Here is a 55,530-nt window from a genome sequence, read left to right as displayed (position 1 = left end):
CACACCCCGGGAGCGCTCGGCAACCCGGCCGGGATCATCACCGGCCCGGGCCACGAGCTGGTCGCGCAGGCGACCCGGCTGCTGGAGCACATCGGGTGGACCGGGTGGGCGAACTTCGACCTCAAGCACGACCCGCGCGACGGCCGGACGGTCTTCTTCGAGCTCAACCCCCGACTGGGCCGGAGCAACTTCTACATCACCTCGGCGGGGCAGAACACCGCCGAGATCACGGTGCGTGAGCACGTCCAGGGCCTCGACCCGCTGCCCGAGGGCGCGGCGACCGAGCTCACCACCGAACACCTCTACACGGTCCTGCCGAAGCGGCTCCTGCTGCGCTACCTGGCCGACCCGGCGCTGGGTGAGCGGGTGCGGCGACTGTGGCGCTCGCGCCGGGTGACCAACCCGCTCTGGTACCGGCACGAGTGGGACCCGCGGAGGGTGGCGTACCTCGTGGTCGCGCAGCTCAACCAGTTCCGCAAGTACGGCACGCACTACCCGGTCGAGGTGTGGCGGGCCGCCGGGGGCCGGCCGTGAACGGGGCGGCGCTGCCCGTCGGGGTGATCGGTGGGGTCGGGCCGCAGGCGACCGCGTACTTCCTGGACATGATCGTGCGGCTGACCGAGGCCGCGCGCGACCAGGACCACCTGGACATGGTGGTGCTGAACCACGCGACGATCCCGGACCGCACCGCGTACATCCTCGGCACCTCGGACGAGGACCCGGGTCCGGTGATGGCCGCCGACGCGGCGCGCCTCGAGGCGTTCGGCGTGTCGTTCCTGGTGGTCCCGTGCAACACCGCGCACCACTTCACCGACCAGGTGCACGCGGCGGTCTCGATCCCGGTCGTGAGCATCGTCGGGGAGACCGTCGACGAAGCCGCCCGGCGGGTGCCCGGGCTCGAGCGCGTCGGGGTGCTCGGCACCAGCGGGACGCTCGCCGCGCGGGTCTACCACGCGGAGATCGAGTCACGCGGGATGACCTGCCTGACCCCGGACGAGGCCGATCAGGCGATCGTCATGCGGATCATCTACGACCAGGTCAAGGCAGGCCGGCCGATCGACCTGGAGGCCTTCCAGGGTGTCGTGCAGCGGCTGCGGGCCGCGGGTGCCCAGGTCGTGCTGCTCGGCTGCACCGAGCTGTCGATCGTCGCGGCCGACTTCGACCTGCTGAGCGCCGACCGCTTGCTGGTGGACTCCCTCGACGTCCTGGCCCGGCGCACGATCGAGCGCGCCGGGCACCGGGTGCGCGACTGAGTCTCAGCCGAGCTGGTTGGTCCCGGCGTACAGGTGCATGACCGGCACCTTGAGCTCCTCGCGCGCTCGTGAGGCCCAGTCGGTGTGGAAGGTGTCCTCGAGCGCGTGCGGGGTCGTCACCACGACGACCTCGTCGGCGTCGAGCTCGGCGACCGCGGTACGCAGGGCCGGCAGCGGGTCGTCGTCCACGACCGCGCCGTCCGCCTGGGACCCGGACGACCGGAACGCGTCGAGGCTCGCGGAGAGCTGCTGGGCCGCGGTCTCCTGCGGGGTGGTCGGCGGCTCACGGCGCACGACGTCGTCCAGCGCCTCGCGGAGCTCGCCGAGGCTCAGGTGGTCCACGATCGAGGCGAGCAGGTTCCGCTCGGTGTCGGCCGGTACCAGCACACGGAACGAGGCGTCGGGGTGCAGCTCGGCGATCTTCGCGACGTCCGCGGAGCCGAGGGTCTCCTCGGTGAGCACGACGATGAGGGTCATGGCTGGAGCCTAGCCACCAGGCGGCCCGTGCCGCCCGCACGTACCATGACCGCCGTGCCAGCCGAGCAGCCCGACCCCCAGGTGGTCGTCGTGGCCGGCGGCACCGGGCTGGTCGGTTCGGCGGTGGTCCGGCGACTGGTGGCGGACGGGGCCCGGGTGGTGGTCCCGACGCGTGGGGCCGACTCGCACGCCCCGGACGGCGCTCGTGTGGTCCGCGGGGTCGACTGGGAGCACCCCGAGACGCTGCTGGACGTCCTCACCGAGCCCGGGTGGGCTCCGACCGGCGCGGTCGCCGCACTCGGCGGCTGGTGGCTCGGGGACCAGCTCGTCGACGTCGCACCCGACGTGTGGCGGCGGATCCTGGAGAGCCACCTCACCGCGCACTGGCTCGCGGTCCGGGCGATCGCGCCGGTGCTGGTGGGACCGGACCCCGCGTACGTGCTGCTCAACGGCGCCGCGGCGACCGAACCGATGCCGGGCTCCGGACCGGTGAACGTCACCGGTGCCGCCCAGCGGATGATGGTGCGCGTGCTGCGCGAGGAACCGGTCGGTGCACGCGTCCGGTTCCACGAGGTCAGCGTTCTCGCGGCGGTCGGCGGCGACGAGCGCAACCTCGACCCCGGCTCCGAGGTCGACCGCGCCGACGTCGCAGCAGCCGTGGTCCGGACGCTCGCCGACCCTGCGTCACCGGCCGTGGTCGAGGTGTCGTGACCACGACGCTGCTGCGCCGGCCCGAGGTGCCGGCCGACGCCCTGCTCGCCGGGTTCGTGGTGCCACGGCACTTCGGCGACGCGACCTTCGAGTCGTACCGGCCCGCGCACCCGAGCCAGGCGGTGGCTCGCGAACGCCTCGCGCAGGTCGCCGACGGCCTCGCCGCCCCGCCGGCCAAGGGCCTCGCGCGACTGCTGCACCGGTCGAGCGCGCGCGCGGCGGCCGCGGTGTACCTCGACGGCGGCTTCGGGGTCGGCAAGACCCACCTGCTCGCCGGTCTCGCGCACGCGGTGGGGCAACGATCCGCGGGGGACGTGGTGTACGGGACGTTCGTCGAGTACACGCACCTGGTGGGTGCGATCGGCTTCGCGGCCACGGTGCGTGAGCTCTCGGCACGCCGGGTGGTGTGCATCGACGAGTTCGAGCTCGACGACCCGGGCGACACCGTCCTCATGGCCCGCCTGCTCCGTGAGGTCGGCGACGCCGGCGTCACGCTCGCCGCGACGTCCAACACGTTGCCCGAGTCGCTCGGCGAGGGCCGGTTCGCGGCCGAGGACTTCCTGCGGGAGATCCAGGCGCTGGCGGCCCGGTTCGAGGTGCTGCGGATCGACGGTGACGACTACCGCCACCGCAACGTGGTCACGGCGAGCCGCGGGCTGCCCGACGAGGAGGTCCGCAGCCGGGCCGTCGGCGAGGGGGTGACGTGCGACGACTTCGGCGCGCTCGTCGAGCACCTGCGCACCGTGCACCCGAGCCGGTACGGGGCGTTGCTCGAGGGCGTGCGCCGGGTCGGGCTGACCGGCGTGGGCCGGCTGACCGACCAGAACGACGCCCTGCGCCTCGTCGTGCTGGTGGACCGGCTCTACGACCGGGACGTCCCGGTGCTGCTCGGCGGGTCCGGGACGAGCGAGCTGTTCACCGACGCGATGCTGCGCGGTGGGTACCGGAAGAAGTACTACCGGGCGCTGTCCCGGCTGGGCGCCCTGACCGAGGGATGATCACGAACCCCTAGCATGGCCGGGTGCTGCCAGCCGAGCCGTCGGGTCCCGTCGAGAACGGCCGACCGGACCCCGGTCCGCCCCTCCTGACCGCGCGCAGTCGTCGTCGGCTGATCCTTGCCGCGATCCTCCGCGCCGTCCTGTGGGCCGCGCTCGCGGGGATCGTCTGGTACGTGGTGCGGGTGCTGCGCAACGTCGACTGGCCGGCCGTCGGTCACGCGCTGGGGCAGCTCAGCTGGTGGCAGGTCCTGGTGCTCCTTGCCCTGGTCGCCGTGCGGCAGCTCTTCTCCTCGACACCGCTGGCCCTGTTCACCGAGGGGCTCGGCATCCGGCGTGCCGTGGCGAACGACCTGGTGGGCGTGCTCGTCGCGACGGTCACGCCGGCGCCGGCCGACATCGTCGCGCGGGCCGCCCTGTTCCGGGCATGGGGCATCGACGTGGCGCGCGGGCTCGCCGGGCTGGTGCTGAACTCGGTGCTCTTCTACGCGGTGCGACTGACCGTCCCGGTGGTGGGCGCGGTGCTGATGCTCTGGACGGTCGGGGACGAGACGGCCGTCGGCTGGACCGCCGTGGTGTCCGGCCTTGCGGCGACGGTCATCGTGGTCGCGCTCGTCGTGCTCTTCCGCGGGTCGTCGTCCGCGGCGGCGCTCGGGCGGCTGCTCGGGCGGGTGGGTCAGCGGATCCGGCCGAGCCTGCCGGGTCCCGAGGCGATGGAGCAGCGGCTCGTCGACTTCCACGGCAACGTCGCGGGCCGGTGGGAGCGGTACTGGGGCTGGGCGAGCGGATCGCTCGCGATGATGGTGGTCACCGAGTCGCTCATCCTGGTCGCGGCGCTGCGGTTCCTCGGCGTGCCGCCCTCCGAGGCTCCGCTGCTGGTGATCGTCGCGTCGTTCATGTCCATGTACCTGCTCATGGCGACGCCGTTCCTCGGGCTCGGCATCCTGGACGCCGCGGTGGTCGCGCTGATCGCCGACCGCAGCACGGCGGACCCGGCCGCGCTGGTGGCCGGCATGATCGTCTGGCGGGTGTGCATCCAGCTCGTGCCGCTGATCGCCGGTCTCGTCCCGCTCGTGGAGCTGCGGCGGGTCCGGGGCGCGGTCGAGCCGGCTACGGGCTAGCGCGCGTCGTCGGTGGACCGGTCGGCTCGCCCGGCCGCCGTCGACCGGTCCCTCAGGAGTTCTCGAGGCGGTCCTTCTCGACCTCCACGTCGAACTCCGCGGCGGGCCAGCGCAGCCCGAGGCGCTCGAACGCGTCCACGAGCAGCTCGGTGACGGCGAGGCGCGCGTACCACTTGCGGTTGGCCGGCACCACGAACCACGGGGCGATCTCGGTCGACGTGCGGTCCAGGAGCGCCTGGTACGCCTCGCGGTAGTCGGGCCACTTGGCGCGGGCGTCGAGGTCGGCCGGGTTGTACTTCCAGTACTTGTCGGGCCGCTCGAGGCGTTCGCCGAGCCTCGAGCGCTGCTCGTCGAGCGAGACCATCAGCGCGACCTTGACGATCGCGGTGCCGGACCCGACCAGCTCGGCCTCGAAGGCGTTGATCTCGTCGTACCGCTGGCCCCACACGTCCGGCGGCACGAGGTTCTCCACCCGCACGACGAGCACGTCCTCGTAGTGCGACCGGTCGAAGACCCCGAGCCGGCCCGGGCGGGGCAGCGCGTTGCGGATCCGCCACAGGTAGTGGTGGGCCAGCTCCTCGGGCGTCGGCTTGCCGAACGACGCGTGGTCCACGCCCTGCGGGTCGACCATGCCGACCACGTGCCGGACGATCCCGCCCTTGCCGGTGGTGTCCATGCCCTGCAGCACGAGCAGGACGCTGCGCGCGCCGCCGCTGCGTCCCTCGGCGAAGAGCATCTCCTGCAGGTCCGCCAGACGCGCGCCCTGCTCGGCCATCCGCTCCTCGCCGTCGTCGCGGTCGTCCGACCAGCCGGGCGTGGCGGACGGGTCGAACGTCGACAGGTCGAACCCGGGCCCGGCGCGCAGCGCCTGCACGGGGTGGACGTCCCACGGGTTCTTGCTCATCGGTCCTCCTCGGACACACGGACGACGGCGGCCCCGGGCCCGCGGAGCGTGACGTGCTGCAGGCCGGCCTCGAGCGGCTCCCAGGCAGCGAGCACCTCGACGGCCGTGCCGCCGAGCGGCACCCTCGTCGGGCCGTCCCCCCGGTGCAGGACGACCCGTAGGCGACCTCGGTGCAGGACCACCCAGGTGCCGTCGGGTGCGGCGACGGCGCCGGTGGTGTCGAGGTCGCCCGATGCGAGGTCCGGTTCGTTCGCGCGCAGTGCGACGAGCGTCCGGTACCAGGTGAGCATGCGTGCGTGGTCCGGGTGTTCCGGCTCGGACCAGTCCAGGCGGCTCGCCTCGACCGTCGCGGGGGACTGGGGGTCGGGCACGTCGGGGGGACCGCCGTAGAGCTCCTCCCAGCCGTGACCGGCGAACTCCTGCGCGCGGCCGCGTCGGATGCCCTCGACGAGGTCCGGCTCGGCGTGGTCGGTGAAGAACTGGAACGGGGTCCGGGCACCCCACTCCTCGCCCATGAAGAGCATCGGGGTGAACGGCGAGGTGAGCACCGCGGCGGCCTCGAGCGCCAGCAGAGCGGGGGCGAGTCGGGCCGAGGGCCGGTCACCGAGCGCGCGGTTGCCGACCTGGTCGTGGTTCTGGGCGAACACGACGAACCGGTGCCCGTCGGTCCCGGGCGGCACGGGGGCACCCCAGGGTCGGCCGCGGAACGTCGACCAACCACCCTCGTGCACGAACACCCGGGTCAGGGCGTGCGCGAGCGTGGCCGCGTCGCCGAAGTCGCCGTAGTAGCCGTGCCGCTCGCCGGTGACCCAGGCGTGCAGGGCGTGGTGCACGTCGTCCGCCCACTGGGCGGTCATCCCGAGGCCGCCCTCGGCCGTGGGCGTGACCATCGTCGCGTCGTTCAGGTCCGACTCGGCGACCAGGGACAGCGGACGGCCGAGCTCCGCGGCGAGCAGCGCGACGGCGTCGGCGAGCTCGGCGAGCAGGTGCCGCTCGGAGTCGTCGGCGAGGGCGTGCACCGCGTCCAGGCGCAGCGCGTCCAGGTGGAAGTCGCGCAGCCACCGGGTCGCGTTGTCGATCAGGAACGATCGCATGCCGGCGGCGTGCGGCGCGTCAAGGTTGACCGCCCAGCCCCACGGTGTCTCGTGGGTGTCGGTGAAGTAGGGCCCGAACTGCATGAGGTAGTTCCCGGACGGGCCGAGATGGTTGTAGACCACGTCGAGGCACACACCGATGCCCGCCCGGTGCGCCGCGTCGACGAACCGCTGCAGCGCCGCCGGGCCGCCGTAGGGGTCGTGCACCGCATAGAGCGCCACCCCGTCGTAGCCCCACCCGGCCACGCCCGGGAACGCGGCGAGCGGCATCAGCTCGACGAGCTGCACGCCGAGGGCGACGAGATGGTCGAGCCGTCCGATCGCCGCGTCGAGCGTGCCTTCGGGCGTGAACGTGCCGACGTGCAGCTCGTAGGCGACCGCACCGCGGGCGTCGACGCCGGTCCAGTCGGCGTCGGTCCAGGTGTGCCGCCGAGGGTCGAACACCCGGCTCGGGCCGTGCACCCCGTGCGGCTGCCACGCGCTGCGCGGGTCGGGGAGCGGGTCGGCGCCGTCCGGGGCGAACGCGTAGTCGGTGCCGTGGCCGAGCGCGACGTCGCTCGTCCACCAGCCGGCCTCGAGGCGCGTCATCGGGCGGGACGCCTCGATCCCTCCGGGGCCGTGGTGCAGCGTGACCGAGCCAGCACCCGGTGCCCAGACCCGGGGCAGCCACCCGCGGTCGCTCCATCCGTCCGGTGAGGTCATCCGCGGTCCTGGGCCGGGACGAGCAGGGCGACCGGGAGGGCGTCGAGCAGCTCGCCGAGCGGCACCAGGCCGCCGGGGACGACGCGATCGGTCAGCAGGTCGTGCCAGGCCCCTTCGGGCAGCGCGACCGTGTGGGTGCCCCAGCCGCCCAAGCGGTCGAGGGACAGCGCGAGCCGGGTCGCGATCGTGACCGCGACCGGGGTGTCCGCCAGCGTCCGGCTGAACGCCAGCGCGTGCCCCGACGAGGACGGCAGGGGCAGGTAGCCGGACTGCGGCCCGATGAACGCCTCCGGGTGGGCACGACGCAGCCGGAGCGCGCGCGACGTCACGAGGAGCTTCTCCTCGGCCAGGTCCCGTGGCGCCTCACCCGCGTCGAGGCGGGTCAGCGCGTCGCTGAGCGCCGCGTGGTCGACCGGGCGCCGGTTGTCCGGGTCCACCAGCGCGACCGACACGGACTCGGTGCCCTGGTACACGTCCGGGACACCGGGCAGGGTGAGCTGCACGAGCTTCTGGCCGAGGGTCGCCGCGCGGACCCCGGGCGCCGTGCGACGCGCCCACGACTCGAAGGTGTCGAGCACGTCCGGGTGCTCGAGGGCGGCCGCCGCGAAGCCGAGGACCGCCTGCTCGTAGGCCTCGTCCGGGGTGGTCCAGCTGGTGTGCTCCTTCGCCTCCCGGATGGCCTTGGTCAGGTACTGGTTCAGGCGGTCCGCCGCGAGCGGACCGTCGGTCCAGGTTGCCGCCAGCGTCTGCCAGAGGAGCGACTCGGTCCGCCCGTCCAGGAGTGCCGGCCGCAGCGGGGCCGTCGCGTCGCGCACGTGCTGGACCAGTGCCGTCCACGCGGCCGGGAGCTCGGACAGCACGCCGAGCCGGGCTCGGGTGTCCTCGCTGCGCTTGGTGTCGTGGGTGGACAGGGTCGTCATCGCGACCGGGGCGTGCACCTGGGCGTGCGCGGCCCAGGCGTGCAGCTCCTCGGGCGAGATCGCGAAGCGTTCCGGTGCGCCACCGACCTCGCAGAGCCCGACCAGGTGCGTCCAGCGGTAGAAGGCGGTGTCCTCGACGCCCTTGGCCATCACGGCGCCGCAGGTCTGCTGGAAGCGGACGACGAGCTCGTCGCGCCGCGGCTCGCGGGTCCGGCCGGCCGAGCCCGACTCCTTGCCGAGCAGCATCTCGGCCAGCAGGTCCATGGTCTCCTGCCGGTTCGGCTCGAGCCGGGACCGGGCCACCTCGACCGCCTCCCCGAACGCGGACCGGGCCTCGGCGGCCATCGGCTCGCCGGGCACCACGTAGTACCGGTAGCGGTCCGCGGCGACCAGGAGCTCGATCAGACAGTCCTGCAGCGAACGCCGGGTGTGGTCGCGCAGCCGGACGTCGTCGGCACAGATCTCGGCGGCGAGCTCGGCGAGCCGGTGCACCTCGGCGTACAGCGGTCCGGCGACCACCTCCCGCTTGGCCTGCTCGACGACCGAGGGGAGCGCGTCGGCGGTGTCGCCGGTGAGCTGGTGCATGAGGGCGCCGAGCTCACCCCCGCCGGCGGGGTCGACGAACACCTGCTGGATCCGCCACAGTGCCTCGTAGCCGGTGGTGCCGGCCGTCGGCCAGTCGTCCGGCAGCTCCTCGGCGGGCGCCAGGATCTTCTCGACCACGACCCAGGCGTCGTCGGTGACCTCGGCCAGCCGGGCGAGGTAGCCCTGCGGGTCGGCGAGCCCGTCGGGATGGTCGATCCGCAGGCCGTCCACCACACCGTCGGTCACGAGGCCCACGATCTGGCGATGCGTCGCGGCGAAGACCTCCTCGTCCTCCACCCGGATCGCGGCGAGGGTGCCGACGTCGAAGAACCGCCGGTAGTTGAGCTCCTCGTCGGCCACCCGCCAGTAAGCGAGCCGGTAGTGCTGCGCGGCGACCAGGTCGGCCAGCGGCAGCGCCTCCGTGCCGGGTCGGATCGGGAAGACGTGGTCGTAGTAGCGCAGCACCGGCTGGGGCACGTCGTCGCCGGGCAGGGTGATCTCGTCCAGGGTGAGCTCGCCGTCGCCGAGGACGGCCCCGATCCGACGGCCGAGCACCGGCATGAGCAGGGCGCCCTCGCCGGCCGACCAGTCCACGTCGAACCAGTGGGCGAACTCCGACACCGGGCCCTCGGAGAGCACCGACCACAGCGCACGGTTGTGGTACGCGGGGGTGGGCACGGCCATGTGGTTGGGCACGATGTCGACCACGAGCCCGAGGCCCGCGTCGCGGGCGGCCGCGGCGAGCCGGTCGAGGGCGGCCCGGCCACCGAGCTCGGGGGAGATCGCGTCGTGGTCGACCACGTCGTAGCCGTGGGTCGAGCCCGGGGCCGCCTGGAGCACGGGGGAGAGGTAGACGTGGGAGACGCCCAGCCCGGCGAGGTAGCCGACGTGGGCGGCGACGGCGTCGAGGTCGAGACCCGGGCCGAGCTGGACGCGGTAGGTCGAGGTCGGGACGACCCGCCCCTCGGGGGGACGACGCCGGCCCGGTCCGCGATCACTCACGACGTGGTGGCCTTCCGGCTCAGGACCAGGCAGCACCGACCGGCGAGGGTCAGGGTCGACCCTGCCGCGACGACCTTCCCCTCGGCGAGCGAGATGGACGTGTCGAGCTCGCACGTCCACTTCTCGCCGTAGTCGGGCCCGGGCAGCGTGAACTGCACGCCGTGCTCCGCGGCGTTGAACAGCATCAGGAAGCTGTCGTCGACGATGGGCTCGCCGCGGGTGTCGGGCTCGGCGATCGCCTCGCCGTTGAGCCAGACCTGGAACGCCTTGGCGTGGCTCTCCGACCAGTCCTCGTCGGCCATGTGCTCACCGGTGGTGGTCAGCCACGCGATGTCGCCGAGCTCCGACTCGCCACCGTGGTCCGGGCGCCCGGCGAAGAACCTGCGCCGGCGCAGCACGGGGTGCTCGCGGCGAAGGCGCACGGCGTGGCGGGTGAAGTCCAGCAACGAGGTCTGGTTCCGGTCGAGGTCCCAGTCGATCCAGGTGAGCTCGTTGTCCTGGCAGTAGCCGTTGTTGTTGCCGAGCTGGGTGCGTCCGAGCTCGTCGCCGTGGCTCAGCATCGGGACGCCCTGGGAGAGCAGCAGCGTGGTGAGGAAGTTGCGCCGCTGGCGCCGTCGCAGGGTCTGCACGGCGCGATCGGTCGTGGGGCCCTCGGTGCCGCAGTTCCAGGAACGGTTGTGGCTCTCGCCGTCGGCGTTGCCCTCGCCGTTCGCCTGGTTGTGCTTCTCGTTGTACGACACCAGGTCGGTGAGGGTGAACCCGTCGTGGGCGGTGACGAAGTTGATCGACGCGATCGGACGGCGACCGGTGTGCTCGTACAGGTCGGCCGAGCCGGACAGCCGGCTGGCGAACTCCGCGAGCGTCGCGGGCTCGCCGCGCCAGAAGTCGCGCACGGTGTCGCGGTAGCGGCCGTTCCACTCGGTCCACAGCGGCGGGAACCCACCGACCTGGTAGCCGCCCTCGCCCAGGTCCCAGGGCTCGGCGATGAGCTTCACCTGGCTGATCACCGGGTCCTGCTGGACCAGGTCGAAGAACGCGCTCAGCCGGTCGACCTCGTGGAACTGACGGGCGAGGGTCGCCGCGAGGTCGAAGCGGAACCCGTCGACGTGCATCTCGTTGACCCAGTACCGCATCGAGTCCATCAGCAGCTGGAGCACGTGAGGGTGCCGCATCAGGAGCGAGTTACCGGTGCCGGTCGTGTCGTAGTAGTGCACGGGGTCGTCGTCGACGAGCCGGTAGTAGGCGGCGTTGTCCAGGCCGCGGAAGCAGAGGGTCGGGCCGAGGTGGTTGCCCTCGGCGGTGTGGTTGTAGACGACGTCGAGGATCACCTCGATGTCGGCCTCGTGCAGGGTCTTGACCATCTGCTTGAACTCCTGGACCTGCCCGCCCGGGACGGTCGAGGAGGAGTAGCCGTTGTGCGGCGCGAAGAAGCCGATCGTGTTGTAGCCCCAGTAGTTCGACAGACCCTTGTCCTGCAGGGTCGGGTCGTTGACGAACTGGTGGACGGGCATGAGCTCGACGGCCGTGATGCCGAGCTCGACGAGGTGGTCGACGACGGCCGGGTGCCCCAGGCCGGCGTAGGAGCCGCGGAGCCGTTCGGGGACGTCGGGGTGCAGCGCGGAGAGGCCCTTGACGTGCGCCTCGTAGATCACGGTCTCGTGGTAGCCGTGGTTCGGCGGGCGGTCGTGGCCCCAGTCGAAGTACGGGTTGACCACGACCGAGGTCATGGTGTGCCCGGCCGAGTCCTCGGCGTTCAGCGAGTCGGGGTCGCCGAAGTCGTAGGAGTAGAGCGCCTGGTCCCCGTCGACCTGTCCGTCGATCGCCTTGGCGTAGGGGTCGAGGAGGAGCTTCGCGGGGTTGCAGCGATGGCCGTGCTCGGGCTCGTACGGCCCGTGCACACGGAAGCCGTAGCGCTGCCCGGGGTGCATGTCGGGGACGTAGCCGTGCCAGACGAAGGCGTCGACCTCGGGCAGGTCGACGCGGGTCTCGGCGCCGTCGGCGTCGAAGAGGCACAGCTCGATGCGCTCGGCGACCTCGGAGAACACCGCGACGTTGGTGCCGCTGCCGTCGAAGGTGGCACCCAGCGGGTACGGCCGACCGGGCCAGATCTGCATGCGACAACCTTGCCAGCAGTCCCGGCCGAGCGCCCGGCCGATCGTGCGCCGAGTCGGCGGACCCGGTCCGGCCGGGCCCTGCGCGTCACTCAGTTGGTGACGATCGTGCCGCCCTGCTGGGCCCAGTCGGTGATCCCGCCGTCGAGGTGGGCGAGGTCGGTGAAGCCCTCGTCGGCCATGATCCCCATCGCCATGCCGGAGCGGTTGCCCGTCCGGCAGTAGAGCGCGTAGGGAGCCGTGTGGTCGAGCTTGGCCACCTGGTCGGCGAAGTCGGCCGCCTCGACGTCGATGTTGATCGCTCCCGGCAGGTGGCCGGAGGCGTACTCCTCGGGAGTGCGCACGTCGATGGTGACCACGCCGTCGGTGGCGACGCGCTTGGCGAAGTCGACCACGGAGAGGGTGGCGGCGGAGGTGGACTGGCTGGTGCCCTCGGCCGAGGACGAGCAGCCGGCGGCGGACACGGCGATGGCGACGCCGAAGGCGGCTGCGGCCACACCGCGCAGGAGACGGGAACGCTGGGTCATGGCGAGGAGTATATACCCCCGGGGGTATAGGTGCCGGGGTCGCGACGGCGACCCCGGCACCGGGCGGTCAGATGAAGAGCAGCTGTGCGCCGGCCGTCATCTCGATGAAGTCGGACGCACTGATGATGCCCTCGACGTCGTCCCGGAGGTCGGCGTCGGTCAGCTTGTTCATGTCCGCCGACAGGCGGCAGGCCCACAGGTGGCCCCCGGACGCCACGATCTGGTCGAGGAAGTCCGGCACCGTCGGGATCTCGAGGTCGTCCATCGCCTTCTTCATCTGCTTCGTCGCCATGCCGGTCATCCCGGGCAGGGGCGTCAGGCCCATCGGCATGTGGGTCGCGGTGTTGCCGACCGGCGTGAACTTCAGGTCGTGCATCCGCGACTTGGTGATGATGTCGAAGCCCCAGAAGGTGAAGAACAGGTGGGTCTCGACGCCCTCTCCGAGCGCGGCGTTGCCCAGGATCAGACCCGGGTACGCCATGTCGAGGTTGCCCTTGGAGCAGATGATGGCGAGCTTGCGGTCCGACTCCTCGTCGTCACCGAACGACGGGATCACGGGCTGGTCGGTCATGGGGTTGTCCTTCCGCGGAGTGGGTGGGGGTCAGACACAGCCCTTGGGCTTCGGCAGCCCGGCGATGTAGGCCATCTTCTTGGCGGGCTTCTTGGGGAAGAGGGCGAACTGCTCCTTGGTCGGCACGCCGCCGACGGTCTGCACGCGGCGCGTGGTGGCGGTCTCGCCCTGCTGCGCGAAGTCCTCGCGCAGGAACTTCAGGAGCCGCCAGTGCGCCTCGGTGAGCTCGATGCCGATGTTCCCGGCGAGGACGTTCGCGATCCCCTCGTCCCATTCCGAGGGTTCGGTCATGAACCCCTCGGCATCGATGTGGACTTCCTTGCCGTTGATGGTGGTGGTGGGCATGTCCCCTCCTCGGGTGGTGGGCCGCAGGTCCTCCGGCGGCGTGTGTCGTCAGAACGTGGGGATGGGTGGCGCGTCGTCGTGGGGCTCGGCCTCGACGTCCGCAGCGGGCACCTTGCCCGCCATCGACATCCGGATGGGCACCGGCAGGTGACGGCCCGGCATCAGGATGTGCCAGTAGATGTAGCGGAACGCGAGCTTGCCGAGGTGGTTGAGCCGGGTCTCCTTGAGCAGGCTCAGCGGGCCGACCTTCGCGTACGGGTAGACGCCGGTCAGCGGCTCGGTGTCGTAGTTGAAGTCGATCAGCAGCGCCTTGCCGTGCCCGGACTCGATGAAGCAGTTCGCGTGCCCGTCGAACAGGTGGGTCATCGGCCTGCCCTGGATGTGCGCGAGGAAGTTCGGCACGAAGCCGTCCACGGCGAAGTGCGCGACCGCGCCCGCCTTGGACGCCGGGATGTTCGTCGCGTCGCCGACCGCGAACACCCGGTCGGAGAAGTCCGAGAGCAGGGTCTGCTTGTCGACCGGCACGTAGTTGAGGTCGTCGCCGAACCCGGATCGACCGACGAAGTCCGCGCCCATGTTCAGCGGGATCGTGACCAGCAGGTCGAACGGGATCTCGCGCTCGTCGTACGAGACCAGCAGGCCCTCCTCGCCGTCCACGTGCTCGACCACGAAGTCGGGCTCGAGCTGCACCCCCTTGTGGGCGAGCGCGTCGCCGAAGGCCCGCGCAGAGACCGGCTTGGTGAAGGCGCCCGGCAGCGGCGTGACGTAGGAGATCTCGACCTTGTCCCGGATGCCGCGCTCGGAGAAGTACGAGTCCGCGAGGAAGGCGAACTCGAGCGGCGCGACGGGGCACTTGATCGGCATCTCGGTGATGTGGACCACCAGGCGGCCCCCGGTGAAGCCGTCGAGAGCGCGGCGCAGGGCCATCGCGCCGTCGTACGTGTAGTACTCGTGCACGTTCTTGCCCATCGCCTCGGCCATGCCGGGCGTCTGGTCGGGGCGCGGTGTGGTGCCGGTGGCGATCACCAGGTAGTCGTAGTCGAGCGTCCGGCCGTCGGTGAGGTGCACCGTCCGGGCGTCGACGTCGACCCGGTCGACGGACGCGCGCACGAGGTCCACGTCCTTGCGCAGGACGTGCGTCATCGGCTTGACGACGTCCTTCGGCTGGTAGGTGCCGAACGGCAGGAACAGGTAGCCGGGTTGGTAGTGGTGCAGCTCGGACGGATCGACCACGGTGATCGACCACTCGGGGCCGAGCTTCGGCCGCAGCTTGTTCACGACCATGGTGCCGGCGGTCCCGGCGCCCAGGACGACGAGTGATGGCACGGTGACTCCTTCGTCAGGTCCATCCAGCCGGCCCGGATCGGGTCGGTACGGCCAAGGTTAGGTAATGGCGCGGGCCCGCACCAGGACGTTCGTCATACCCCGCCAGGTATACGGACGAAGGTCCCGGATCGGCACGCGCGCCGGCTCCGGGCGCCCGGGTCGTGCGGGGTCGCTAGCGTGGTCGGCGTGAGAGTGATCGCACACCGCGGCGCCAGTGCGAGCTGGCCCGAGCACACCAGGGCGGCCTACCTCCAAGCGCTGTCGGACGGCGCGGACGGCCTCGAGTGCGACGTCCACCTGACGGCGGACGGCGTCGCGGTCTGCTGGCACGACGACACGGTCGATCGCACCAGCGACGGCACGGGACCGGTGCACGCGCACACCCTGGCCGAGCTCCGCGCGCTCGACGTGCTGCGCGGCGCGGTGCCGCCTCCGGCCTGGGGTGGTCCGCGCGACCAGGTGCTCACCCTCGCCGAGCTCGTCGGGCTCGCGCTCGACGCCGGGCGGCCGGTGACCCTCGTGATCGAGCTCAAGCACCCCGCGCCCTACGGGTTCGCCGCCGAGCGCGCGGTGCTCGACATCCTGGCCGACGCGGGCTTCCACGACGGTCGGCTGGGCTCGGACGGGCGCGTCACCGTGAGCCTGATGAGCTTCCATCCCGGCGCCCTGCGTGAGCTGGCCCGGCTCGGCGCGCCGGCGCACTGCCTCATGCCGCTGCTGGACGCGGCCGAGGTCGCCGAGCTCGTGGCGCACGGTGTCGATGCGGGCGTGGCGGCCGCCCTGGTCGGGGACGCGGTCGCGCTGGCGGACGAGGTGGGCGGGGTGGGGCCGTCGGTGGCCTACCTCGCGGCGCACCCCGACCGGGTCACGCGGTGGGTCGCGGCCGGGCGGGTGGTGCGGGTGTGGACCGTGTCGACCGCGGCGGACGTCGAGGCGTGCCTGGCGCTCGGCGTCACGGAGGTCACGACGGACGACCCGGCGCGGACGGCCGGTCTTCTTCGCTGAGGGCCGAGGCACGCAGCCCGGCCCGGGCGGCCTGCTCCTCGCGGTCGGCCGCCACCGTCGCGTCGTCCGCGTGGTCCAGCACGGCGGCGAGCCAGGCCAGGACGGCGTCGAGGTAGATCGCCCGGGGCCGCGGCGCCGACAGCGCGAGGTCGTGCACCGCACCGGGCACCCTGAGCAGGGTCACCTCGGTGCCGAGGCGCAACGCACGGTCGACGATCTGCTCGACGTCGAGCACGGTGTCCTGCGCGTCGAGCGCGGGGTTGTCGAGCGTGTTCGGGCCGCTCTCGGTCGACGTCGCCACCAGCACCGGTGCGGCGATCTCGAGCCCGCGGGCCAGCCGTGACTGACCGCGCCGGACGGCGCGCAGCCAGCTCGCCCGGACCGGGAACCCGCCGGGTGGCTTGAGGTCGAGGTCGTAGTCCCAGCGGCCGCCGTGGTCCACGTGCAGGTGCCACGAGTAGGCCGAGGGGCCGTCCACGACGACCTGCCGCGGGTCCACCGGGGCCACGTCGAGGATCCGGGTGGACACCACCCGGTGGAACCAGCCGGCGTTGAGGTCGAACCACGGGCTGTTGAGCACCAACGCGTCCACGACCCTCGCGTGTCGCAGGCTGTGCGCCCACAGGCTCGCCACCAGGCCTCCCGTGGAGTGCCCCATCACGACCAGCCGGTCGTGGCCGAGCTCGCCCCGCAGCAGCCGGGCGGCGATGGTCAGCTCCTCGGCGTACTCGGTGAGGTCGGTGCACCAGTGGGGGGTCTGGCCGGCACGCATGGACCGTCCGCACCGGCGAAGGTCCAGCGCGTACAGCTGGTACCCCTCGCCGGCCAGGGCGTCGGCGACATGGGTGTGGAAGAAGTAGTCGTTGAACCCGTGCACGTAGAGCACGGCCGGTCGCTGCGCGGTGCGGCCCGCGGCGAGGTGGCGGGCGATCTCCGGTTCGCCCGGGTCGCGCCGGACGAGGGTGGCGACGAGTGGTCCCTCGTCGTCCTCGCCGAGGTCGATCGTGGCCTGCTGCCACCCGGGCAGCAGGTCGGGGCGCCAGTCGCTCAGTCGGTCCACGTGGCGCGCTCGGGGTGGACGGGCAGCAGCAGGGCGAGTCCGAGGGCCAGGACCAGCATGATCCCGATGATGCCCCAGTACTGCGCGCCGCCGATCAGGATGAAGGCGGCGAAGCCCACCTGGGCCAGGAAGCTCGCTGCGCGGCCGGTGGTGGCGTAGAGGCCGAACACCTCGCTCTCGCGGCCGGGCGGGATCACCCGGGACAGCAGCGTGCGGCTGGCCGACTGCGCGGGCCCGACGAAGATCGTCAGCACGAGGCCGAAGACCCAGAAGACGGTCGGACCGCCCGCGTGGCCGAAGAAGACGGCCATGCCTGCCACGATCAGGCCGATCAGCGACGTCACGACCACGGCCTTGGGGCCGAACCGGTCGTCGAACCACCCCGAGGCGATGGTCGCGAGCCCGGCCACCACGTTCGCCGCGATCCCGAACATGATCACCTGCGAGCTGGAGAAGCCGAAGGTGCCGGCCGCGATGATCGCGCCGAACGTGAAGACCCCGGCGAGGCCGTCCCGGTAGATGGCGCTGGCGACGAGGAAGTACACGGTGTGCCGCGCCTCGCGCCACAGGCGTGCGACGTCCCGGAAGAGCCCCCGGTAGGACGCGATCAGCCCACCGTCGCCCCGGCCCCCGGTGGCGGGGGCGGCCGGGACCGCGACCAGCACCGGGATCGCGAACAGGCCGAACCAGGCCGCGGCCACCAGCATCGAGACCCGCACGTTCAGGCCGTCCGCGCTGGTCACGCCGAACAGGCCGACCTCCGGGTCGATGAACGCGAAGAACAGCACGAGCAGCAGGACGATCCCGCCGAGGTACCCGGCCCCCCAGCCGAAGCCACTGACCTTGCCGACGTTCGCGGGCGTGGAGACCTGCGACAGGGTCGCGTTGTAGTTCACCGCGGCGAGCTCGAAGAAGATGTTGCCGGCGGCGAGCAGACCGATCCCGAGCAGGACGTAGAAGTCGAGGCTGCCGGGCGCGGGCCGGACGAAGTACATCGCCGCGCTCAGCGCGACCACGATCATGGTGTGCACGCCGAGCCAGAAACGGCGACGCCCGGTCGCGTCCGCGCGGGCGCCCATGACCGGGGCGAGCAGTGCGATCGTGAACCCGGCGATGCCGAGGCCCCACCCGAGCCACGAGGAGTGGGCGGCGATCGCCGAGTCGAGCGCCTGCGCCGCGGCCGACCCGTCCGGTGCGCCGTCGGCGGCGGACACCACGTCGGGATCCACGAAGGACGTGCCGGTCAGGTACACGGTGAACACGAACGTCGTGATCACGGCGTTGAAGGCGGCCGACCCCCAGTCCCACAGCGCCCAGGACACGATGCGACGCCGGCGCACAGGAGCGGGCAGCGCATCGAGCGCGGACGGCCCGGCCGCAGGGGACGCGGCGGGCGCTGCGCCCTGGGCAGCGGGCCCCTCGGTCAGGTCGGGGCGGGGGTCAGGCGTCGGAGAACCCTGGGGGGCGCCGGTGTCCATCGCGGCATCGTATTGCCAGGCGGTGTGCAGCAGGCGGATGCGCGGCGGTGCGCGGGTGGACGGCGGGTGACGTGCCGGGGAACGCTGCCGCGGGCAGGGGCGGGGAACGCTCCGGCGGCCACCCGTGTCGGTGGCGGGGGAGAGCATGGCTCCATGGCGGCACACGACCGACCGGCGTTCCGGCGCAGCCTCGCGATCGAGGGCTGGTCGACCGACTCCACGTGGGGCTACGACGAGGTCTTCGAGTGCTACTGGGCGGAGCTGCGCGGGCCGTCCGGCGGGCACCGCATCGGGCCCGAGGGGCTGCTCGTCACCCTCGGTGCCTTGTCCGGGGCGGTGGCGCGGGTCGTGGGCTGCGCGCAGGACGAGGCCTACCTGGCGCTGACGGCCTGATCCGTCGGGGCGGACGGTCCCTGGTGGCTGGGACCTTCGGAGCCTGAGGTTTGCCTTACCTCACCCTAGGATGACCGCATGCAGCTGCGGACCTGCCCGCCGGGTGTCGAGGTCGAGGTCGTCTCGCTCGGCCTGCACGAGGCCGCCCTGCTGCGTGCCGGCGAGCTGGGTCTGCGGGTCGGCTCGACGCTCCGGGTGCTGCACCGCGGGCCGCTCGGTGCGCGGGTGATCGCGCTCGGTGGGGCCCGGCTGGCGATCGACGGGGGGACCGCCGCCGGCGTCGAGGTCCGCTCCCTCTCGTGAGCAGCGCGACCACGCGCCTGGCGGCGGTGCTGCTCGTCGGCAACCCGAACGCCGGCAAGTCCACGCTGTTCTCCCGGATGACCGGGACCCGCGCCCGGGTCGTCAACGCGCCCGGCACCACGGTCGAGATGCAGCGGGGCGTCTGGCGCCGGCCCGGCATGGTCCGCGACGTCCTCGACCTGCCCGGCACCTACAGCCTGATCGCGCGCTCCCCGGACGAGGACGTGGTGGTCGACGCGCTCGCCGACCGGGACGCGATCGCGGTCGTCGTCCTGGACGCGGCGGCGCTGTCCCGCTCGTTGTACCTGCTCGCGCAGGTCGCCCGCACGGGGCGGCCCGTGGTGGTCGCCGTGACGATGCTCGACGTCGCCCGTGAGCACGGCACCGCAGTGGACCTCGACGTGATGGCGGACCTGCTCGGGGTGCCCGTCGTCGGGGTCGACCCGCGCACCGGCGCCGGTCTGGCCGAGCTTGCCGAGGCGTTGCCGGGCGCCGGGCACGTGCGTGGCGTCGCTGCGTCCGACGTGAGCGGGGACGGCGAGCTCACGGCCCGGCTCGCCGAGGCGCAGGAGCTGTTCGGCTGGGTCGAGCAGATCGGTGCGAGCCTGCTGCCGCAGCCCACGCCGCGGGTCACCCGCACCGACCGGGTCGACCGGGTGCTGCTCAACCCGTGGATCGGTCTGCCGGTGTTCCTGCTCGTGCTGTGGGCGCTGTTCGAGCTGACCACGAGCGTGGCGGGTCCGGTCATCGACCTGGTGAGCCGGGTGGTGACCGGTCCGGTCGCGACGGTCGCCGCGAGCTGGCTCGGCGGGTTCACGCCGGACTGGGTCGTCGGTCTCCTGGTCGACGGCGTGCTGGTCGGTCTCGGCGTCGTCGCCACCTTCCTGCCCGTGATGGCGATCACCTACCTGGCCCTCGCGGTGATCGAGGACAGCGGCTACCTGGCCCGGGCCGCGTACCTGGCCGATCACGCGATGCGGGTCGTCGGGCTGGACGGTCGCGCGATCCTCCCGCTCGTGCTCGGCTTCGGCTGCAACGTCCCGGCGCTTGCCGCGACCCGGACGCTGCCGGGCATCAAGCACCGGCTCTTCACCGCGCTGCTCGTCCCGTGGACGTCCTGCACCGCTCGCCTGACGGTCTACGTGGTGCTCGCCGAGGTCGTGCTCCCGCAGCACGCCGGTCTCGTCGTGTTCGGGATGTACGTGCTGAGCGTCGCGCTCGTGCTGGTCGGCGGGGCGGCGCTGCGGCTGACGACCTTCCGGGAGATGCGGGCCGAGCCGCTCGTGCTCGTGCTGCCGCCCTACCAGCGTCCCCGCCTGCGCCCGATGCTCGCCACCGTGTGGGCGCGGGTGTGGGCCTTCGCGACCGGTGCGGGCAAGGTGGTCGTGGCGGCGCTGGTGATCGTGTGGGCGCTGCTGGCGATCCCTGCACCGGGCCACCAGGGCGGGGACTCACCGCAGGACAGCCTGTACGGGTGGGCCGCCGAGTCGGTCGCCCCGGTCTTCGGCCCCGCCGGGTTCGACGACTGGCACGTGGTCTCGGCTCTCGCCGGGGGCTTCGTGGCCAAGGAGGTCGTGGTCGGCCAGCTCGCACAGTCCTACGCGGTCGACGCCCAGGCCGAGCCGCGCGGGCTGGTCAGTGCGATCGAGTCGACCCTGGACGCCACGTCCGGCGGCCACCCGCAGGCGGCCGGTCTCGCGCTGATGGTCTTCGTGCTCGGCTACACCCCGTGCGTGGCGACGATCGCCGAGCAGCGGCGGATCCTCGGGACCCGATGGACCGTGGTCGCCGTCGGCGTGCAGCTGGTCGCGGCGTGGACGCTCGCGGTCGTGGTGTTCCAGCTCGGGCGGCTCGTCCCGTGAGCCCGCGCGCGGACCTGCAGGCGGTGGCGGCGCTGGTCGCGGCGGGCAGCACGACCGGGAGCATCGCCGCCCGCCTCGGGATCGCGCCCGACCTCGCCGCGACCATGGTCGACGAGCTCGCGCGGATGGGCCTCGTCGAGGTCACCCCGACCGGGGTCCGGCACGAGCCGTGCACGTCGTGCGCGCCGTCGGCCGCGTGCCGCGGCTGTCCGCTCCAGGCGGGAGCGGTCTCAGGATCCGGGACCTCGGGCGAACGGCCGCGCGTGCCGGTCATCGTGCGTCATTCCAGGTGAGTGTCGCGGTCACAGGGTTTCGTGACAGGCTGAGAGGGTGAATTCGCACATTCGGGACGTGCGAAACGCTCAAGCCGGGAAGATCGACGGTCGATGACGTCGAGGCACGGGGCGGACTGTGACACGGGAGGCGCACATGCAGGAGGGACGGACGGTAGCGCTGACGCGTGCCGTGCGCCTGCTCGCGCCCGTGCCGTGGGTCGTGATCGTCCTCGGGGTGATCGTGTACGCGTTCGTCCCCGGCGGGCCGGACGACCCCCCGGCCAGGATGACCGTGCTCGCCACGCTCACCGGCTTCTTCGTGGCGGTCGTCCTCCGGCTCGCCCTGGTCGCTGCGCTCGAGCCGGGGCGCCGGCTCGCGGTCCTGACCCTCACGGGTTCGATCCTGCTGTGGGCGCTCGGGTCCGCGACCGTCAATGCCGAGCAGACCATCGAGTCGGTCGCGTTCCCCGCTCCCGGCGAGATCGGGTGCGTGCTCGCGTACGTGGGTCTCGCCGCGTTCCTCATCGTCGACGCCCGTCGGGGCGTCTCGCTGTCCGTGGGCCTCGAGGCCGTGGTGGTCTGGGGCGCGGCCGTCTGCCTGTCGGCGTTCGTCCTGGTGCTCCCGGTCGCGCGGGAGTTCACCGACAGCCTCCTGGCGCTGCTGGTCGCGGTGCTGTTCCCGCTGATCAACCTCATGCTCGCGGCGGTCGTGCTGAGCCAGATCATGCTGCGCGCGCGGGCGCGCACGCTGCGGTCGGCGATGCTGGCGGTCGGCTTCATCCTCATCGCCGCGGCCGACTCGAGCTTCCTGCTCAGCCTCAGCGCGAGCGGCGTCTACACCACCAGCGTGCTCCTCGCGGTGGTGTGGGGCATCGGGTTCGGCCTGATCGCCGAGGCGGCGTCGCGCCGACCGGTCGACATCCTCGTCCCGCGCCGCACGGGCTCGGCCACCGTGCTCCTGGTCGCCGCCACGCTCGCGATCGTCGTCCTCGTCCTCGCCCCGTCGGACGCGGTCGGCTGGATCGTCCGGCTGCCCGCAGCCGTGACCCTCGCGGCGACCGGGTGGCGGCTCACGCTCGCGCTGCGCGAGGCGCGCGGGGCCGCCGAGGCCATGCGGCTGTCGCTGACCGACGAGCTGACCGGGTTGCCCAACCGGCGCTCGGTGACCGCGGCGACGGACCACGCGATCCAGCATCACGGCCCCGTGTCGGTGCTGCTGCTGGACCTCGACTCGTTCAAGGACATCAACGACTCGCTCGGCCACTCCATCGGTGACGAGGTCCTGATCAGCCTCGCCGAGCGGATGCGCGCGGTCGCGGCGCCCGGCACGACGGTCGCCCGGCTCGGCGGCGACGAGTTCGCGCTCGTGGTGCCGAGCGAGGACGACCTCGAGCTCTTCGAGGTCGCGCAGTCGATCCGCGCGGCGCTGCGCCAGCCGCTGAGGGTCGAGGGCATCGACCTGTCGCTGGACGCCTCGGTCGGCATCGCGGTGCGCGAGGACAGCGACACCTCGGCGATCGAGATGCTCCGGCGTGCGGACGTCGCGATGTACGAGGCGAAGCAGTCCCGCGCGGGTGTGCTGCTCTTCGACCGGGCGCAGGACGGGATGTCGCACCTCAGGCTGCTGCGCGGCGAGGCGCTGCGCGCGGCGATCGCGGACGGACAGCTGCTGGCCTGGTACCAGCCGCAGGTCGACGCACGCACGCGGCAGGTCGTCGCCATGGAGGCCCTCGTCCGCTGGTGGCACCCGACCGAGGGTCTGCTCCCGCCGATCGCGTTCCTCCCCGACGCCCGCCGTGCCGGCCTCATGCCTGCGCTGACCGAGGCCCTGATGCTCCAGGTGATCAAGGACGCGGCGCGGTGGCGCGCCGAGGGCCTCACGTTCCGGGTCGCGATGAACTGGGCGCCCCCCGAGCTCGTGAGCGGTCAGCTGCTGCCGAAGCTGTTCACCGCGCTGGAGCGCGCCGGACTGCCGGCCGACTCGCTGCTCGTCGAGGTCACCGAGGACTCGTTCCTCGCGGACCCCGAGCGGGCGCGGATGGTGCTCCACGAGCTGCGCGCGCACGGTGTGCAGGTCGCGATCGACGACTACGGCAGCGGGTTCTCGTCGCTCGCCTACCTGCGCGACCTGCCGGTCCAGGAGCTCAAGATGGACCGGGCGTTCGTGGCCCCGGTCGCGAGCGACGAGCGCAGCCGGATGATCGTGCAGACGACGACCCAGATGGCCCGGGCGCTCGGCCTGCGGTTCGTGGCCGAGGGCGTCGAGGACGCCATCGCGGTCGGCGAGCTCGTGCCGCTCGGCGTCGACGTGCTGCAGGGCTACCACATCGCGCGTCCGATGCCGCCGGACGCGGTGGGCCCGTGGGTGCGGCACTGGACCGAGCTGCACCTGTCCACCCGGCTCTCCTGAGAGCCGACGGAGCGCAGCACCCCGCCGCTGGTGGATCCGCGGGCGGCCCGCTCAGACGGTCGCGAGCATCCCGGGGGAGAGCCAGCTCGACGGGATCGGGTCGGGCCGGGAGATCACCAGGAACTCCTCGTCCGTCGGGACCGCGACACCGTCGAGGCCGTTGCCGAGGGTGACCAACGCGAACGAGTCGGGGTAGTCCCGGCGCTGCAGGCCGACCATCGTGGCCATGTTCGCGAACACGGGCACCGAGGACTCCGAGCCGAGGTAGTACCCCGGCCGGGTTCCGGGCAAGGTCCGGGTGACGTAGCCGACCTGGTCGAGCAGCCGTCGGACCCGGGCGTCGAGGATGGCGACGAAGGCGCTCATCGCATTGACTCGCGCCACCGTCCCGAAGCCGTGGTACAGGGTCATCGCGTTACGGATCTGGCTGGCGGCCTGCTGGCGTCGGCTGGTCAGCGTGGCGATCTCCCAGGTCGACGCGAGATCCAGGGCGGCGGCCGCGGCGACCCGTGCTCCGTCCACCTGCCATGGCTCGCGCGCGACGTCGTTGAGCGTCTTGAGCCCGGCCGAACCGCCGGGGACCAGCAGCCGCATCGCGGCGACGACGTCACCGAGCGCGTCGGTGACGGCCAGGAAGACGGAGGCGTCCTCGTACGGGCCGTACTCGTCGTCGAGCTCTGCTCGGGTGTTGCCGTACCACCGCAGGAAGACGTCGGCCTCACAGTCCTTGGCCGCCTCGAGCAGGTCGCCCGTCGGGTTGACGTGCAGGCGCGCGTCGACCGACATCAGAACTCCTTGTACTCGATGGTCGTGGCGTCGAACCACTCGCGGGTGAGGTCCACGACGGTCTGGGCGGAGAACGGCTTGCAGGCGTAGACGTCCACCGAGAAGAAGAGCCGCGGCTCGTCCCAGGCGTAGAAGTGGGCTCCGGAGGTCTCCCAGTGGATCCAGCCGGCCCAGCCGTAGAGCGGGGACTGATGGGTGACCGGCTCGATCAGCTCGACCATGTCGATGGCCTTGGAGAGCTGCGAGAGGTACCCCTTGATCGACTCCGCGTCGATCGACTCGGTCACGAGCCCTTCGACGACCATCCGCTGCCGGTAGATCTCCGGGGCCAGATCGATCACGGTCGCGTCTCCAGTCATCGTTCGCATGACAGGTCGGCCGCGGGGGCAGTCGACAAGCCGCAGTATGGACGTTTCGTACTGACAGTAACGGGACGTTAGGCCGTGGCGACAGATCGTTTCAGTCACAGGCGTGTGACGCTGAGCACAGGTGCATCACGCGAAGATCGACTGTGCGAGGTGCTCGCCGGGCCCGGGCCCGGGCGGGACGAGGAACACGGCGGACCCGATCGGGGTGGTCCACTGGTTGAGCAGGTCCATCTCGGCGAGCCTGCGCTGCACGGGCAGGAACTGCTCGACCACGTCCCGCTGGAAGGTGACGAACACCAGGCCGGACCGCTCCGCCGCGGGCTGGTCCGGATCGTCGAACGAGTACGGCCGGCGCAGGAATCGCTCGCGCGGGCCGGAGGCGGCGGCGCGGCGGATGTGGGCCGCGGTGTCGATCACGGGCAGTCCGAGCGCGTCCGTCGCGGTCAGGTCCGGGGCGTCGTGCTCGTCGGTGCCGGTCAGCGGTGCGCCGTTGTCCAGCCGCCGGCCGATCGTGAACTCGCGGCCGGTGCGGTCCACCTTGTCCCAGCCGTCCAGGTCCATGGCGATGCGTCGCACCACCATCGAGGTCGCTCCGACCAGCCAGGGCTCCGCGTCGCTGCCGAACCACACGAGGTCCGGCTGGAGCACGGGGTCGGGGTTCGCGGTCCCGTCCACCTGGCCCATCAGGTTGCGCATCGTGGTGCCCGACGGCCGGGTCCCGACCGCCTCGCGGAAGCCACGCTGGGTCCAGCGCGGCACGACGAACGTCGTCGCTCCCTTGGTGAGCACCCGCAGTGCATGGGTCACGGCCATGAGGTCGTCGGCGGCGACCTGCAGCACGAGATCGCCGCCGGACCAGCCTTCCTGGAGGTGGTCCACGGCGAGGTCCGGCAGAGGTGCGAGCCACGAGGGACGACGGTCCTCGGCCCCGGCCGCGGTGAAGAACCCCTCGCCGAGGCCCAGCGTCACGGTGAGGCGGGCCGGTGCGGTCGCGAGCTCCGGCTCGGTGTCGGCGAGCGGCGGTCGGCCACCCATCAGGCGCTCGATGTCATCGGTCCAGATCCGCATGAGGCGCACCAGTGCGTCGCGGTCGGTCCCGGGCAGCAGGTCGAACGCGGTCCAGGCCGCGAACGCCTGCGGTGCGGTGGACACGCCGGCCTGCCGGGCGCCGCGGAAGGACTCGGTGGCCGTCCCGACGGCGTCGTCGGCCGGCTGCGGCGCGACGGTGTGGTCCCAGACGGTCCGGCCCCCCAGGGCGAGGGCCGCGCCGCCGACGGCGACGGCCCCGCCCTGGAGGAAGGTCCGGCGATCGACGGTCACGAGTCCGTGGCTCCGTCGGTGCTCATGTCCGTGGCTCCGTCGGTGCTCATGTCGGTGCTCATGTCGCCGTTCGTGTCGGAGCCCTCGTAGTTCTCGTCGGCGCCGGTGAAGGTCCGCACCGCGGCGTCGAACGTGTAGGTCTCGCCGTCCGAGGTCGTCAGCGTGACCGTCACCTCGTCGCCAGGCTGCAGCGCCGTGGTGAGGTCCATGAACATGATGTGGTCGCCACCAGGTGCGAGCTCGTGGGTGCCGTGCGCGGGCACGACGAACCCACCCTCCTTCGGGCGCATGACCATCTCACCGGCGTCGTTCATCGCCATCTCGTGCAGCTCCATGCGCGCGACGTCGCTGCTCGCGGCGGTGATCGTGATGTCGTTGTCGGTGTCGTTGACGAGCATGCCGAACGCTCCGGTCATACCGGAGTCGGCGGCCTTGACCCAGGCGTCGGTGACGGTGAGCCCGTCGGTGCCGCCCGGGGTCGAGCCACAGGCGGCGAGGGTCGCCACGAGGGCGACGAGCGGCGCCAGGGCGGCGCGGCGGAGGAATGTCATGAGGATCTCCTTCGGAACGCCCACGCGGCCAGCAGCCCGACGAGAGCCGCACCGAGCACGGCGGCCCCGATCGGCAGCCACGGGACGTCAGTGGTGCCCGAGGATGCGTCGGAGGAGGTCGCAGGAGTGCTCGACGGTGTGGCGGAGGCCGCGGGTTGGGCGGACGCGGACGGGGTGTCTGTGGTGGCGGGAGGCGCGCTCTCGGTGGTCGCGCCGGACGCGGTGTCGGACGGGGTGCCCGACGGGGAGGTGGCGGGGCCGGTGACCGAGAAGCCGAAGCTGCCCTGCACGGGGTGCCCGTCGCTGGACACCACCCGCCACGTGACGGTGTAGTCGCCGCTGCCGAGGCCCTCCGGCAGCTCGGCGCTCGCCACCGGGCCATCGACCGTCACCGTGGTCGGCACCGAGCCCTCGGGCCCGCTCACCAGGATCGTGGCCGAGATGTCGAGCAGGTCGGCGCTGAACGTCAGCGAGACCTGGTCGGGTGCGGAGTCGAGCACGGCACCGTCCTGCGGATCGGTGGCGACGAGGACGTCGTGAGCGGAAGCCCCCTGGGCGCCGGCCACCACGAGAGCGGTCGCCACGGTGAGCGTGGCGAGCGCAGGGCGCAGGCATGCCAGGGCACGTCGGACGTGCAGCACTGTGGTTCCCTCGGTCGGGTGGGCCGCTACGGCGGCAGGGCAGCGGTGTGCCGGACCGAGCGCGGGGCGTCGGTCAGGCGGCCGTCGGCAGCGGGGGGCCGCGCCGGGCGACCGCGTGCGCGAGGATCCGGACGGTCGGGCGGTCGACGTGCGCGGGGGCGACGGCGCGGGCCTGGCGAGCGCCGGGCTGAGCGATGCCGAGGAGCACCGCGACAGTGCCTGCCCACCACGAGCGGGCGAGCTCGACCGAGCGGTCGGCCGAGACGGCGAGCGACACGGCGAGGACGGTCCCGAGGATGTGCGCGGCGAGCATGGGGAGTGCGGCGCCGGGCGCCGCACCGGTCAGCGCGGTCGCGGACTCGACGCCGTGGTGGGCAGCGACGGAGACGGCCGTGCCGGCGACCGGGTGCAGCCAGCTGAGGGCGAGGTGCACGGCCAGCTGCGCGGCGCCGGTCCACGCGAGAAGGACGGGCGCGGTGAGCCGTCGGCGGGCGATCGGCACCGCAGCGGCGAGCAGCAGCACACCCAGTGCACCGAGCAGCACGGGCGGGGTGAGGTGGCCGCCGCCGACGGCGTGGGCTGCGGCCGACGTCGCCGTGGTCGTGGTCGCCACGGTGGCAGCACGCGCGACGGTCGCGACGCGTCCGTCCGGAGTTCCCACGCGGCCACGGTACCTGTCAGACGGTGTCGCGTGGGACCAAAGCCCTAGTGTGCGTCGGCGGCCGGCCACGTCAGGTGGGGCAGGCGTCCGGTTGGCGGAGGCGTTGCAGGAGCCCGGCCGTGGCGATCGCGACGCCGAACAGCGGCCCGACGGCGGTGCTGAGGAGGATCGCTGCAGGAACGCTCAGCGCGGCGCCCACGGCGCAGGACCCGCACCCGACGTCGAGCGTGCGACCGGAGGTGGGGACGTAGTCGGCGAGGGTCGCCGCACCGAGCACGGCGACGAGCGTGAGCCCGACGACCCCGGCCGGGTCGCCAGGGTGCAGCACACCCCAGCCGATCGCGCCCACCAGGGGAGCGAGCACGGCCCACGCCGCGACCCGCCGAGGGTGCAGCCGCCGGGTCAGCGCGCCGGCGCGCGGCTCGGTACGGATGGGCGCGTCGGTCATCTCAGCTCCTCGAGGGCCTCGAGCCCCCCGGTCGTGTACTCCTGCCAGGCCGGGCCGCCGAGCGAGTCGCGCTGGGCGAGCCAGGCCTCGTGCACCGCACCGAGGACGTCGTGCTCGGTGCCGGGCCCGGACCTGCGCAGCGCACGGCGGACCTGACCGAGGGCCGCCGTGCGACCCTCCCAGTGCTTGGCCCCGCGGTGCTGCTCGCCGATGCGGCACATCGCGACCCCGGCGAGCAGGGCGTCGAGGCGCGCGAGCGCGGCGCCCTCGAGCTGGGCGACGCGCTCGGCGAGGTCAGGCGTGGGAGTGCTCGTGGTCGTGGTCGTGGTCGTGGTCGTGGTCGTGGTCATGGTCCGCGATCTGGCGCCGGACGTCCGCCATGTCGAGGCCCTCGGCCTGGCCGATCAGGTCCTCGAGCGCCGAGGCGGGCAGGGCGCCCGGGTCGGCGTAGAGCAGGATGCCGTCACGGAAGATCATCAGCGTCGGGATCGAGGTGATGCCGAGGCTGCCGGCGAGCTCCTGCTCGGCCTCGGTGTCGACCTTCGCGAAGACGGCGTCCGTGTGCTGCTCGGAGGACGCCTCGAACACCGGGGCGAACCGCCGGCAGGGCGCGCACCACGCGGCCCAGAAGTCGACCAGGACGATCCCGTCCTTGCTGATCGTGTCCTGGAAGGTCTCGGCAGTCAGGTTGACGGTGGCCATGTGTGCTCCTTGCTCCGTGGTCTCGGGATACCCCGGGGGGTATAACGCTAGCGAGTCCTCACTATTCCCGCGGGGGCCGACGGTCCCAGACCGCTCCGGGTACGGCACCCCGAGCGCCACGCGGCAGGGGTTCCTGCGTCACGCGGGCGCATGCGGCCAGACCGGGAGGTCGACCCGGGACGTGTGCACGGCGGTCGCCCGCGTGACCCCGTCGAGCACCGCGAGTCGGACCGCTGTCGCCGCGGCCGCCTGGAGCGCGACGAGCGAGGTGACCCGCGCCGGGCGGTCGGACGGCAGCTCCAGCCGCCCGGTGGCGAGCGCGAAGACGGTGTCGCCGTCGGCGAGCGTGTGAACCGGGTCCAGGGCCCGTGCGAGCCCGTCGTGGGCCGCGGTCGCGGTGCGCGAGACCTCGGACGGGTCGAGCGCGGCGTCCGTGGCGACCACGGCGAGGGTGGTGTTCAGCTCCGTCGTCGCCCACGGTGGCAGGTCGGGGACCGGTGCACCGGGGACGACCGGCGCGCCGGCGGCGTTGACCACGGCGATCGCCCCGACCACCGGCCCTCCGCTGATCCGCACCGACGCGGTGCCGACGCCGCCCTTGAACCGCTGGGCCGCGATCGCGGCGCCCGTGCCGGCACCCACCGTGCCCCGTGCGACCGGCGCGTGCTCGGGGGTCGCGGCGGCCGCCGCCGTGGCGTCGTAGCCCATCTGCTCGTCGGGGTGGTGGCCGAACACCCCGCCGCGACCCAGGTCGAACACGGCGGCGGCCGGGACGATCGGGACCACCTCGCCTGGTCGGTCGGAGACCGGGAACCCGCGCCCGTGCTCGGCGCACCAGCGCTGTGCGCCGTGGGCGCTGACGAGGCCGAAGGCGCTGCCCCCGGTGAGCACTACGGCGTCGACGGTCGGTACCAGGGTGCGTGGGTCGAGCGCGTCGGTCTCGTGCGTACCCGGCCCACCCCCGCGGACATCGACGCCACCGACCGTGCCGGGTGGCGGGAGGACGACGGTCACTCCGGTGAGCCAGCCCTCGTCGCTGCGCTGGGCGTGCCCCACGCGTACACCGGGCACATCGGTGATGCTGCCGTGCGGTGCGTTCTCCATCCCACCACGGTGCCACGTCATCGACCCGCGCGGGAGGCGGACGGGTACGCAGACGGGCAGGCGGACGGGGACGGGACGGGGGAGTCCGTCGGTGCGGGCGCCATGGACGGCGGTGCGTCGCGGCCGGGCGTCGCCTACGCTGTGCGGCGAGGGGAGTACTCCCACGCACCGATCCGGTCAGTACGGCGCACACGCGACCTCGGACGGTGGCCCGACCAGGGTGGAAGAGACCTCGGACCACGTTCCGAGGAAGGACTCTGCTTGATGCTCACCACACCCACGGCACCCGTCGAACCGGCCACGGCTGCCCTCTCCACGATCGGCACCCCGACCCTGTGGGCGGTCACGCTGGGCGCCGTCGCGCTGCTGATCGTGGTCGACTTCCTGCTCACCCGCCGCCCGCACGAGGTCTCGATGCGGGAGGCGACCGGGTGGAGCGTCTTCTACATCGCCCTGCCGCTCGGGTTCGGCGCGTTCCTGTGGGCCCGGTACGGGCAGCAGACCGGAGTCGAGTACCTGACCGGGTACCTGGTGGAGAAGTCGCTCTCGGTCGACAACCTGTTCGTCTTCATGTTGCTGCTGAGCGCGTTCGCCGTGCCGGCGAAGCTCCAGCAACGGGTGCTCCTCTACGGCATCGTCGGCGCGCTGGTGCTCCGCGGTGTCTTCATCGCGATCGGCGCCGCGGCCCTCGCGAACCTCAGCTGGGCGTTCCTCGCGTTCGGGCTCATCCTGCTCGCGACGGGCGTGAAGCTGCTGCGCGACCAGCGCTCCGAGTCGCACGAGGTCGACGTGTCGTCGATGCGGTCGGTGCGCCTGCTCCGTCGCCTCTGGCCGGTCACCGACGACTACCGCGGCACCCGGATGTCGGTCGTGGAGGACGGCCGACGCGCCTTGACGCCGCTCGCGGTCGTGGTGGTCGCGGTGTTCGCGACCGACGTGGTCTTCGCGGTCGACTCGGTCCCGGCGGTCTACGGGATCACCGGCGACCCCTACCTCGTGTTCGCCACGAACGCGTTCGCACTGCTCGGCCTGCGCGCGCTGTACTTCCTGCTGGCCGGCGCCCTGTCCCGGTTGGTGCACCTGGGCTACGGCCTGGCCGCGATCCTCGCGCTGATCGGCGTGAAGCTCGTGCTGCACTGGGCGCACGGCATCTGGCCCGGCGTGCCGACCATCCCGACCCTCGCCTCGCTGGTCGGGGTGCTCGGCATCCTCGCGCTGGTCACCGTCACCAGCCTGCTCGCGACCCGGCGCGAGGCGGACGCGTCCGCGGCCGGGCGGACCGCGGAGGCGACGGACGGCTGAGTGCGGGACGCGGCCGGGATCCGAACCTCGGACCCGGCCGCGAGCCCTGGTCGTGGCGCCGTGGGCGCGGCGCTCCCAGGGTGCGGGGCGGGCATGGGCGCCCTAGCGTCGACTCGATGACCTCGTCCGACCCGCTGACCCTGGCCGACCTCCCGACCTGGAGCACCGTGGTCTCGGGGATCCTGCTCGGCGTCGGGGTGGTGTGCTCCGCGTGGGTCACCCTCGACGTCGTCCGCCACCCGCCGCGGATGCGGGTGATGGCCGTCGTGTGGCCGGTGACGATGCTCTTCGGCGGGCTGCTCTGGCTGTGGTTCTACCTTCGCTGGGGCCGGGCGACCCGCAGGGGCGAGACGCCGATGCGGGTCTCGGTCGCGACCGGGGCGAGCCACTGCGGCGCGGGGTGCGCGCTCGGCGACATGGTGGGGGAGACGCTGCTCGTCCTCGTGCCGGCCCTTGCGACCGCCGTGGGCCTCGGGACGCTGTACTCGGACGATCTCTACGCGCGCTGGATCGTCGACTTCGTCGCCGCGTACCTGTTCGGGATCGCGTTCCAGTACGCCGCCCTGGCGCCGATGCGTGGCGGGCCGCGGCGCGCCGTGCTGTGGCAGGCGGTCAAGGCGGACACGTGGTCGATCACGTCCTGGCAGGTCGGCATGTACGGCGTGATGGGGCTCGCGCAGCTGCTGGTGCTGCCGACCTTGCTCGGCGGTCGGGTCGCCGTGAGCACGCCCCAGTTCTGGGCGGTGATGCAGGTCGCGATGCTGGCGGGGTTCGCGACGGCCTACCCGGTGAACTGGTGGCTCATCCGGCGCGGCGTCAAGGAGGCGATGTGAGTCGACGGGGTGTGACCCCCGATGGTTCGATCGCTGCGTGACCGAAGTCCTCCTGCTCGGAGCCCTGCTCGCCGGCATCGTCGTGCTCACGCCGCTGGCCGATCGCTGGCGGGTCCCGTTCCCCGTGCTCCTGACCATCTTCGGCCTGCTCGTCCCGCTGGTCCCGGGCGTGCCGTCGCTGCGCATCGAGCCCGAGCTGATCCTCCCGGTGGTGCTGCCGCCGCTGCTGTTCGCGGCGACCCAGCGGGCCACGGCCCGCGACTTCCGGGAGAACGCGCGCCCGATCCTCGTCCTCGCCGTCGGTCTGACCACGGTGACGGCCGTGGCGGCGGCCGTGGTCGCGCACCTGATGGGCCTGGCCTGGGGTCCGGCGTTCGTGCTCGGCGCCGTGGTGTCGCCGCCCGACCCGGTCGCGGCGACGGCGGTGGCGCGGCGACTCCGGCTGCCTGGCCGGCTGGTCACCGTGCTCGAGGGCGAGGGCATGTTCAACGACGCCACGGCGCTCGTGCTCTACAAGGTCGCGGTCGCTGCGGTGGTCGTCGGCGGGCTCTCCGGAGCCTCGCTGGGTATCTCGCTCGTGCTCGCGGTGGTCGTCGGCATCGGCGTGGGGCTGGTCGGCGGGGCTCTGGCGCAGGCGGCGCTGGCGCGCCTGCACCTGGCGGCGCCGGAGACCACGGTCACGCTCGCGGTCCCCTTCGGCGTCTACCTGCTGGCCGACCACCTCGAGGGGTCGGGCGTGCTCGCGGTGCTGGTGATGGGCCTGTACCTGCGGACCTTCAGCCACACCGCCATGACGTCGGGCGGATGGCTGCTCGGCCGGGCCGTGTGGCGGTACGCCGACTACATCATCACGAGCCTGGTGTTCGTGTTCATCGGCTTCGAGCTCACGGCGGTCCTCGAGACCGAGCCGTTGAACTCGAGCACGATCGTCCTGGCCCTCGCGGTCGTCGGGACGATCGTCGTGGTGCGGTTCGGGTGGTTGTTCCCTGCGGTGGCCGCGTCACGGCTGCGGCGGCGCCGTCACCCGGAGGAGGCGACGCCGGTCGGCGGCCGGGAGACCGCGGTCACCGCCTGGGCGGGCATGCGCGGCGTGGTCACCGTCGCGACCGCCCTCGCGCTGCCCGCCGTGACGGGCGACGGGTCCGCCTTCCCGGAACGCCGGGTGATCGTCTTCGTCGGCCTGGTGACCGTGCTGATCACACTGGTGGTCCAAGGGCTCACCCTCGCCCCGGTGGTCCGGTGGCTCGGCGTGGGCAGCGACGTGGACGTGACGCTCGAGGCGCGCCGCCTGCGGCGCCGGGCGACCGCGGAGGCGCTCGACATGCTCCGCAGCGACACCTCGGACGTGCCCGAGCGGGTGCACGAGGCCGTGGTGATGCAGTACCGCGGCTACCTCGCCGCGCAGGACGCCCTCGTGACCGCGCGCCACGGCGACGAGGCGGTGGACGACGACACCGGCGACGAGCAGGCGGTCGACGACCTGCTGCGCCGGGCGGCCGAGGTGGAGCGTGACGTGGTCATCGAGGCGCGGCGACGCGGCGAGGTCAGCCCCGAGGCCGCGGACGAGGTGCTCGACGACGTCGAGAGCCGCGCCGTGCGCGACTCGGGCTGACTCGCGCGGGTGCCGGCTCGGGCGGTCGTCAGGCTCGGCGGGTCCGGAGCCGTAGGCCGATCAGGTAGAGCTCGCACCCCAGGCACACGCCGAACGCCGCGTTCAGGAACGCGGCGACGAACGCGAGGGCAGTGGCGACGACGAGTGCGCCCGGGACCCCGAGCAGCGCGAGGGCGAGTCCGGTGCCCGCGACCAGCAGGCCCACCACCTGGGCGAAGCGGGGCGGCCGAGGATCCTCGCGCTCGGTCGTGGGTCGCAGGCGTGGAGCGACGAGCCGTCGGTAGGCGACGCCGAGCACCGACCGTGCCGGGCCGAGCAGCACGCCGCTGGCGAACAGGAGCACGACGAGCCCGAGCAGGGCGCGACCCGCTGCGCCGTCGCCGAGCAGCAGGACTCCCGCGAGGAGCGCGGACGTCACGGCGGCGCCCGCTCGCGGCCCGCGCGGGTCGATGCCGGCCGCGGGTACGGGCGTCGTGGTCGCGGAGCCGGCGAGCGCGGGGCCAGGCGGCGTGGTCTGGGGTGGCGTGGTCTGGGGTGGCGTGGTCTGAGGTGGCGTGGTCTCAGGCGGCGTGGACATCGAGGGCCTCCGGGTCGAGCAGGGGAGCGAGGACGGTGCGGGCCTGAGCAGCGGTCACGGCCCCCGACGCGCGGCCACGGACCTGTCCGAGCCCGTCGACGACGAGGACGGTCGGAGAGCGTCGCACGTCGTGCCGGGTGAGGAGCTCAGGGTGGTCCTCCGCGCGAAGCTCGACATGGGCCACGCCTGGTGTCGCGTCGGCGACCTCGGTCAGCGTGCGGGCCACGCGCGGGCACACCGCGCACGCCTCGGCGGAGATCTGGACCAACGTGGCGACGCTGCCCACCACCGGGAGGTCGGTCGGGGAGGACGCGGTGGGTGCGGTGAAGCGGCCGTCGCGTCGGCGCAGCGCGAGGCCGACGAGCGTGGCGAGGAGCAAGGCGGTGATCAGCGGGATCATGGGTGTCCTGGGGTCGTCGCGGCAGGGCCGCGGGCGTGCGGGGTCGTGCGAGGGCTGCGCCTCAGCGACACCGACAGGAGGGCGTGGGCGCAGCGCACGACATTCGACGCTCCATCGCTCCTCCTCCCCGGACGTGCCGATCGAGAGTCGATCGGGCTGGCCCGGACGCTAGAGACCCGCCGGGGGCCGTGTCAAATATCCGTCCACGCAGTGGAGCCTCGGCGCGCGTCGTGCGCACCACGGGCCCTAGGTTGGCTCGCGTGACCGCGACGACCGATGTCTCCGGCGCTCGGCGCCGATCCGGCATCGGGTGGCTGCTCGGACCGGCGTTCGTCGCGGCGGTCGCCTACGTCGACCCGGGCAACGTCGCGGCCAACGTCACCGCAGGGGCGCGGTACGGCTACCTGCTGGTCTGGGTGCTCGTGGCCGCGAACCTGATGGCCGTGCTCGTGCAGTACCTCTCGGCCAAGCTCGGGCTGGTGACCGGTGCGAGCCTTCCCGAGCTGCTCGGGCAGCGGCTCCCTCGAGGCGCACGCGTCGGGTTCTGGCTGCAGGCGGAGTCGGTCGCCGTGGCGACCGACCTCGCCGAGGTGATCGGCGGTGCGATCGCGCTGCAGCTGTTGTTCGGCGTCCCCCTGCTGCTCGGCGGCGTGATCGTCGGGATCGTGTCCATGGTCGTGCTCGAGGTGCAGAACCGTCGCGGCCAGCGGCCCTTCGAGACGCTCGTGGTCGGGCTGCTCGCGGTCATCACCGTCGGGTTCCTCGCCGGCCTCGTGGTCGCGCCGGTGTCGGTGCCCGACGCCCTCGGCGGGCTGGTGCCCCGGTTCGAGGGCACCGGCTCGGTGCTCCTGGCCGCCTCCATGCTCGGGGCGACCGTGATGCCGCACGCCATCTACCTGCACTCGAGCCTCTCGCGGGACCGGCACGGTGCCCCGTCCGGAGCCGAGCTCGGTCGGGTGCTCCGGGCGACCAGGCTGGACGTGGTGCTCTCGCTGCTGGTGGCCGGCTCGGTCAACGTCGCGATGCTGCTGCTCGCCGCCGCCGGGCTCGGTGGCCGGGCCGGTACAGACACCATCGACGGCGCGCACGCTGCGATCACCGACAGCCTGGGGCCGGTGGTCGGGGCGCTGTTCGCGGTCGGGCTGCTCGCCTCGGGGCTCGCCTCGACGTCGGTCGGCTGCTACGCCGGGTCGACGATCATGGCCGGCCTGCTGCGAGTCCGCGTCCCGCTCCTCGCGCGGCGCGCGGTGACGATGCTGCCGGGCCTCGCCGTGCTCGCGTGGGGAGTGGACCCGACCTGGGCGCTCGTGCTCAGCCAGGTGTTCCTGTCGATCGGGATACCGTTCGCGCTCGTGCCGCTGGTCGTCCTCACCGGACGCCGAAGCGTGATGCGTGGCCACGCGAACGGCCGGGTGCTCACGGCCGTCGCCTGGCTCGTGGTCGGCGCCATCGCGGCGCTGAACGTCGCACTCGTCGTGCTGACCGTGCTCGGCCGCGGGTAGCGGTTCGCGGCGGGTGGCCGGGCACCCCACCGGGTATGCCCGGATCGCGGATGCTGCTGGACCGTCGGGGTGCGTCGTGGTTGCGTTCGGCGTCATGACCACCTCGGCCGCCGCGTCCGCCCTGCGGGCAACGCGCTGCGCCGTGACGGCCGGTCCGGCCGTCGTACGGGAGGCCGGTCTGTCGATGGGTACCGCGGCGTCGTCGATGTCGATGACCTGCGCGATGGTGGCCCGAATGCTCCGGGGCACGCGCACCGTCTGAGCGCCGACCGGCTCGCGCCGGGGCCCGCGGTCCGTGCGTGCCCGCCCCGCCACCACGACGGAACCAGCATCGGAGCACGACCATGTCCACGACCTTTGACACGAGCACGACCGACCCGACCGAGATCATCGACCCGACCACCAACGGCGCCGCAGGCTCCGGGACCCGGGCCCAGAGCGCCACCGCGAGCACCGAACGGCTCGCGGCGGAGCTCGCCGCGATCGGCGACCCCACCGACGAGCGCGGAGCGACCGACCGAGCTCTCGTCGGCATCGTCGAGGCCACCCGCAGTGCCGTCGAGACCACGCCCGGCGCCGCGTCGGTGACCTTCTCGACGACCGGCCACGCGACCGGCGCCGTCGCGACGGCGCTGCTGTCCCGGGGCCACGCGTGGCTCGTCGACGAGCCGGGGAGCCTCGGCGGCGACGACGAGGCGCTCAACCCGGTCGAGGCGGCGCTCGGAGCCTTCCTTGCCTGCCAGACGGTGACCTACCGGTTCTGGGCCGCCCGCCTCGGGATCCGGCTCGACGACCTGCAGCTGGACGCCGAGGGTGACCTCGACGTCCGGGGCTTCTTCGGGCTCGAGCCGGGCGTGCGTCCCGGGTTCAGCAGGGTGCGCGTGCGGGTTCGCCCGTCCGGGCCGGAGACCGCGGAGCGGTACGCCGAGCTCGCGCGCGTCGTCGACGAGCACTGCCCGGTGCTCGACCTGTTCGCCAACACCACACCGGTCGAGACCACGCTGGTCACGGGCTGACCCGAGCTGTCGATCACGCAGGACCTGCACCGGCGGCCGAGGAGGAGATCAAAGGTCGCCGGTGCAGGTCGTCAGGGGCGCGACTCCGGTCAGGAGCGCGAACGCGTCGGTCAGCAGCTCGTTCGACGGGCCGTCCATCCACCCCGCGGGCACGGCCACCTCGTCGAGTCCCCAGGCGAGGACCTCGGCCGCCCACTCGGACCCGCGCAGGCGCCACGGGCTGCTCGGCGCCGCCCAGGTCTGCGCTCCGACGAGCGCCGTGAGTGCGGTCCGGGTGGGTGTGTCGACGTGCGTCGCGACCCACGCGTGGCCCAGCTCGTGCAGCAGGACGTGGGCGTCCGAGGTCGTGCCCGGGGAGCATCCGGTGTGCGCGGGGGCCTCAGCCGGCGACCGGACCTGGCTGGCGTCGAGGCAGACCAGGATCGTCGTCGCCCCGTCGTTCCACTCCGCGTGACCGGTGGCGTCCGAGCACCGCTGGTCGTACGGGTCGAAGGCGACCGTCGACACCTGCGGTGCCGTGAGGCCCGCCTCGCGGAACCGTCCGAAGGCCCACGCGACCAGCGCGTCGGCGGTCGCCGAGCCGTTGCGGAGCTGGACCGGACCCGCGTCGGTGGCCAGCACCCCGGTGACGCGTTCCCCGAGCGGCACGGGCAGGTCGCGGTCCGTCCACCAGCCGTCGGGGCCGTCCGCGAGGGTCGTGCAGCGCCGAGCCGCACCGACGGCCGGGAACCTCTGCTCGGCGTCGATCACCCCTCGGCTCCCGAGGTGGAGCGCGACCGCCATCTGGTCCGCGCACGGCGGGGCGCCGGTCACCAGCAACCAGACCTCGGTGAGCCGGCCGTGCCGGGTCGGCTCGAGGAGGGTGAACACCATCGCGGCACGGTCGAGCGTGTCGTCGGCGGTCAGGAGCGACAGTGTGGGGCGGCCCTCGTCGGCCAGCGTCGAGATCGCGTCGAGCCCACGGGCGGCCGCACCGGTGAGGCGGTCCGTCACGGTCGCGTCCGGGTCGTAGAGCGTGCCGAGCAGGGTGCGGTCTCCGGTCCGCCACGCGGTGAGGTAGTCCTCGGCGAGGGTCGTCGCGGTCGTCCCGGCGTTCTGCTGGGGGAGCGTGACTCCGGCCCCCCACGTGCTCCAGGCCCCGACGTACCTCGTCAGCCGGACGATTCCCGGGGTGTCGATCTCGAGCCTGGTGAGGGTGCCGAGCCGGTGCCCGTCGGGTGACGTCCAGGCACCGACGCGCACGGCCGATCCGGTGCCCAGGTAGAGCGGCCCGGTCGGGACGTCCCTCAGGACGTCCTGCTCGAGCTCGGCGACGGCGACGCGTCCCTCGGCGAGGTACCGGCCGCCGAGCATCGTCGCGTCGTCGACGGCGTCGACCGCGTAGAACAGCGCCGGCGCACCGCCGCGGTCGCCCAGCGCGGCGCGATACGCGCCGAGCCAGGTCTCGGCCGACGCAGCCCACTCGCGCGCCTGGTCGGTCCCGTCGCCCGGGGGCTGTGCGCACCCGGCGCCGCCGAGCACGGCCAGCGCGAGGAGTGCGGCGACCACCCCGCGCGTGGTCCGCATACCTTCACTCTGGCGCGGTCGTCGGGTGGGGGCGTGAGGCCTACGGCCCATCCGGGGCGCAGGGGCGATGATGTCGGCAAGGGGAGACGGACGGAGCCCCGGTGTGTCACGATCGGGACAAGGACTGCTCCATCCGGGTGACACGTCGGAGGTGCGACATCGACGCGACGACGCTCTGGCTGGCCGCGGTGACCGGGCTCCTGTGGCTGGCCGCGGTCGTCTGCGCGGTCTGGCTCGTGCTCGCGGGCCGGGGCCGCGCGGTGGACGACCCGCCCGAGCCGGCCGTGCTGGCTGCCGCCCCGAGGGAGCCGATCCCGATGCCCGTCTGGCACCCCCAGGCGCTGGCCTTCCCACCGTCGCAGCCGGGCCCGCGGTACGGGTGGTCGGAGACCGGGCGGTAGGGCGACCGTTCGGCCGCGCGCGGCGGCGCCGCGTCACCTTCCGGCGCAGGACCTTGAGCCCGCTGATCCCATTGGTGCGATCACTACTCTGTGAATCGATTCATCCCGATGAAAGGATCATGCTCGTGGCGCATCGCATGGTGTGGAACCAGATGGCGTACTTCGGGGCCGGCTCGATCTCGGTGATCCCGGGTGAGCTGACCTCGCGAGGCTTCTCCAAGGCGCTCGTCGTGAGCGACGCCGTGCTCGTCGAGACCGGCGTCACCACCAAGGTGACGGCGCTGCTCGACGAGGCGGGCTTCGCCTACGAGCTGTACACCGACGTGGCGCCCAACCCGCCGATCGAGAACGTCCTGGCGGGCGTGGCCGCGTTCCGGGCGAGCGGCGCGGACGTGCTCGTCGCGATCGGCGGCGGCTCGCCGCAGGACACCTGCAAGGCGATCGGCATCATCGTCGCCAACCCCGAGTTCTCCGACGTCCGTTCGCTCGAGGGCGTGGCGCCGACGAAGAACCCCAGCGTCCCGATCGTGGCCGTGCCGACGACGGCCGGCACGGCCTCGGAGACGACGATCAACTACGTGATCACCGACGTGGAGAACCGCCGCAAGTTCGTCTGCGTCGACCCGCACGACATCCCCGTCCTCGCGGTCGTGGACTCCGAGATGATGGCCACCGCCCCGCGCGCGCTGAAGGTCGCTACCGGCCTGGATGCGCTGACGCACGCGATCGAGGGCTACATCACGGCGGGCGCGTGGGAGCTCTCCGACCTGTTCCACCTCAAGGCGATCCAGGTGATCGCCTCGTCGCTGCGCGCGGCGGCGGACGGCGACGAGCAGGCCATGGAGCGGATGGCGCTGGCCCAGTACGTGGCCGGGATGGGCTATTCCAACGTCGGCCTGGGACTGGTGCACGCGATGGCGCACCCGCTCGGCGCGTTCTTCTCGGCGCCGCACGGGCTCGCGAACGGCATCCTGCTCGCACCGGTGATGGCCTTCAACGCCGCGGCGTCCGGTGAGAAGTACCGGGACATCGCGCTGGCCTTCGGGGTGCCGGGCGCAGCGGCGATGCCGCTTGACGAGGTCCGCAAGGCCGCGGTGGACGCGGTCGCGCAGCTCACGGTCGACCTGGGCAACCCGACCAGGATCTCCGCGATCGGCGCGAGCGAGGCCGACCTCGCCCCGCTGGCCCAGGCCGCGTTCGACGACGTGTGTGCGGGTGGCAACCCGCGGTCGGCGTCGGTGGCCGAGCTCGAGGAGCTGTACCGCTCCGTGCTGTGACCGTGGACGGCGGGCTGGCAACGGCCCGCCGTTCGCGCCATGGTGGGTCTCCTGCACGTACCGGGGACCGGAGGCCAGGGCGTGGGCGTGATCGAGCACGGGGCGCCGATGGCGGGCGCCTGGTACACGGACCTGGTCGACTCCGGCCGGGCGGCGACGATCTGGCTCCTCCTCGGGTTCGTGGTGACGTTCGGCGTCACTCGCTGGGTCACGGTCACGATCCGGCGCCGGGCGGCCCGCGGTGGCGGCAGCGGCTCGGCGATCAAGGACGTGCACATCGGCGGTGTGCACGTGCACCACCAGGTGTGGGGCATCCTGCTCGTGCTGCTCACCGGCGTGCTCGAGCTGCGCTTCCGTCCCGGGTCGCCGTGGCTGGAGGTCCTCGCCCTGCTGTTCGGCGCCGGCGCGGCCCTCGCGCTGGACGAGTTCGCGCTCTGGCTCCACCTCGAGGACGTGTACTGGACCGAGGAGGGGCGCAAGTCGATCGACGCCGTGCTCATCGCCGTCGTGGTCGGCGCGGCTCTCCTGGCCGGGACGTCGCCGGTCGGCGTGGGCTCGTCGGACGTCGCGGAGACCGGGTGGGGCGTCGTCGCGGTCGGCATCGTCATCCACACCGCGACGACCGTGACGTGCTTGCTGAAGGGCAAGGTCGTCATGGGCCTGGTCGGCCTGCCGCTGCCCGGCATCGCCCTGGTCGGCGCGGTCCGGCTGGCCAGGCCCGAGTCCTTCTGGGCCCGACGGCTCTACCGCGAGCGCAAGATGGCCCGGGCGACCGAGCGGTACCGCCGGGCCCCGGTGCGCCGGGGCGGGCCCCGGGCCGTGCCCTGGGGTCCCGCGCGGGCCCGGCGGCGGGAGGCCTCCCGCGACGGGACCGAGCGTCCCGGGTGAGCGGCAACCTCAGCCGACGGGCTGGTACAGCTCCGTGACGGGTTCGCCCTGGGACGGGTCGGTCACGTAGACCTCCCAGAACGGTCCCCGCGGTGACAGGCCGCGCTCGGCGCTCCACTCCATCAGGGCCTGCCAGGCGTCGGCGAGGCCCGCGTAGTCGCCCCGGTGGACGGTGTGCGCGGCGCGGCACGCGTCGAGGACCCGGGACTCGACGCGCTCGGAGGTGGTGGGGGCGGCGACCGGGAAACCGACCTCGACGAGGACCGTGTCGGTCGGCATGCTCGGGTACCGGGCCAGTGGCGGGCCGACGGGCTCGAGCTGTCCGGCGCTGATGAGCTCGCCGAGCTCGTGGAAGGCCCGGTCGAAGAACGCGGGAAGCTCAGGGGCCGGGACCTCGCCGGTGATGACTGCGAGCAGCTGTTGCGGGACCTCGACGATCTCCATGCCCGCCAGCGTGCTCCACGTGCACCTCGCGGGCAAGGGTGCCTCCACGGCGCACACGACCTGCTAGACAGGAGGCATGCTCGCGATCGCGACGCGCGGCCTGGTGAAGCACTACGGCTCGGTCGAGGCGCTCCGGGGCCTGGACCTCGAGGTCGAGTCCGGCAGCGTGACCGGGTTCCTCGGCCCCAACGGCGCCGGGAAGACGACGACCATCCGGCTCGTCCTCGACCTCATCCGCCCGACGTCGGGCGTGGTCGAGGTGTTCGGGCGGTCGCCGCGCGGTGCGGCCGACCTGAGACGCCGGATCGGGTACCTCCCGGGTGAGCCGGCGCTCCCGGACGTCACGGCGGGGGAGTACCTCGGCTACCTGGGCCGTCTGCGCGGCCGAGTGGATCCCGGACCGCTGGCGGCCCGGTTCGGTCTGGACCTGTCGCGCTCGATGGCGACGCTGTCCCGCGGCAACAAGCAGAAGGTCGCCCTCGTCCAGGCCTTCATGCACGAGCCCGAGCTGTACGTGCTCGACGAGCCCACGTCCGGCCTGGACCCGCTGCTGCAGCAGGAGTTCCGGGCCCTGGTGCGCGAGCGCGTCGCCGACGGCGCCACGGTGTTCCTCTCCTCGCACGTGCTCGCCGAGGTCGAGACCCTGACCACACGGGTCGCGATCGTGCGCGCCGGTGTGGTGGTGGACGTCGACGACGTCGACACGCTGCGCAGGCGGGCGGGTCAGGAGGTCGAGATCACGTTCGCGGCGCCCGTGCCCGCGGACGTGCTGGCTGTGCCGGGCGTGACGGACGTCGAGGTGACCGGCACCACGGCTCGGCTGCTGCTGCACGGCGAGGCGGATCCGCTGCTGCGCGCCGTGACGCCGTGGCACGTCGTCCACCTCCGCGCGCAGGACCGCGAGCTGGAGGACCTGTTCATGGAGTTCTACCGGTGACCGCGTACCTGCTCGGGACCAGGCGGCGGGCCATGCTCTGGTGGACCGTAGCGATCGCCGCGGTCGCCGCGATGTACACCGCGTTCTACCCGGTCATCGGGGGCATGCAGATCGAGGGGATGCTGGAGTCCTTCCCGGACGCGGTGCTGGTCGCGCTCGGCTGGGACGCGTTCACCTCGGGTGCCGGGTACGTGAACGCCACGGTCTTCTCGCTGGTGGGTGCGGTGCTCACGCTGACCTGCGGGATCGGCGCCGGCGCGCGGCTGATCGCCGGCGAGGAGGAACGCGGTCTTCTCGAGCTCGAGCTCGCCGCGCCGGTGAGCCGCGGCGCGGTCTACTGGCACCGGATCGCGACCCTGTGGGTCTTCCTTCTCGGTCCGGCCGGGGGTGTGCTGCTGGTCGTCGGTGTGCTGGACCCCGTCCTCTCGCTGGAGATCCCCGTCGGGCACCTGGTCGCCGCGACTGTCGCCCTGTGGCTGTTCGCGGGCGCGATCGGGACGGTCACCTACGCGATCGGGGCGATCACCGGTCGGCGCGCCCACGCCCTCGCGGCCGGGAGCGGCCTGGCCGTCGCGTCGTACCTGCTCGCGTACCTGGGCCCGCTCGCAGAGCTCGACTGGATGACGAACCTCTCGCCGTACTGGTGGTACGTCGGCGACCGCCCGCTGCTGAACGGCGCGGACTGGGTCGGAATGGCCGCGCTGGTCGTGCTCGGCGCCCTGGCCGCGACCGCGGGGATCGCGGGCTTCGTGCGCCGGGACACGAACGTGTGAGACGGCTCCGGCACGGCGCCACGAGGACGCCGCGCCGGAGCCTGCCGGCAGGGTTGCGAGCTCAGTCGAGCGACTGGGCCGCCATCCACTGCCAGATGTGCACGCCCGCGTCGTCGACCGGGTCGTTGCGGGCGACGTAGATCCACGACCAGTGGCCGAGGTAGGTGACGCCGTCCCAGGTGACGTCCGGGTAGGCGGACAGGATCGAGCCGTCGATGACGTCGGCCATGTGCTGGCCGTTCGCGGCGAACGGGAGAACCGGGTCGTTCACCGCCTGGACGATCCAGGTGGGCGTCGAGGACAGCGTCGCGAGCTCCGCGTCCGAGATCATGGTCGTGGTCCCGAAGACGAGCGCCGGGCAGATCGGCACGACGGCCGCGAAGTAGTCCGGGTAGTCGACCGCGAGGCGCGGCGCCATGTACCCGCCGTTGGACGCACCGACCACGTAGATCCGGTCGGGGTCGATGTCGTGGGTGGCCACGACGTCGTCGATCAGCGCCTTGAGCTGGGCGGAGTACCCCATCACGGGGTCGTTGAGCCAGTAGTCCGTCGCCTGCGGGGCGAGCACGTAGGCGCCGCGGAAGATCCGCTGGGCCTCTGGCGTGGCGAACCCGAGGGCGCCGCGGTTGGCGATCAGCGGCAGGTCGTTGTCCTGGGCCTCGGCCCAGCCGCCCTCGCCGCCACCGTGCAGCCACACGATCAGCGGCCGGTCGCTGCTGCGCCGCGGGCTGTAGAGCCGGTAGCTCAGCCCGTTCGACTCGCCGGCGGCGAACGCGTCGACCTCCCGGTCGACCACGTCGCCCTGCTCGAGCGCGGCGAAGGTGAACGAGCGGTCGCCGCGCACGGTGATCGGCTCGTTCTGGGTGATCGTGTACGTCAGGTCGAGCATGATGTTGCGACCGATGCTGTTGGCCCATGCGAACGTCGAGGCGCCGGGAGTGCCGAACCCGTACGCGAGGTCGAGGACGATCCGGCCGGCGCGGTCGACGTGGGCCCCGGTGACCTCGCGGTCGACGTCGAAGGTTCCGAACACCGTGCTCGGGTCGAGCGAGGTGTACGGGTTGACCCCCGTGGCGTGCACGCTGAACGTGTCGGTCGACACGCTCGAGCGCTTCACCCCGAATCGCTTGGTGTCGATCGTCAGGGACACGATCTGCTGCCCGCCGTCGAGCACCTCGGCGTTCATGGTGAACGTGGCGCTCGACGGGTTCGTGACCGGTGGCCGCGTCGCCTGGGCCTGGCCCGCGGTCAGTGCGAGCAGGACCGGGACGACGAGTGCGATGACCGGAGTGCGCAGTCTCTTCATCGAAACTCCATCCGCTGGTGAACGATGCCGCGCCGTGGACCGGGTCGCTCGTCACCGTCGCGCGGCGCCCTTGCGGCGCGACGCCCTCGAACCTAGGACCGCCCTGTGCACGTGTCAACGATGTGTGTGACCTGCGTCACAGAAACCGTGACGCATGTCTGCAGACGGGCCGGAGGCCGTCAGCCCCACGTGATCCTCGACTCGGAGCGGGCGCCGAGCGTCCGGGAGCACCCGACCCGTGGCTCTCGTGCGCTCTGGGTGAACGCGGTGGTCGGGCGTGGGTGCTGCGACGTTGGATGAGGTGTGGAGCAGCCCCTGGACGCCTATTCGGCTGCGGTCGTGCGGGTCGCGGAGACTGTGCTGCCCAGTGTCGCGAGCCTCGAGGTGCGCACCGCCCGGGGCGCCGGCGCGGGGAGCGCGAGCGTGCTCACCACCGACGGCTACCTGCTGACCAGCGCGCACGTGGTCGAGGGCGCCGACCGCGCGACGGCCACCCTCTCCGACGCGACGGAGACCGTCGCGGACGTGGTGGGTCGGGACCCGCTGTCCGATCTCGCGGTGCTGCTGGCCCGCGGCGACGTCCCCGCGCCCGTGCCGATGGGTGATGCCTCCGGTCTCCGGGTGGGTCAGCTCGTCATCGCGCTGGGCAACCCCCTCGGGCTCGCCGGCAGCGTGACGGCCGGGATCGTCTCGGCGCTCGGGCGATCCCTGCCGACCCGTGCCGGCCGGGTGGTCGACGAGGTGATCCAGACGGACGCGGCGCTCAACCCGGGCAACAGCGGCGGGGTGCTCGCGGACAGCCTCGGGAGGATGGTCGGGGTGAGCACGGCTGTGGCCGGTGTCGGCCTCGGCCTGGCCGTGCCGATCAACGACACCACGCGGGAGATCATCACCACCCTGATCAGCCACGGCTCCGTGCGGCGGGCCTGGCTCGGGATCGCAGGCACGCCCACCCACCTGCCGGCACCGCTGGCCGCGAGGCTCGGGCGGCCGACCGGTGTGCAGGTCGCCCAGGTGGTCCCGGGCAGCCCCGCAGCGCAGGCCGGGCTGCGCCGCGGCGACCTGGTGGTGGCCATCGCAGGCGGGACGATCACGACCACCACGCAGATTCAGAAGCTGATGGTCGAGGGTGCGATCGGCCGGCCGGTGGAGATCACGGTCTGGCGCAACGGTGCGCTGGTCGACGTGATCGCCGAGCCGCGGGAGCTGGACGCCCGCTGACCAGGGGCCCGCTGGCCCGGGCGCATGGCCTGCAGCGCACGCGTCTGCTCGAGATCGCCCACGGCGTCGCGTGCGCCGCGACGTCGGTGTCGGCAGCTGCCGCCGCCCGAAGCGAAGGGATGGGTCTCACGGCGGTGACCCGCGACCCCATTCGGCCAGAGTCCGGTAGAAGGAAAAGGGAATTATGCCGGACTCTTGACGGAAGAATGTGGCCTCCGTACGTTCCATCACATGTCAGAGTCGACCGGGATCCACGCGCAGCTGCGTCGCACCCATGAGGCGCGCGTTCTCGCCGCACTCGGCGAGCGAGGCGCGATGTCCCGGGCGCAGATCGCCCAGCAGGTCGGGCTGTCGCGCACGACTACGTCGGAGATCGCCGCCGACCTGCTCGCCCGCGGTGCGATCGTTGTCGCTGCCACAGATGCGGACACCCGCCTCGGCAGTGGCAGACCGGCCGAGTACCTCGCGCTCGACCCGGCCGCGGGGCAGTTCGTCGGTGTGGACTTCGGGCATCAACGGGTACACGTGGCCATCGCGGACGCGTCGCACGCCATCGTCGCATCGGGCACCGCCACGTACAGCGCCGAGACGCCGTGGCCAGAGCGAATCGCCGCCGCGATCGATCTCATCGAGCGCGAGGCCAGGAGGACCGGGACGCACCTCGACGCCATCCAGGGCGTCGGGATCGGAGTGCCCGGCCCCTATCCGCCGCCGAGGTCTCCAGGTTCGCAGGCGTTCGCCCCGCGAGTTCCTCCCGGGGTCGAGGATGCCTTCCTCGAGCGGTTCGGTGTGTCCGTCCTGGTCAAGAACAACACGCGCTTCGCCGGCCTGGCCGAGGCGATCCTTGCGGGGGCCGAGAACGTGCGGGACCTCCTGTACCTGCGCATCGGCGACGGGGTGGGGGGCGCGGTGATCGTGGACGGGCACCTCGTCTCCGGGTCGGCCGGCTTGGCGGGTGAGTTCGGGCACGTCAGCGTGGCCCCGGATGGCGCGGTGTGCCGCTGTGGCAAGACCGGATGCCTCGAGACGGTCGCTTCGCTCCCGGCGATCCTCGAGAGCTGTCGCGCCGCAGGAGCGAACGTCGCGAGCATCGACGATCTCGCTGCAGCGGTCGAGTCGGGGAACCCGGCGGTCGATCGAGTGCTCCGAAGTGTCGGCACGACGATCGGGCGCGTCCTCGCCGGTGTCGCCATGGTCGTGAACCCGAGCGAGGTCGTCGTCGCGGGCCAGGCCGGCCGAGTGGCCCCCGCGATCATCGAGGCGGTCGCCCAGACCCTCAAGTTCGAGCTCTCGCCGATCGCCGAGACCGTACCGAACGTCAGGGGCGCACACCTCGGCGATGTCGGTGGCGCCCATGGCGCCATCGCGGCGCTCTACCGCACCGACCTGCTGCCCGCGGCCGGGAGTCAACCCGTGCACAGATCGGTGCACCCGAGGATGGGAGCCTGATGGCAACCGCCAGCCTGACGACACGACGCGGCATATCACCCAGTGCGCGGCTCGTCGTCCTCAACATCGCCTCCGTGGTGGGAGGCATCGCCCTCTGGTGGTACCTGGCCGAGCACGGCTTCAACTTCCCGACCCCGCCCGAGGTCGTCGAGGCGGCGGTCGACCTGTGGCAGAAGGGGCTGCTGCAGGAGGACGTGATGGCCTCGCTCGGCCGGGTGCTGAGCGGATTCCTCCTCGGCACGGCGGCGGCGGTGCCCACGGGCTTCCTGATGGGCTGGTACGTGGTTGCGCGCGGCATCTTCGAGCCGTGGATCCAGTTCTTCCGGACCATCCCGCCTCTGGCCCTGCTACCGCTCGTCCTGGTTCTCATGGGGATCGGTGAGACGCCGAAGATCTTCGTCATCTTCCTGGCGGCGTTCCTCGCCTCGGTCATCTCCACCTACCAAGGCGTCGTCAGCGTCGACCGCACGCTCATCAATGCGGCGCGGGTGCTCGGGGCCAACGACTGGATCATCTTCTCGCGAGTCGTCGTGCCGGCCTCGACCCCCTTCATCTTGGTGGGGATGCGGGTGGGTCTCGGCTCTGCGTGGGCGACCCTGGTGGCCGCCGAGCTCCTCGCCGCGCAGGCGGGCATCGGCCACCGGATGCAGTTCGCCCAGATCTACTACGACCTCCCGACGATCTTCGTCGGCATCGTGCTGATCGGTGTGCTCGGTCTGATCATGGACCGGTTGCTGCTGGCCGCGGAGGAGAAGCTCACCGGATGGCAGGAGCGGCGATGACTGAGCAGACCGGCACGGCTCCAAGGATCTCCGTGCGGGGAGTCCGTAAGGTCTTCCCGCTCAAGGGCGAGGAGTTCGTCGCTCTCAACGGCGTGGATCTCGAGATCGCCGACAACGAGTTCGTCACAGTCGTAGGACCGTCCGGCTGTGGGAAGTCCACGCTGCTGAACATCCTCGCCGGGCTCGACAGCCCGACGTCCGGCGAGGCCCTCGTCGGCGGCGCTGCCGTCAACGGGCCGGGCCCGGAGCGGGGTGTGATCTTCCAGCAGTACGCGCTCTTCCCGTGGCTCACCGTGCGCAAGAACGTCGAGTTCGGCCTCAAGACGGCGGGGGTCGGCAAGGCTGAACGCCGCGAGCGCGCCGAGCACTTCATCAGCCTCGTCGGCCTCGACCAGTTCGCTGACGCGTTGCCCAAGATGCTTTCGGGCGGCATGAAGCAGCGGTGCGCCATCGCACGCGCGTACGCCGTCAACCCCGAGATCCTGCTCATGGACGAGCCCTTCGGTGCCCTCGACGCCCTGACCCGCGTGAAGCTTCAGGAACAGCTGCTCGACACGTGGAGCGCTGAGAAGCGCACCGTCATGTTCATCACGCACGACGTCGACGAAGCCGTGATTCTCGGCAACCGCGTCGTGGTGATGGCCGCGAGACCGGGCCGCATCTTCGAGGTCATCGATGTGGACCTGCCCTACCCGCGCACCGAGGAGGTCCGGCTCTCGCCGGAGTTCTCCGAGCTGCGCAACCGCGTCTGGACCGCCGTCTACCACCAGTCGGAGCCGGGGGAGCACTGAGCGCCCGCGCCGGCGGCGCAGCAGACGTGAACGGAACTGCCCCGCTCGGGGTGACCACCATAGGAAGAGGATGAGGAGAACGACGATGTCTCTCGCACTCCCACTGCGTCGGCGCCTCGGCGTCGTCGCCGCGACTGCGGTCGCACTGATGCTCGCCGGATGCGGCGGTTCCGGCGACGGCTCCACGGAGGGGAGCTCGGCGGCCGGGACCGCGGCAGGTGCGACCGAGCCGACGAAGGTGAACTTCGGCTACATCGCCGACTTCAACGGAGCCTCGCTCCTGGCCATCGCCGCGGACCAGGGGATCTGGGACGAGTACAACCTGGACGTTCAGACCCCTGTCTTCACCAATGGGCCGCTGCAGATCCAGGCGATCGGCACCGGCGACCTCGACTTCGGCTACATCGGCCCCGGCGCGTTCTGGTTGCCGATGTCGGGCGAGGTCTCCATCGCCATGATCAACACGGTCGGCGGCGCGGACCGAGTCATCGCCCAGCCCGGGATCACGTCGATCGCAGACCTCGAGGGCAAGTCCGTCGCCTACCCCGAGGGCACCAGCGGCGACATGATCCTGACACTCGCGCTCGAGGCGAACGGCATGACGAAGGACGACATCGAAGCAGTCCCGATGGACGCTGCTGCGATCGTGACGGCGTTCGCGTCCGGCCAGGTCGACGCGGCCGCTTACTGGTACCCCGCGATCGCGACCATCAAGGAGCAGGTGCCCGACCTCGTCGAGCTCGCGAAGAACGCGGACTTCATCGACACCATGGCCTTCCCGACGGCCTTCGTGGTGGGCAACGACCTGGTTGCCGATGACCCCGCGACGGTCGAAGCGGTGCTCGCGGCTCTCAAGGAGGCCATGCAGTGGCGCACCGACAACCCGGAGGAGGCGATCCAGCTCACCGCCGACATGCTCGGGCTGGATGCCGCTGACGTCAGCGCCGACGCGGCCAACCAGCAGATCCTGACCGTGGACGAGGTCACCGAGTGGACCGAGAACGGCCTCATCGACACCTGGCTGTCGAACATGGGTGACTTCTTCGTCTCGGCGGGCAAGCTCGAGGCCAACGGGGACCCCGCCACCTACTACCTCGGTGACATGTTCGCCGAGGCAGGCAACTAGACCCAGCGCCGGACGCTGAGCAGACCGTAGGCGCCGAGGGAGACAACACGCTATGGCACAGAACATCCTCTTCCTGATGACCGACCAGCATCGGGCGGACACCCTCGGCGCCTACGGCGCCACCCCGGCTCTGACCCCCGCGCTCGACGCGCTTGCGAGTGCCGGGACCCGGTTCGACCACTGGTACACCCCGACGGCCATCTGCACGCCGGCCAGGGCGAGCCTGCTGACGGGGAGTGCACCCTTCCGGCACAGGCTCCTGGCGAACTACGAGCGCAACGTCGGCTATCTCGAGGACCTCCCGGACGGGCAGTGGGCGTTCTCGCAGCCGTTGCGTGCGGCCGGCTACAACTGTGGGCTCATCGGCAAGTGGCACGCGGGGACGGAGAAGACCGCAGCGACGTTCGGCTTCGACGGTCCCAGCCTTGCCGGTTGGCACAACCCCGTCGACCATCCCGACTACCTCGCCTACCTTGACGAGCACGGGTACCCGCCCTACAGGGTCCATGACCAGATCCGCGGGGTACTGCCCAACGGCGGACCCGGCAACCTGTTGGCGGCCCGTCTCGACCAGCCCGTCGAAGCGACGTTCGAGCACTACCTCGCCACGAGGGCCATCGAGATGCTCGAGCGCTACGGGGAGGACTTCCGCGCCGGGCGGCGCCCGTTCTTCCTCGCGCTGCACTTCTTCGGCCCGCACCTGCCGTACGTGCTGCCCGACAGGTACTTCGACCTGGTCGACCCGACCGAGGTGGAGCTGCCACCCTCGGTCCAGGAGACCTTCGCCGGCAAGCCGCCGGTCCAGGCGAACTACAGCGCGCACTGGACGTTCGACACCATGCCGCTGGAGGTGTCCCGAAAGCTGCTCGCGGTCTACCGGGGGTACGTCGCGCTGATCGACGATGAGATCGGGCGTGTGATGGCGGCCGTGGAACGCCTCGGCCTGGCCGACGACACCGCCGTGGTCTTCACCGCGGACCACGGCGAGTTCACGGGATCGCACCGCCTGCACGACAAGGGGCCGGCGATGTACGACGACATCTACCGCACCCCCGGGATCGTGCGGGTGCCCGGGGCTCCGGCCCAGGTGCGCTCCGAGTTCGTCAGCCTGATGGACTGCACCGCGACGATCCTCGAGCTCGCCGGGCTTCCCACGGGTGATGCCGTGGACTCGGTGAGCCTGGTCCCGCTGCTCCGAGGCGAGGAGGTGGACTGGCGCCAGGAGATCGTCGGCGAGTTCCACGGACACCACTTCCCGTACCCCCAGCGAATGCTCCGGACCGACCGCTACAAGCTGGTGGTCAACCCGGAGTCCGTCAACGAGCTGTACGACCTCCGCGCCGACCCGGACGAGCTGCACAACGTCTACGGTCACCCGGAGCACGCCGAGGTCCGTCGGGATCTGATGGCTCGCCTGTACCGCCTCCTTCGTGACCGTGGGGACAACTTCTTCCACTGGATGACCACGATGTTCGAGATCGGTGACGTCGAGTACGACCCGACGATGTCCGGTCTCGACGAGTCGACCTATCGCGCGGCCGACGATGCCTGACGCGCTCTGGCACCGTCCTCTCCCGGGGGGATGCCGCCCGAGCATCGCCCTACGTCACGAAGGAGCAGCTCCTTGACGGATCCACGCCGCCCGAACATCGTGATGATCCTCACGGACGACCACGGCTCGCAGGCGATCAGCGCCTACGGATCGGTCTACAACCGCACGCCACGGATCGACGAGATCGGCGAGCGGGGTGTGCGTTTCGAGAACTGTTTCGCCACCAACGCGCTGTGCTCGCCGAGCCGCGCGTCGATCCTGACCGGCACCTATTCGCACGTCAACGGCGTGACGACCCTGGTCACGCCGATCGATGCCACGCAGCCGACGTTCGTCTCCCAGCTCAAGGCGGCCGGCTACAAGACGGCGATCGTCGGGAAGTGGCACATGGGGGAGCACGAGGGGAACCGTCCGGAGTCCTTCGACTACTGGGACATCCTCATCGGGCACGATGGCCAGGGCGAGTACTGGGACGCGATCTTCCTCGACGAGGGCGGGGACCGCATCGTCGAGGGGTACTCGACCGACAAGATCACGGACATGGCGACCGGGTGGGTGGACTCGCTCGAGGGCGATGACCCGTGGTGCGTGCTGATCTACCACAAGGCACCGCACCGCCCCTGGGAGCCCCACCCGCGCCACAAGGACAACTACACGGGAACGATCCCGGTCCCCGACACGTGGGACGACGACTACTCGACGCGGTCGGCGTCAGTCCGTCGCGCCCTCATGCGCCTCGCGGAGAACCTCAACACCGAGGACCTCAAGGAGGAACCGCCATCGGGCCTGTCCTACGAGGACGCGGCACTGTGGAAGTACCAGCGGTTCATGGAGGACTACTTGCGGTGCGTCGACGCCGTCGACGAGAACGTCGGTCGCGTGATCGACTGGCTCGAGGAGCGCGGCGAGTTCGATGACACCGTGCTGATGTACGCCTCCGACCAAGGGTTCTTCCTTGGTGAGCACGGTTGGTTCGACAAGCGGTTCATGTTCGAGGAGTCGCTGCGGATGCCGATGCTGATGAGCTTCCCGCGGCGTGTCGCACCCGGGCAGGTGCACTCCGGCCTGGTGACGAACGTGGACTTCGCCCAGACCTTCCTCGAGGCTGCCGGGGTACCGGCGCACGAGCGGATGCAGGGCCGGAGCTTCTTCGGCGACATCGCGGCCGACGTCGCCGCCCAGCCGGACTGGGAGGGCATCTACTACCGCTACTGGGAGCATGACGACGTCTTCCATCACGCCCCTGCGCACTACGGGTACCGGACCGAGCGCTACAAGCTGATCTACTACTACAACGACGGCCTGGGGTTGCCGGGGACGGGTGTCTTCCAGTACCCGGGGGAGTGGGAGCTCTACGACCTGCTCGAGGACCCGTCAGAGCTCAACAACCTCGCCGACGACCCGGCCTACGCGTCGGTGCGTGCCGGTCTCACCGAGGCGATGGGCCGCGAGCAGGAGCGCCTGCACGACGCGCCGCACCCCTCGCAGTTCCGCCGGCCCGGTGACCTCACGAACGAGAGCCGCAGGCAGATCAAGGGCTAGTTGTGATCTCCGGGCGGGTGGTGCGCGGGAAGGGTGGTTCGGTCCGATGCCGGTGGGTAGCGGTGGGTCCGCCGCGGACACGGGAGCGGGAGCGGTGAGGCGTCGGTTCCCGGGGCGTGTGTACGACGCAGGCGTGGAGCCGGATCCCCGGTTCACGCTGGCCAACGAGCGCACGCTGCTGGCATGGATACGGACGGCCCTGGCCCTGATCGCGGGCGGTGTCGCGCTCGAGGCGTTGGGTCTGCCGCTGCACCCCGGGCTCCGCCTGGCGGCCTCGCTCCTGCTCCTCGGTATGGGGCTGGTCGTGCCGGTCGTCGCATGGTGGCACTGGACCCACGTCGAGACGGCGATGCGTCACGGCCGCCCGTTGCCCGTGCCGCGACTGGGCCTCCCGATGGCCGTCGGGGTGCTGATCGTAGGGATCCTGTCCGTCCTGGGCGTCATGGTGGGAGATGGCGGATGACCTTCGATCCGGGGTTGCAGCCTGAGCGGACCGCGCTCGCGTGGAACCGGACCTCGCTGTCGCTCGCGGTCGCGGGTGTGGCCGGGCTGAAGGTGCTCCCTGGGCTGGTCGGGGTGGTCGGGGTGGTCCTCGCGGTGCTCGTGCTGGGGGCCGCGGGGCTTCTTGGGGTCGCGGCGCACCGGCGATCGGCGGCGGCCGTCGCGGCGCTCCTCGCAGGGCAGCCCCGACTACCTGACGGCCGGCTCCCGGCGGCGGTCGCGGTAGCCGTCAGCGGGGTTGCTGGTGTGGCGATCGCCGCGGTTCTGGTGATGGCGGTGTCCAGATGAGCGCGCCCGCTCCACCGCCCGGGGCTCGTCGGCTGCCGTTCAGCGTGCTGGCCAAGCCGACGGGCGCGGCGTGCAACCTGGACTGCACGTACTGCTTCTTCCTGTCCAAGGAGCTGCTGTACGACCACGACTCCCAGCGGATGAGCGAGGAGGGCCTGGAGACCTACCTGGCCAACCTGCTCGACTCCCAGCCCGACGGGCCGGTGGAGATCGCCTGGCAAGGGGGCGAGCCGACGATGCGTGGGCTCGCGTTCTTCCGGCGGGCCGTGGCACTGGCCGCCGAGCTCGCCCGACCGGGTCAGCAGCTGCATCACGCGATCCAGACCAACGGCACCCTGCTGGACGACGACTGGGGCGCGTTCCTGGCCGAGCACCACTTCCTGGTCGGGCTGTCGATGGACGGCCCGGCGCACCTGCACGACGCGTACCGGGTGAACAAGGCCGGCCGCGGCACGCACGACCAGGTGCTGCGCGGCTGGGACGTCCTGCAGCGGCACGGCGTGGAGACGAACATCCTGTGCACCGTCCATGCCGCGAACCAGGAGCACGGGCTGGAGGTGTACCGCTACTTCCGTGACGAGCTCGGCGCGCGGTACCTGCAGTTCATCCCGATCGTCGAGCGCGTGCCGGCGGACTCGCTGCCGCTGGCCGAGCAGGGGTGGCGTCCGGGCGCGCACGGCCCGCGCACCCTGCTCTACCAGCAGCGCGGCGACGCCGTGACGTCGCGGTCGGTCGACCCGGCCGCGTACGGCGAGTTCCTGGTCGCGATCTTCGACGAGTGGCTCTCGCGCGACGTCGGCACGGTGTTCGTCCAGGACGTCGACGTGGCGCTCGGCAACCTGTTCGGGCACTACAGCCTCTGCGTGCACTCGCCCGAGTGCGGCGCCGCGCTGGCGGTCGAGCACAACGGCGACGTGTACTCCTGTGACCACTACGTCGAGCCGGAGTACCGACTCGGGAACGTGGCCGAGGACTCGTTCCGCAGCATGCTGGGCTCACCTGAGCAGCGCCGGTTCGGCGGGTCCAAGCTCACCGAGCTGCCCGGCCAGTGCCTCGACTGCCCGGTGCGGTGGGCGTGCCACGGCGGCTGCCCCAAGGATCGGTTCACCACGACCGCCGCAGGCGAACCAGGGCTGAACTACCTGTGTGCCGGGTACTACCGCTTCTACACCCACGCGGGGCCTGCCCTGGATGCGATGGCCTCGCTCCTGCGTGCGGGCGGGCCGGCGGCGGACGTCATGGACCTTCACTGACGGCGTACGACACAGCCGGAAGCCCGCCCCGGCGTTCCGGTGGCGGCCCTCTGTGAACCGCCCCGGGTTTCGTAGAGGCTCTCAATCCACGGAGGATGAGAGTCATGGCAGCACCGAGGAAGTACCCGGAGGAGCTCCGGGAGCGGGCGATCCGGATGGCGGTCGATCTGCGGCGTGACC

Annotated in this window: 57 protein-coding genes (1 of these 57 only partly in view); 31 read left to right on the top strand and 26 right to left on the bottom strand. The window is 72.2% G+C overall.

All coding sequences use genetic code 11. The features are described from left to right. Both OEB99_RS18570 and cuyB read left to right on the top strand, forming a co-directional pair. Window positions 1–534, top strand: partial view of a carboxylate--amine ligase gene (locus OEB99_RS18570; RefSeq protein WP_263578795.1) — the 3' end only. The gene continues 771 nt to the left of window position 1, outside the view; the window shows 534 of its 1,305 coding nt (coding positions 772–1,305); its start codon lies beyond the left edge, outside the window; its stop codon occupies window positions 532–534. Beyond that, window positions 531–1,253: a cysteate racemase gene (gene cuyB, locus OEB99_RS18565; RefSeq protein WP_263578794.1), complete on the top strand. Its 723-nt coding sequence runs from the start codon at window positions 531–533 to the stop codon at window positions 1,251–1,253. Before OEB99_RS18570 ends, cuyB begins: the two co-directional genes overlap by 4 nt. A gap of 3 nt (window positions 1,254–1,256) precedes the next feature. Here cuyB and OEB99_RS18560 read toward each other — a convergent pair whose 3' ends face one another. Further along, entirely contained in the window at window positions 1,257–1,730 is a 474-nt protein-coding gene (locus OEB99_RS18560; RefSeq protein ID WP_263578793.1) for a hypothetical protein, read from the bottom strand. Between the two features lie 54 nt (window positions 1,731–1,784). On the opposite strand from OEB99_RS18560, the gene OEB99_RS18555 reads away from it, so the two are divergent. The 3 genes from OEB99_RS18555 to OEB99_RS18545 are packed head-to-tail and all read left to right on the top strand — an operon-like array spanning window position 1,785 to window position 4,557. Further along, window positions 1,785–2,441: an NAD-dependent epimerase/dehydratase family protein gene (locus tag OEB99_RS18555; RefSeq protein WP_263578792.1), complete on the top strand. Its 657-nt coding sequence runs from the start codon at window positions 1,785–1,787 to the stop codon at window positions 2,439–2,441. Further along, the gene (gene zapE, locus OEB99_RS18550) at window positions 2,438–3,439 is read left to right on the top strand and encodes a cell division protein ZapE (RefSeq protein WP_263578791.1); all 1,002 of its coding nucleotides are present in this window, start codon (window positions 2,438–2,440) and stop codon (window positions 3,437–3,439) included. Before OEB99_RS18555 ends, zapE begins: the two co-directional genes overlap by 4 nt. Before the next feature lie 23 nt (window positions 3,440–3,462). Beyond that, entirely contained in the window at window positions 3,463–4,557 is a 1,095-nt protein-coding gene (locus OEB99_RS18545; protein ID WP_263578790.1) for a lysylphosphatidylglycerol synthase transmembrane domain-containing protein, read from the top strand. A 52-nt stretch (window positions 4,558–4,609) separates the two neighbouring features. On the opposite strand, the gene OEB99_RS18540 is transcribed toward OEB99_RS18545, so the two are convergent. The 8 genes from OEB99_RS18540 to sqr form a co-directional block, all read right to left on the bottom strand. Then, the gene (locus OEB99_RS18540) at window positions 4,610–5,461 is read right to left on the bottom strand and encodes a polyphosphate kinase 2 family protein (protein WP_263578789.1); all 852 of its coding nucleotides are present in this window, start codon (window positions 5,459–5,461) and stop codon (window positions 4,610–4,612) included. Beyond that, entirely contained in the window at window positions 5,458–7,257 is a 1,800-nt protein-coding gene (gene treZ / locus OEB99_RS18535; RefSeq protein ID WP_263578788.1) for a malto-oligosyltrehalose trehalohydrolase, read from the bottom strand. Before treZ ends, OEB99_RS18540 begins: the two co-directional genes overlap by 4 nt. Beyond that, entirely contained in the window at window positions 7,254–9,764 is a 2,511-nt protein-coding gene (gene treY / locus OEB99_RS18530) for a malto-oligosyltrehalose synthase (protein WP_263578787.1), read from the bottom strand. The genes treZ and treY overlap by 4 nt, the downstream gene beginning before the upstream one ends. Continuing rightward, window positions 9,761–11,878, bottom strand: coding sequence for a glycogen debranching protein GlgX (gene glgX / locus OEB99_RS18525; RefSeq protein WP_263578786.1), 2,118 nt, complete (start codon window positions 11,876–11,878; stop codon window positions 9,761–9,763). Before glgX ends, treY begins: the two co-directional genes overlap by 4 nt. A gap of 89 nt (window positions 11,879–11,967) precedes the next feature. Beyond that, window positions 11,968–12,402, bottom strand: a complete 435-nt coding sequence (locus OEB99_RS18520; protein WP_263578785.1) for a rhodanese-like domain-containing protein — start codon at window positions 12,400–12,402, stop codon at window positions 11,968–11,970. A 67-nt stretch (window positions 12,403–12,469) separates the two neighbouring features. Continuing rightward, window positions 12,470–12,973: a DsrE/DsrF/DrsH-like family protein gene (locus OEB99_RS18515; RefSeq protein WP_263578784.1), complete on the bottom strand. Its 504-nt coding sequence runs from the start codon at window positions 12,971–12,973 to the stop codon at window positions 12,470–12,472. A 30-nt stretch (window positions 12,974–13,003) separates the two neighbouring features. Continuing rightward, on the bottom strand, window positions 13,004–13,318 hold the full coding sequence (locus tag OEB99_RS18510) for a TusE/DsrC/DsvC family sulfur relay protein (RefSeq protein WP_263578783.1): 315 nt from the start codon (window positions 13,316–13,318) through the stop codon (window positions 13,004–13,006). A gap of 48 nt (window positions 13,319–13,366) precedes the next feature. Then, on the bottom strand, window positions 13,367–14,644 hold the full coding sequence (gene sqr / locus OEB99_RS18505) for a type III sulfide quinone reductase, selenoprotein subtype (RefSeq protein WP_263578782.1): 1,278 nt from the start codon (window positions 14,642–14,644) through the stop codon (window positions 13,367–13,369). A gap of 186 nt (window positions 14,645–14,830) precedes the next feature. Here sqr and OEB99_RS18500 point away from each other — a divergent pair, with 186 nt between their 5' ends. After that, window positions 14,831–15,649, top strand: a complete 819-nt coding sequence (locus tag OEB99_RS18500) for a glycerophosphodiester phosphodiesterase (protein ID WP_263578781.1) — start codon at window positions 14,831–14,833, stop codon at window positions 15,647–15,649. On the opposite strand, the gene OEB99_RS18495 is transcribed toward OEB99_RS18500, so the two are convergent. Next, window positions 15,606–16,709, bottom strand: coding sequence for an alpha/beta hydrolase (locus OEB99_RS18495; protein ID WP_263578780.1), 1,104 nt, complete (start codon window positions 16,707–16,709; stop codon window positions 15,606–15,608). The genes OEB99_RS18500 and OEB99_RS18495 overlap by 44 nt on opposite strands. Then, window positions 16,697–18,187: an MFS transporter gene (locus tag OEB99_RS18490; protein ID WP_263578779.1), complete on the bottom strand. Its 1,491-nt coding sequence runs from the start codon at window positions 18,185–18,187 to the stop codon at window positions 16,697–16,699. Before OEB99_RS18490 ends, OEB99_RS18495 begins: the two co-directional genes overlap by 13 nt. 153 nt (window positions 18,188–18,340) lie before the next feature. Between OEB99_RS18490 and OEB99_RS18485 the strand changes: the two genes are divergently transcribed. The 5 genes from OEB99_RS18485 to OEB99_RS18465 all read left to right on the top strand — a co-directional run bounded on the left by OEB99_RS18485 (window position 18,341) and on the right by OEB99_RS18465 (window position 23,430). Then, window positions 18,341–18,580: a hypothetical protein gene (locus OEB99_RS18485; protein WP_263578778.1), complete on the top strand. Its 240-nt coding sequence runs from the start codon at window positions 18,341–18,343 to the stop codon at window positions 18,578–18,580. 78 nt (window positions 18,581–18,658) lie between these two features. Continuing rightward, window positions 18,659–18,883, top strand: coding sequence for a FeoA family protein (locus tag OEB99_RS18480; protein WP_263578777.1), 225 nt, complete (start codon window positions 18,659–18,661; stop codon window positions 18,881–18,883). Beyond that, window positions 18,880–20,745, top strand: a complete 1,866-nt coding sequence (gene feoB / locus OEB99_RS18475; protein ID WP_263578776.1) for a ferrous iron transporter B — start codon at window positions 18,880–18,882, stop codon at window positions 20,743–20,745. Before OEB99_RS18480 ends, feoB begins: the two co-directional genes overlap by 4 nt. Next, window positions 20,742–21,038, top strand: coding sequence for a helix-turn-helix domain-containing protein (locus tag OEB99_RS18470; protein ID WP_263578775.1), 297 nt, complete (start codon window positions 20,742–20,744; stop codon window positions 21,036–21,038). Before feoB ends, OEB99_RS18470 begins: the two co-directional genes overlap by 4 nt. Before the next feature lie 136 nt (window positions 21,039–21,174). Continuing rightward, the gene (locus OEB99_RS18465; protein WP_263578774.1) at window positions 21,175–23,430 is read left to right on the top strand and encodes a putative bifunctional diguanylate cyclase/phosphodiesterase; all 2,256 of its coding nucleotides are present in this window, start codon (window positions 21,175–21,177) and stop codon (window positions 23,428–23,430) included. Between the two features lie 51 nt (window positions 23,431–23,481). On the opposite strand, the gene OEB99_RS18460 is transcribed toward OEB99_RS18465, so the two are convergent. The 10 genes from OEB99_RS18460 to OEB99_RS18415 all read right to left on the bottom strand — a co-directional run bounded on the left by OEB99_RS18460 (window position 23,482) and on the right by OEB99_RS18415 (window position 30,011). Then, entirely contained in the window at window positions 23,482–24,216 is a 735-nt protein-coding gene (locus OEB99_RS18460) for a hypothetical protein (RefSeq protein ID WP_263578773.1), read from the bottom strand. After that, a complete protein-coding gene (locus OEB99_RS18455; protein ID WP_263578772.1) occupies window positions 24,216–24,575 on the bottom strand; it encodes an S-adenosylmethionine decarboxylase in 360 nt (119 codons plus the stop codon). The genes OEB99_RS18460 and OEB99_RS18455 overlap by 1 nt, the downstream gene beginning before the upstream one ends. A 135-nt stretch (window positions 24,576–24,710) precedes the next feature. Further along, window positions 24,711–25,904, bottom strand: a complete 1,194-nt coding sequence (locus tag OEB99_RS18450; protein WP_263578771.1) for a Dyp-type peroxidase — start codon at window positions 25,902–25,904, stop codon at window positions 24,711–24,713. After that, the gene (locus OEB99_RS18445; protein ID WP_263578770.1) at window positions 25,901–26,455 is read right to left on the bottom strand and encodes a copper chaperone PCu(A)C; all 555 of its coding nucleotides are present in this window, start codon (window positions 26,453–26,455) and stop codon (window positions 25,901–25,903) included. Before OEB99_RS18445 ends, OEB99_RS18450 begins: the two co-directional genes overlap by 4 nt. Beyond that, window positions 26,452–27,096, bottom strand: coding sequence for a copper resistance CopC family protein (locus OEB99_RS18440; RefSeq protein ID WP_263578769.1), 645 nt, complete (start codon window positions 27,094–27,096; stop codon window positions 26,452–26,454). The genes OEB99_RS18445 and OEB99_RS18440 overlap by 4 nt, the downstream gene beginning before the upstream one ends. 73 nt (window positions 27,097–27,169) lie before the next feature. Continuing rightward, window positions 27,170–27,757 carry a hypothetical protein gene (locus OEB99_RS18435; protein ID WP_263578768.1) on the bottom strand — a complete coding sequence of 196 codons (588 nt, stop codon included), beginning with the start codon at window positions 27,755–27,757 and terminating at the stop codon, window positions 27,170–27,172. A 70-nt stretch (window positions 27,758–27,827) separates the two neighbouring features. Further along, window positions 27,828–28,205, bottom strand: a complete 378-nt coding sequence (locus OEB99_RS18430) for a hypothetical protein (protein ID WP_263578767.1) — start codon at window positions 28,203–28,205, stop codon at window positions 27,828–27,830. Then, window positions 28,202–28,555 carry a hypothetical protein gene (locus tag OEB99_RS18425; RefSeq protein ID WP_263578766.1) on the bottom strand — a complete coding sequence of 118 codons (354 nt, stop codon included), beginning with the start codon at window positions 28,553–28,555 and terminating at the stop codon, window positions 28,202–28,204. The genes OEB99_RS18430 and OEB99_RS18425 overlap by 4 nt, the downstream gene beginning before the upstream one ends. Continuing rightward, a complete protein-coding gene (gene trxA / locus OEB99_RS18420) occupies window positions 28,500–28,907 on the bottom strand; it encodes a thioredoxin (protein WP_263578765.1) in 408 nt (135 codons plus the stop codon). Before trxA ends, OEB99_RS18425 begins: the two co-directional genes overlap by 56 nt. 138 nt (window positions 28,908–29,045) lie before the next feature. Then, complete coding sequence (locus OEB99_RS18415) at window positions 29,046–30,011, bottom strand: P1 family peptidase (RefSeq protein WP_263578764.1); 966 nt, start codon at window positions 30,009–30,011, stop codon at window positions 29,046–29,048. 264 nt (window positions 30,012–30,275) lie between these two features. On the opposite strand from OEB99_RS18415, the gene OEB99_RS18410 reads away from it, so the two are divergent. The 3 genes from OEB99_RS18410 (at window position 30,276) to OEB99_RS18400 (ending at window position 33,758) form a co-directional block, all read left to right on the top strand. Further along, window positions 30,276–31,313 carry a TerC/Alx family metal homeostasis membrane protein gene (locus tag OEB99_RS18410; protein ID WP_263578763.1) on the top strand — a complete coding sequence of 346 codons (1,038 nt, stop codon included), beginning with the start codon at window positions 30,276–30,278 and terminating at the stop codon, window positions 31,311–31,313. A gap of 116 nt (window positions 31,314–31,429) precedes the next feature. Then, window positions 31,430–32,146 carry a DUF4396 domain-containing protein gene (locus OEB99_RS18405; RefSeq protein ID WP_263578762.1) on the top strand — a complete coding sequence of 239 codons (717 nt, stop codon included), beginning with the start codon at window positions 31,430–31,432 and terminating at the stop codon, window positions 32,144–32,146. Window positions 32,147–32,183: 37 nt separating this feature from the next. Continuing rightward, window positions 32,184–33,758 (top strand): Na+/H+ antiporter, encoded by a 1,575-nt coding sequence (locus OEB99_RS18400; RefSeq protein WP_263578761.1) that lies wholly within the window; start codon window positions 32,184–32,186, stop codon window positions 33,756–33,758. 28 nt (window positions 33,759–33,786) lie between these two features. On the opposite strand, the gene OEB99_RS18395 is transcribed toward OEB99_RS18400, so the two are convergent. Together OEB99_RS18395 and OEB99_RS18390 are read right to left on the bottom strand one after the other, a co-directional pair. Beyond that, window positions 33,787–34,335: a DUF4395 domain-containing protein gene (locus tag OEB99_RS18395; protein ID WP_263578760.1), complete on the bottom strand. Its 549-nt coding sequence runs from the start codon at window positions 34,333–34,335 to the stop codon at window positions 33,787–33,789. Continuing rightward, entirely contained in the window at window positions 34,319–34,735 is a 417-nt protein-coding gene (locus tag OEB99_RS18390; protein WP_263578759.1) for a thioredoxin family protein, read from the bottom strand. Before OEB99_RS18390 ends, OEB99_RS18395 begins: the two co-directional genes overlap by 17 nt. Before the next feature lie 260 nt (window positions 34,736–34,995). Here OEB99_RS18390 and OEB99_RS18385 point away from each other — a divergent pair, with 260 nt between their 5' ends. After that, window positions 34,996–36,237 carry an Nramp family divalent metal transporter gene (locus tag OEB99_RS18385; protein WP_263578758.1) on the top strand — a complete coding sequence of 414 codons (1,242 nt, stop codon included), beginning with the start codon at window positions 34,996–34,998 and terminating at the stop codon, window positions 36,235–36,237. Window positions 36,238–36,581: 344 nt separating this feature from the next. Then, window positions 36,582–37,253: an OsmC family protein gene (locus OEB99_RS18380; protein ID WP_263578757.1), complete on the top strand. Its 672-nt coding sequence runs from the start codon at window positions 36,582–36,584 to the stop codon at window positions 37,251–37,253. 48 nt (window positions 37,254–37,301) lie between these two features. Here OEB99_RS18380 and OEB99_RS18375 read toward each other — a convergent pair whose 3' ends face one another. After that, window positions 37,302–38,819, bottom strand: coding sequence for a hypothetical protein (locus OEB99_RS18375; protein ID WP_263578756.1), 1,518 nt, complete (start codon window positions 38,817–38,819; stop codon window positions 37,302–37,304). Window positions 38,820–38,956: 137 nt separating this feature from the next. Here OEB99_RS18375 and OEB99_RS18370 point away from each other — a divergent pair, with 137 nt between their 5' ends. From OEB99_RS18370 to OEB99_RS18360, 3 genes are all read left to right on the top strand, one after another. Then, window positions 38,957–39,220, top strand: coding sequence for a hypothetical protein (locus OEB99_RS18370; RefSeq protein ID WP_263578755.1), 264 nt, complete (start codon window positions 38,957–38,959; stop codon window positions 39,218–39,220). A gap of 125 nt (window positions 39,221–39,345) precedes the next feature. Continuing rightward, window positions 39,346–40,497, top strand: a complete 1,152-nt coding sequence (fucO, locus tag OEB99_RS18365) for a lactaldehyde reductase (protein ID WP_263578754.1) — start codon at window positions 39,346–39,348, stop codon at window positions 40,495–40,497. A gap of 87 nt (window positions 40,498–40,584) precedes the next feature. Continuing rightward, entirely contained in the window at window positions 40,585–41,385 is an 801-nt protein-coding gene (locus OEB99_RS18360) for a hypothetical protein (RefSeq protein ID WP_263578753.1), read from the top strand. 9 nt (window positions 41,386–41,394) lie between these two features. Here OEB99_RS18360 and OEB99_RS18355 read toward each other — a convergent pair whose 3' ends face one another. After that, on the bottom strand, window positions 41,395–41,829 hold the full coding sequence (locus OEB99_RS18355) for a GyrI-like domain-containing protein (protein ID WP_263578752.1): 435 nt from the start codon (window positions 41,827–41,829) through the stop codon (window positions 41,395–41,397). Between the two features lie 76 nt (window positions 41,830–41,905). On the opposite strand from OEB99_RS18355, the gene OEB99_RS18350 reads away from it, so the two are divergent. Together OEB99_RS18350 and OEB99_RS18345 are read left to right on the top strand one after the other, a co-directional pair. After that, complete coding sequence (locus tag OEB99_RS18350; RefSeq protein ID WP_263578751.1) at window positions 41,906–42,766, top strand: ABC transporter ATP-binding protein; 861 nt, start codon at window positions 41,906–41,908, stop codon at window positions 42,764–42,766. Next, the gene (locus OEB99_RS18345; protein WP_263578750.1) at window positions 42,763–43,539 is read left to right on the top strand and encodes an ABC transporter permease subunit; all 777 of its coding nucleotides are present in this window, start codon (window positions 42,763–42,765) and stop codon (window positions 43,537–43,539) included. The genes OEB99_RS18350 and OEB99_RS18345 overlap by 4 nt, the downstream gene beginning before the upstream one ends. A gap of 61 nt (window positions 43,540–43,600) precedes the next feature. Here the strand turns inward: OEB99_RS18345 and OEB99_RS18340 are convergent, their stop codons facing one another. Beyond that, complete coding sequence (locus tag OEB99_RS18340; protein ID WP_263578749.1) at window positions 43,601–44,845, bottom strand: PHB depolymerase family esterase; 1,245 nt, start codon at window positions 44,843–44,845, stop codon at window positions 43,601–43,603. A gap of 303 nt (window positions 44,846–45,148) precedes the next feature. On the opposite strand from OEB99_RS18340, the gene OEB99_RS18335 reads away from it, so the two are divergent. From OEB99_RS18335 to OEB99_RS18290, 10 genes are all read left to right on the top strand, one after another. After that, window positions 45,149–46,066, top strand: coding sequence for a S1C family serine protease (locus OEB99_RS18335; RefSeq protein WP_263578748.1), 918 nt, complete (start codon window positions 45,149–45,151; stop codon window positions 46,064–46,066). Between the two features lie 231 nt (window positions 46,067–46,297). Further along, window positions 46,298–47,515 (top strand): ROK family transcriptional regulator, encoded by a 1,218-nt coding sequence (locus tag OEB99_RS18330; RefSeq protein ID WP_263578747.1) that lies wholly within the window; start codon window positions 46,298–46,300, stop codon window positions 47,513–47,515. Continuing rightward, window positions 47,515–48,297, top strand: a complete 783-nt coding sequence (locus tag OEB99_RS18325) for an ABC transporter permease (protein ID WP_263578746.1) — start codon at window positions 47,515–47,517, stop codon at window positions 48,295–48,297. Before OEB99_RS18330 ends, OEB99_RS18325 begins: the two co-directional genes overlap by 1 nt. Then, window positions 48,294–49,088, top strand: a complete 795-nt coding sequence (locus OEB99_RS18320) for an ABC transporter ATP-binding protein (RefSeq protein WP_263578745.1) — start codon at window positions 48,294–48,296, stop codon at window positions 49,086–49,088. Before OEB99_RS18325 ends, OEB99_RS18320 begins: the two co-directional genes overlap by 4 nt. An 85-nt stretch (window positions 49,089–49,173) precedes the next feature. Next, a complete protein-coding gene (locus OEB99_RS18315) occupies window positions 49,174–50,214 on the top strand; it encodes an aliphatic sulfonate ABC transporter substrate-binding protein (protein WP_263578744.1) in 1,041 nt (346 codons plus the stop codon). Between the two features lie 52 nt (window positions 50,215–50,266). Continuing rightward, on the top strand, window positions 50,267–51,766 hold the full coding sequence (locus OEB99_RS18310; protein ID WP_263578743.1) for a sulfatase family protein: 1,500 nt from the start codon (window positions 50,267–50,269) through the stop codon (window positions 51,764–51,766). 72 nt (window positions 51,767–51,838) lie between these two features. Further along, a complete protein-coding gene (locus OEB99_RS18305) occupies window positions 51,839–53,308 on the top strand; it encodes a sulfatase family protein (protein ID WP_263578742.1) in 1,470 nt (489 codons plus the stop codon). Between the two features lie 46 nt (window positions 53,309–53,354). Next, window positions 53,355–53,771 carry a YidH family protein gene (locus OEB99_RS18300; protein WP_263578741.1) on the top strand — a complete coding sequence of 139 codons (417 nt, stop codon included), beginning with the start codon at window positions 53,355–53,357 and terminating at the stop codon, window positions 53,769–53,771. Continuing rightward, on the top strand, window positions 53,768–54,097 hold the full coding sequence (locus tag OEB99_RS18295; protein ID WP_263578740.1) for a DUF202 domain-containing protein: 330 nt from the start codon (window positions 53,768–53,770) through the stop codon (window positions 54,095–54,097). Before OEB99_RS18300 ends, OEB99_RS18295 begins: the two co-directional genes overlap by 4 nt. Beyond that, window positions 54,094–55,350, top strand: a complete 1,257-nt coding sequence (locus tag OEB99_RS18290; protein ID WP_263578739.1) for an anaerobic sulfatase maturase — start codon at window positions 54,094–54,096, stop codon at window positions 55,348–55,350. The genes OEB99_RS18295 and OEB99_RS18290 overlap by 4 nt, the downstream gene beginning before the upstream one ends. The last annotated feature ends 180 nt before the right edge of the window (window positions 55,351–55,530 follow it).

The sequence above is a fragment of the Actinotalea endophytica genome (assembly GCF_025717005.1).
Lineage (GTDB): Bacteria > Actinomycetota > Actinomycetes > Actinomycetales > Cellulomonadaceae > Actinotalea.
Note: the sequence above shows the minus strand (reverse complement) of the source record. Positions and strands in the feature narration are given on the sequence as shown.

Coding starts and splice junctions, on each gene's coding strand:
- OEB99_RS18315 (WP_263578744.1), top strand. CDS start 49,174: ATGTCTCTCGCACTCCCACTGCGTCGGCGCCTCGGCGTCGTCGCCGCG.
- OEB99_RS18290 (WP_263578739.1), top strand. CDS start 54,094: ATGAGCGCGCCCGCTCCACCGCCCGGGGCTCGTCGGCTGCCGTTCAGC.
- OEB99_RS18325 (WP_263578746.1), top strand. CDS start 47,515: ATGGCAACCGCCAGCCTGACGACACGACGCGGCATATCACCCAGTGCG.
- OEB99_RS18415 (WP_263578764.1), bottom strand. CDS start 30,011: ATGGAGAACGCACCGCACGGCAGCATCACCGATGTGCCCGGTGTACGC.
- OEB99_RS18390 (WP_263578759.1), bottom strand. CDS start 34,735: ATGATCCCGCTGATCACCGCCTTGCTCCTCGCCACGCTCGTCGGCCTC.
- OEB99_RS18515 (WP_263578784.1), bottom strand. CDS start 12,973: ATGACCGACCAGCCCGTGATCCCGTCGTTCGGTGACGACGAGGAGTCG.
- OEB99_RS18405 (WP_263578762.1), top strand. CDS start 31,430: ATGACCTCGTCCGACCCGCTGACCCTGGCCGACCTCCCGACCTGGAGC.
- OEB99_RS18540 (WP_263578789.1), bottom strand. CDS start 5,461: ATGAGCAAGAACCCGTGGGACGTCCACCCCGTGCAGGCGCTGCGCGCC.
- glgX (WP_263578786.1), bottom strand. CDS start 11,878: ATGCAGATCTGGCCCGGTCGGCCGTACCCGCTGGGTGCCACCTTCGAC.
- OEB99_RS18510 (WP_263578783.1), bottom strand. CDS start 13,318: ATGCCCACCACCACCATCAACGGCAAGGAAGTCCACATCGATGCCGAG.
- OEB99_RS18380 (WP_263578757.1), top strand. CDS start 36,582: ATGTCCACGACCTTTGACACGAGCACGACCGACCCGACCGAGATCATC.
- OEB99_RS18520 (WP_263578785.1), bottom strand. CDS start 12,402: ATGACCCAGCGTTCCCGTCTCCTGCGCGGTGTGGCCGCAGCCGCCTTC.
- OEB99_RS18330 (WP_263578747.1), top strand. CDS start 46,298: ATGTCAGAGTCGACCGGGATCCACGCGCAGCTGCGTCGCACCCATGAG.
- OEB99_RS18320 (WP_263578745.1), top strand. CDS start 48,294: ATGACTGAGCAGACCGGCACGGCTCCAAGGATCTCCGTGCGGGGAGTC.
- OEB99_RS18480 (WP_263578777.1), top strand. CDS start 18,659: ATGCAGCTGCGGACCTGCCCGCCGGGTGTCGAGGTCGAGGTCGTCTCG.
- OEB99_RS18455 (WP_263578772.1), bottom strand. CDS start 24,575: ATGACTGGAGACGCGACCGTGATCGATCTGGCCCCGGAGATCTACCGG.
- OEB99_RS18490 (WP_263578779.1), bottom strand. CDS start 18,187: ATGGACACCGGCGCCCCCCAGGGTTCTCCGACGCCTGACCCCCGCCCC.
- OEB99_RS18460 (WP_263578773.1), bottom strand. CDS start 24,216: ATGTCGGTCGACGCGCGCCTGCACGTCAACCCGACGGGCGACCTGCTC.
- OEB99_RS18425 (WP_263578766.1), bottom strand. CDS start 28,555: ATGACCACGACCACGACCACGACCACGACCACGACCACGAGCACTCCC.
- OEB99_RS18430 (WP_263578767.1), bottom strand. CDS start 28,205: ATGACCGACGCGCCCATCCGTACCGAGCCGCGCGCCGGCGCGCTGACC.
- OEB99_RS18350 (WP_263578751.1), top strand. CDS start 41,906: ATGCTCGCGATCGCGACGCGCGGCCTGGTGAAGCACTACGGCTCGGTC.
- OEB99_RS18295 (WP_263578740.1), top strand. CDS start 53,768: ATGACCTTCGATCCGGGGTTGCAGCCTGAGCGGACCGCGCTCGCGTGG.
- OEB99_RS18375 (WP_263578756.1), bottom strand. CDS start 38,819: ATGCGGACCACGCGCGGGGTGGTCGCCGCACTCCTCGCGCTGGCCGTG.
- OEB99_RS18310 (WP_263578743.1), top strand. CDS start 50,267: ATGGCACAGAACATCCTCTTCCTGATGACCGACCAGCATCGGGCGGAC.
- OEB99_RS18410 (WP_263578763.1), top strand. CDS start 30,276: ATGCTCACCACACCCACGGCACCCGTCGAACCGGCCACGGCTGCCCTC.
- OEB99_RS18485 (WP_263578778.1), top strand. CDS start 18,341: ATGGCGGCACACGACCGACCGGCGTTCCGGCGCAGCCTCGCGATCGAG.
- treZ (WP_263578788.1), bottom strand. CDS start 7,257: ATGACCTCACCGGACGGATGGAGCGACCGCGGGTGGCTGCCCCGGGTC.
- OEB99_RS18340 (WP_263578749.1), bottom strand. CDS start 44,845: ATGAAGAGACTGCGCACTCCGGTCATCGCACTCGTCGTCCCGGTCCTG.
- OEB99_RS18465 (WP_263578774.1), top strand. CDS start 21,175: ATGCAGGAGGGACGGACGGTAGCGCTGACGCGTGCCGTGCGCCTGCTC.
- OEB99_RS18300 (WP_263578741.1), top strand. CDS start 53,355: ATGCCGGTGGGTAGCGGTGGGTCCGCCGCGGACACGGGAGCGGGAGCG.
- OEB99_RS18395 (WP_263578760.1), bottom strand. CDS start 34,335: ATGTCCACGCCGCCTGAGACCACGCCACCTCAGACCACGCCACCCCAG.
- OEB99_RS18355 (WP_263578752.1), bottom strand. CDS start 41,829: ATGGAGATCGTCGAGGTCCCGCAACAGCTGCTCGCAGTCATCACCGGC.
- trxA (WP_263578765.1), bottom strand. CDS start 28,907: ATGGCCACCGTCAACCTGACTGCCGAGACCTTCCAGGACACGATCAGC.
- OEB99_RS18445 (WP_263578770.1), bottom strand. CDS start 26,455: ATGACATTCCTCCGCCGCGCCGCCCTGGCGCCGCTCGTCGCCCTCGTG.
- OEB99_RS18560 (WP_263578793.1), bottom strand. CDS start 1,730: ATGACCCTCATCGTCGTGCTCACCGAGGAGACCCTCGGCTCCGCGGAC.